The following is a 57,671-nucleotide window of genomic DNA, read 5'->3' as shown; positions in this document are numbered from 1 at the left end:
AGCTGACCGAGCAGGACCTGCGCCTGAGCGAAATCATCCAGCAGCATTCCAAGCGCATGAACAGGGTCATCGAGACGGTACTCGAGTTGTCGCGTCGACGTCCGAGTGAACCGCAACTGGTGGATCTCGGGCTCTGGATGGAGCAGTTTCTGCAGGATTTCGAGCCGTCGAAGCTGGCCTCGGACATGATCGAGTTCGAATGCGAGACTCAGCCCGACGGGGAACCCATCATGACGCGCATGGACCCCAATCAGCTCAGCCAGGTGCTCGGCAATCTCTGCCAGAACGCTCTGCGCTACAGCGGCCGCGAAGGCGAACCGCGAACGATCTGGATTCGGTTGTACATCAATCATGAGACCGATCTACCCGTGCTGGAAGTGATCGATCACGGGCCGGGAATCGATGCCGACCACGTGCCGCACATCTTCGAACCGTTCTACACGACCGAAGCCTCCGGCACCGGCCTGGGTCTGTATATTTCCCGCGAACTGTGCGAAAGCAACCAGGCGAGGCTCGAGTACGAACCCCTGGAACCTCGCGGGTGTTGCATGCGCATCACATTCGCGCACCCCAAACGCTTGGTATGATGGACTTCGCCAACCGGATTGCAAGGAGCATCCCACATCGCCATGACTAGCCCGCTGGTTCTGATCATCGACGACGAGCCGGACATCCTCGAACTGCTCGACATGACGCTTCGCCGCATGAACCTGCGCACGCGCAGTGCCACCACACTGGCCGCGGCGCTCGACATGCTGCGCGAAGAGCGCTTCGACCTGTGTCTGACCGATATGCGCCTACCCGACGGTGACGGAATGGCTGTGGTCAGACATATTCAGCAGAACTGCCCTTCCCTGCCGGTGGCCATGATCACCGCTTATGGCAGCCTGGACACCGCCATCACGGCGCTCAAGGCCGGCGCTTTCGATTTTCTGACCAAGCCGGTGGATCTGCAGCGCCTGCGCGAGCTGGTCAACAGCGCGCTCCGCCTGAGCCAGAAGGCAGAAGCAGAGCCGGAGACGGCGGTCGATGACCCGATCCTGGGCATGTCACCGCCGATTCAACAGCTGCGCGGACAGATCGCCAAGCTCGCCCGCAGCCAGGCGCCACTGTACATAAGCGGTGAGTCCGGCAGCGGCAAGGAGCTGGTCGCCCGGCGGATTCATGCACTTGGGCCACGCGCGAGCCACCCGTTCGTACCGGTGAACTGCGGCGCCATTCCGTCCGAGCTGATGGAAAGTGAATTCTTCGGGCACCGCAAGGGCAGTTTCACCGGCGCCGTGTCCGACAAGCCCGGCCTGTTCCAGGCGGCCAAAGGCGGAACGCTGTTTCTGGACGAGGTGGCCGACCTGCCGATGGCCATGCAGGTCAAGCTGCTGCGCGCCATTCAGGAAAAGGCCGTTCGCCCGGTGGGCACCCAGCAGGAAGAAACGGTCGATGTGCGCCTGTTGTGCGCGACGCACAAGGATCTGGCCGCAGAAGTCGCTGCCGGGCGTTTTCGTCAGGATCTGTTCTACCGCATCAATGTGATCGAGCTGAGCGTGCCGCCGCTGCGCAAGCGACGCGAGGACATCCCGTTGCTGGCCCGGCACATCCTCACCCAGCTGGCGGTCCGCAACGATCTGCCGTTACCCAGACTGACCAGCGCATGCCTCGAACAACTGTGCAATTACCGTTTTCCGGGCAATGTTCGCGAGCTGGAAAATACGCTCGAGCGGGCGTTCACCCTCTGCGAGGGCAACGTAATCGATGCCGAGGATATTCTCCTCTCGGGCGCGGCGCAGACCAGCGAGGAGAACGTATCGCTCGGCGACATCGATTCGCTGGAGGATTACCTCGATGACATAGAGCGCCGGGCGATCACCCAGGCGCTGGAAGAGACCCGCTGGAACAAGACTGCAGCGGCCAAGCGACTGGGTCTCACCTTCCGCTCCCTGCGCTATCGGCTCAAGAAGCTCGGAATGGAAGACTGACTCGGTACACGTGCGGCCGGTCGCCGCAGGTGGCGCCTTGTGGTTTCCCTGCGCAAAGCCCGGCCGGGGCGACGAGCCTCACAGCCTACCGGGGCGCCAATCGCTCGGCCGGCGCGTAGGGTGACGGGTCGATCTCCGGGGCACGGCCCAGGATCAGGTCGGCCGCCAGACGGCAGGATGCCGGCGCCAGCACCAGCCCGTTGCGGTAGTGTCCGGCATTCAACCATAGCCCGCTCACGCCCGGCACCTGGCCGATGAAGGGTATGCCATCCGGCGACCCCGGCCGCAGACCTGCCCACTGTCCTACCGGCTGAAGCTCGGCCAGCGCCGGCAACAATCGCAGTGCCGACTGGCGGAGCGATGCGAACCCTTCGGCCGTGGTGCTGGCATCGAAGCCGCTGTGCTCGAGCGTGCTGCCGATCAACACATGCCCGTCCTGTCGGGGGATCGCGTAGCGACCTTCGAACAACACCATGCTGGGCAACCAGCCAGGCGCGCACCGGTACAGCTGCATCTGACCCTTCACCGGCTGAACCGGCAACGACACCCCCAGGGGCGCCAGCCAGTCGCCACTCCAGGCGCCGGCGGCCAGCACCACCGCGCCGGCTTTGACGACGCCCGCGGACGTACGCACACCCTCCACCCGGCCTTCGCGCACCACCAGTTCGGTGGCCGGTGACTGTTCCAGCAGAGTGAAGTGCCGATGGCCGGCAAGCCAGGCCAGCAGTGCTGACATCAACCGTGGGTTGCGCACGTTGGCAAGATCAGCCTGCCACAGGGCGGACGTGAACCCCGGCGCAAGGTTCGGCACCTGACGGTAGATGAAATCCGAATCGACGCGGCGCAGTGGCTGCCCCTGGCTGCGTGCCCAGCTCAGCGCCTGACCCTGTTCGGCGTGATCCAGCCACATCAGCCCGCAGCTGCTGACCTGCGGATCGATCCCGGTTCGCTGCGCAAGCTGTGCTGCCAGCCGGGGATAGAAGCCTTGCGACCAGACTGCCAGCGCCTGCACCGCATCGCCGTAGCGCCATGGATACAACGGGGACACGATCCCACCGCCAGCCCAGGAAGCCTCCCGCCCCGCCCGCTGACGCTCAAGAAGCGTGACGCGAGCGCCTGCTTCGAGCAGGTTCAGCGCCGTGAGGCAGCCCATGATTCCCCCGCCAACGATGATCACATCCTGCATTAGGCTCTCTCTGTTCCAGTGTTGCCAGGCGGCGAGCTTAAACTACCCTCAGGGTGAATCGCCATGATCTGAAGCAAGGAGCCGGTGCGCGCAATGTGCTCTGGACCGGCCTCTTTTTTAGACTATTCGCCTAGGTTTTGTATGTATTACCGCCTCGGAGAAACCGGTATCATTGGCGCAGTTTTTCGCAAGAGGCGACATGTTAATGACAGCAAAAAACGTAGATGTCTTGCTGGTCGGTGGTGGTGTCATGAGCGCTACACTAGGAATGTTGCTCAAACAGCTCGATCCCGCAATGACCATTACCCTGGTCGAGCGTCTGGATCACGTGGCTCACGAAAGCACGGACGGCTGGAACAACGCAGGTACCGGTCATGCCGGTTACTGCGAGCTCAACTACACACCGCAAGCCCCTGATGGTTCGATCACCATCGACAGGGCGCTGGGCATCAATGCTTCGTTCGAGGTATCGCTGCAGTTCTGGTCATACCTGGTCGAGCAGAACATCCTTCCGGCTCCCAATAAGTTCATCAACCCCACGCCGCACCAGAGCTTTGTCTGGAGCGAGAAGGACGTGGCATTCCTGCGCAAGCGTCAGGAACTGCTTAGCGCCCACCATTTGTTCGCCGACATGAAGTTCAGCGATTCGCCTGAGCAGATCGCCGAGTGGATGCCGCTGGTCATGGATCAGCGCAACCCCAGCGAAAAGGTCGCCGCTACCCGCGTCGAATACGGCTCCGATGTCGACTTCGGCTCGCTGACCCGCAACATGATCGACTGGCTGAAAAAACAGGAAGGCTTCGACCTGCATCTCCGCCATTCGGTCGACTCGCTGCGCAAGAGCAAGCGCGGCACCTGGCGGGTGAAGGTCGAGGATGACGCCAACGGCGGCGAGAAGGAATTCAACGCGCGTTTCGTCTTCCTCGGTGCCGGCGGTGGCTCGCTGCCCTTGCTGCAGAAATCGCACATCGACGAAAGCCAGGGCTACGGCGGCTTCCCGGTCAGCGGCCAGTGGCTGGTATGCCAGAAGCCGGAGATCGTCAAGCGTCACCGCTCCAAGGTCTACGGCAAGGCTGCCGTAGGTGCGCCGCCGATGTCCGTACCGCACCTCGACACCCGCATCATCAATGGCGAGCCCGCTCTGCTGTTCGGTCCGTTTGCCGGGTTCACCACCAAGTTCCTCAAGAAGGGCTCGGTGTTCGACCTGTTCTCTTCGGTCCGTCCATACAACGTGGCACCGATGATGGCGGTGGGTCGCGACAATCTGGACCTGACCCGCTATCTGATTTCCGAGTCGTTTCAGTCGCACAAGGATCGTGTCGCCTCGCTGCGCGACTATTTCCCGCAGGCACGCGAGGAAGACTGGAAGCTGCAGGATGCAGGAATGCGGGTGCAGATCATCAAGAAGGATGCCCAGGGACACGGCAAGCTGGAGTTCGGCACCGAGATCGTCGCCGCCAAGGACGGAACCCTGGCCGCGCTGCTTGGCGCTTCACCGGGTGCATCCACCGCGGCGCAGGCCATGCTCGACGTACTCCAGCGCTGTTTCAAGGAGCAGTTGGCTACGCCTGAATGGCAAGCGCGTATTCGCGACCTGATCCCGTCCTACGGTCAGTCACTGGTCAACGATGCTGAACTGCTCAAGCAGGTGCGTGGCCGCACCCTCCGTACGTTGGGCCTGGTAAAGGCCTGAGCAAGAGGCCGGCGGGTCCCCCGCCGGCTCCTTACCTTTTCAACTGCTGTGACGCCTCATCGAAGCGTTCGATGCGCTCCCGCGTGGGCGGATGGGTAGACAGGAACTCTCCGATTCGGCTCGTCTCTCCCTGCCCATGCGTGGCCTCCAGCCTGCGCATGATGCTGGCAAAATGCGCTGGATCAATGTCACGTTCAAGCAGCACTTCCAGAGCAAAACTGTCGGCCTCGGTCTCCATGCTTCTCGCATAGCTCAGGTTCGCCAGAATGGCGGGCAGGCTTGTGGTCAGATCGGACGCTGCGGACAGGTCACCGGTTATCGACATCATCAGCCAGAGCGCGAGCGAACTTTGCACAATACCGCGCAGGCCATGCCGGTGGACGACATGCCCTGCCTCGTGCGCGAGAATGGAAACCAGCTCGGTGTCGTCAGCCGCCAGTTCGACCAGATCGTCGGTGAACACCATGATCCCACCCGGCAACGCCAGCGCATTGGCACCGAGCGCTTCGCTGGAGCGCAGCTCGATCCTCCACGCCCGGTTGGGGTAGGCCTTGTTGAGCGACGCCATGAGCGGGGCAAAGGCTTCCTTCAAACCGGCTTGACGCTGGTCATCCAGCCCGCTGGGCTCAAGCCAGTATTCGTCCAGCGTGGACATCGACTGCTCGCCTACCCACTGTTCGACATGCGCTGGCACCGCCTGCGCAACCAGTCCGGAGATCCATGGAACGCCCCAGATGATGCTGCCGACAAGAAAGGCTGCGACCAGCATCGCACTCGCCAGAATCAGCCGCCAGTTGGTTTCCAGCCGATGCAGCAGACCTGTTCGGGGAGCGCCTCGCGCGTCGCGAGCCAGGGCCGCCAGGCTCGTCTGATCGGAACACTCGAAGATCGCCACATTGTCGAGCCAGAGATAACTCGCGGCCTTGCCGACCTGCATCCCGAGCCTGACCTGGCGCGCCGGGTAGCGCTGCACCGCGTCCGCCAGGATGAGTACCAGGCAATCGCCCTCCAGACGCAGCCGCGCAGCATGACCGGCGCTACGCCGGCCATCGAAATACTGCCCGCCGAGCCAGCCGTCAGACAAGCGATACGCCCAGATCGAAGGCTTCGCCGATCTCCTGGCCGACAGCGCTGGCATGCTTGACTTCGCTGGCGACGAAACTGTCCAGGTCACCATGCACGGCGACCTCGGTGCAGCTGGCGCGGTAGGCTGCCATGCGTACCTTGGCCCACGGTGTGAAGAACCCGAGTGTCAGAGCGATCAGCAGGCTGTTGCTCATGAATATCCAGACCATGCGCCGCTTGCTCAGGGTCGAGCTGAACCCGTGCAGGCCGAGTACCGTGGCGTTGAACACCAGATTGGTCAGTCCAGCCATGAAATACCCGAACAGCGCCAGATAGCCGATGATGGCCACGATGATTGCCGCGCCGGGGTGGACCAGCTGGCTGACGATACCGCCGACGACCGCAAAGCCGATCACCACGCCGATGATTCTCAGAAAAAACACATAATAATCACTTGCCTTCGCCTTGAGGCGGAACGGCATGGTCCCGAAGTAGCTGTTGTTGACCATGAACGCGTGGGTCTTGAAGATGGACAATGGCAGGGCAATCATCAGCGTGAGCATTGCGACCACCGGCCAGACCAGCATCGCCATGAAGGCTGCGAGGTAGCCGCCGCGGAAATCGAAGCGGATGTTTCGATAGGCACTGTTGACGGCATGAAATTTCAGCGAGCGCACGACAATCCACGGGAACGCCGGCAGGAATAGCCCCATCAGCACAAGCGAGCCCACCGGCCAGAGTTCAGACACCAGGACCCAGACGGCGACCGCGACAATAGCCACCAGCCGCCCCCTGAAAATTACCCAGGGATCTGCCAGATACTGAAAACTGGCGCCATCGATCTGCGTATGCCCGTAGAAGTACTGATTGGTACGCACCTTGGCCCAGGGCGCATAAAGCCCCAGGGTCAGAATCATGAGGAATATATTGACGATCCAGATCCCGAAAAACTCGCTGCCGCTTCCGGTGAACTCGACTGGCTCGAGCCGCCTCACCGTTGGCTGCTGCTGTTCCATCGAGCGGGTTGGCTCTGCGGCGTCAAACCGGGCGGGCGCCGAGGCGACAGCGACCGACTGCACCTCAGCTGCGGGCGAATCAACGGTATCCTCTCGCTCGATGTGGGTCAGCAGTCCTGCCTGCTCGAGGCGGTGCTGATAGGCTCTGGCCTGAGAGGAATCGAGCCGGCGCTTGATGGTTGCGCTACGCCCGCTCAGCAGCGCCTCTATCTGCCCTGACTGGAAACCCAGGCGGGCCAATTCGGCGCTCACCGCCTCGTCAGATACCCCGCCCACACGATTGCCGCTGTAGCGCAGTTTGTATAATTCGCTCATTTCACCTTCCTCTGGTTTAACTGATCGCCGACATCCCTGTAGCTCTACCAACGGCGAATAACTCGCGTTGCCGAATCTAAACCTTTGCCATCGAAGCTGGCAACAACATGATCGTGAATCTCACTGACGCGTCACATCCAGCTCCACACCTTGTGCCGCCAGCTCGTCGAAGGCACGATCAAGATCGCCCCTCAGCGCTTCAGCGAAGCCGCTGCGGCGGGATAACACGAAGCGCATCGGCTGCTCGGCGACCTGCACGAATGGCAGGGGCGCAAGGCCGAGCCGCTTGACGATGGGGTCGACCTGAGCCCGGTAATCAAGCAGATAATCGCCGCGCCCACGCAGCAGCATGTTGACCGCACCGGCGTGCGAACTTCCGCGATGGAAGCGCACCCCCAGCGTCACGTCATACAAGGTGCTCAACAGCTCGTTGGTATAGGTGTAGTTGGTAATCAGAATAAGACGTTTGCCGGCAATGCCTTCTGGCCAGATGGGCAGCGGCGCCCCCGGACGCGCGTACAGGTTGATGCCCACCAGCCCCAGCGTCCGTTCGGTGAGCAGCGTGTGCTCTTCCAGGCCGGGCTTGCTGATGACGCCGGGCCAGACATGCACGGAACCGTCTTCCAGACCGCGCCAGATGCGGGCCGGGGGCAGAATGCGAATCTCGTGCGTGTAGCCCGCCTGCTCGAGGAGCAACCGCGTCAGCTTGACCGACTTGCCCGCCGGCTGACGGTCCTCGTCCAGAAAGGAATAGCCTGGAAACGGCATCAGGCCAACCTGAATGAGCGGCTTGGTGGATACATCCTCGGCCAGAGACGATGCATTGACGCCAAGGCAGAGGAGCGCAATGAGGAGAAAACTCTGGCGCTTCACGGCGAGCGCTCCTTGTTGTTGTTTTCATCCATGCTAGCCCCCCAGGCAGCCCCTGCCAAGCGGCCAATTGCCACATATAAAAACCCCCTGGCAGCGAACTGACAGGGGGTTTGGTTATCGACCGTTACCTATCCCGCGTGAAGCGGGAGGCTGCAGCTCAGGCAACGTACACCGGCAACCGCTTGCAGATCTGCTGAACCTGGCCACGGACACGCTCGATGACAGACTCATCGCCCATGTTGTCGAGGATGTCGCAGATCCAGCCAGCCAGCTCGCGGCAATCGGCCTCGTTGAAACCGCGGGTGGTCACCGCCGGCGTGCCGATACGCAGGCCTGACGTGACGAACGGCGAACGCGGGTCGTTGGGAACCGCGTTCTTGTTGACGGTGATGTGCGCGCGGCCAAGAGCGGCGTCGGCGTCCTTGCCGGTGATGTCCTGCTTGATCAGCGACAGCAGGAACAGGTGATTCTGCGTGCCACCCGATACCACGTCGAAGCCGCGCTCGATGAACACGCCGGCCATTGCCTGGGCGTTCTTCACCACCTGCTGCTGGTAGGTTTTGAACTCGGGGCTCATCGCTTCCTTGAAGCAGATCGCCTTGGCGGCGATGACGTGCATCAGCGGACCGCCCTGACCACCCGGAAACACTGCAGAATTCAGCTTCTTTTCCAGCGCTTCGTTGGCCTTTGCCAGGATCAGGCCGCCACGCGGACCGCGCAGGGTCTTGTGCGTGGTGGTGGTCACCACGTCAGCGAACGGCACCGGGTTCGGATAGACGCCAGCGGCGACCAGTCCGGCAACATGCGCCATATCGACGAACAGATAAGCCCCGACCTTGTCCGCGATGGCACGGAAGCGGGCGAAGTCCAGGACCTGCGAGTAGGCAGAGAAACCGGCGATGATCATCTTCGGCTTGTGCTCGACTGCCAGCGCCTCGACTTCGTCGTAGTCGATCAGACCGGTGTCGGTATTGATGCCGTACTGCACGGCATTGTAGTGCTTGCCGGAGAAATTGACGCCCGCGCCATGGGTGAGGTGGCCGCCGTGAGCAAGGCTCATCCCCAGTACGGTATCGCCCGGCGTCAGCAACGCCTGAAACACCGCGGCATTGGCCTGCGAGCCGGCGTGCGGCTGGACGTTTGCGTAGTCGGCACCAAACAGCTGCTTGGCGCGATCGATAGCCAGCTGCTCGGCGATATCGACGTAGTCGCAGCCGCCGTAGTAGCGCTTGCCCGGGTAACCTTCGGCGTACTTGTTGGTCAGGGCCGAACCCTGCGCCTGCATGACCGCAGGGCTGGTGTAGTTCTCGGATGCGATCAGCTCGATATGCTCTTCCTGGCGCTGCGCCTCCTGCTGCATGGCAGTCCAGAGTTCGGCGTCGACGGTGGCAATATCGTTGGAACGGCTAAACATGTTCGGCCCCCTGATAGGAGTGTCAAAAAAGAGGGGCGCATTTTAGCGCAACGCAGTCCGGCTGGCACATGAAATGCGCTCAGCTGCAGGAGAAATCCTGTTCAGGCAGGCGACAGATGTCTATCGCGCAGGTCTTCGGCGCTCATTGGTTTGCCTAGATAGAAGCCCTGGACCTCGTCACAGCCGAAGCTGCGCAGCAGCTCGTGTTGTTCGGCCGTCTCGACACCCTCGGCGATGACCATCAGTTGCAGGGAACGTCCCATGGCAATGATGGCTTCAGCAAGCCGGGCATCACGGCTGCCGGCATGCATCGCCTGGATGAAGCTACGGTCGATCTTCAGCGTATCGATCGGAAAGTCCTTCAGGTAATTGAGCGATGAGTAGCCGGTCCCGAAGTCGTCCACCGCGATATGCACGCCCAACTCCTTCAGCTGAGCCAGCGTCTGCATGGTCTCTTCGACATCCCGGAGCAGGATGCTTTCGGTCAGTTCCAGCTCGATGCACGACGGATGCAAATCGTACCGTCGGATAACCCTGGCCACCTGCTCGGCCAGCCGACCTTCGGCAAATTGGCGACCGGACAGATTGATCGCCATACGTGGCTGGGGATGACCGGCCGCGTGCCACTCGGCCATCTGCCGGCAGGCCCGGTCCAGCACCCAGTCGCCCAGGGCAGAGACCAGCCCTATCTCTTCGGCAACCGGTATGAACACCGCAGGCGAGATCGCGCCCAGCGTCGGATGCTGCCAGCGCAGCAGCGCCTCCACACCTGTCAGTTCACCGCTGACACAGCCGAACTGCGGCTGGAAGTGCAGCGTGAAGGCATCGTCGTGAACCGCCTTGCGCAGATCGTTCTCCAGACTGAGCCGCTCCAGTGCGCGGGCATTCATCTCCGCCTGATAGAACTGGAACGTATCCTTGCCGGCGCTCTTGGCGTGATACATCGCCGTATCGGCATTCTGCAACAGCTGACTGCCTTCGGTGCCATCCTGTGGTGACAGTGCGATGCCGATGCTGGCACTGATGAAGAATTCACGCTCCTGCAATATGAAGGCAGGTGCGAGCTGCTCAAGGATCTTCTCGGCCACGCTGATGCCCGCACGCATGGCCGACTCGCGGCTGGTCAGCCCTGCCAGCAGCATGGTGAACTCGTCCCCACCCATGCGGGCGACAGTGTCGCTTTCGCGAATACAGGTCTGCAGGCGCTGGCCGACTTCCTTGAGCATGACGTCGCCCGCGGCGTGACCCATGGTGTCGTTGATGGGTTTGAATCGGTCGAGGTCGAGGAACAGAACCGCGATCCACTCGTTGCGCCGTCCTGCCACCTTGAGCGCGCTGGACAGGCGCTCCTGAAACAGTGCCCGGTTCGGCAGCCCGGTGAGGGCGTCGTAATACGCGAGACTTTCGATGCGTGCTTCGCTGGCCTTGCGCTCACTGATATCGACGAAGAAGCAGACGTAGCTGACCAGATCCCCATCGCTGTCCTGAACCGCGGTGATCCCGGCCCACGAGGGGAATATCTCGCCGTTCTTGCGCTTCTGCCAGACCTCGCCCTCCCACCGCCCCTCGCGCTGCATCTCGGTCAGAACGTTACGATAGAAATGCTCCTCATGCACCCCGGAGGCAAAGACCTGAGGCGTCTGGTCGATCACCTCTACCGAGTCGTAGCCGGTGATCTGCGAGAAGTTTTCATTCACCTGGACGATGTAACCGGCCGGGTCGGTAACAAATATCGCTCCGGTGGTGTTCTCGAACACCGTTGCCGCCATCCGCAGGCGGTTCTCGGTACGACGCTGCTCGCTGATGTCACGGGCGATACCGAGCATCCCCAGAAAGCGCCCGGAGGGGTCCCACATCAACGATACGCGTAGCTCGACCGGTATGGTGTGACCGTCTGCCTTGATGCAGTCGAAGGTCGTCTGCCGATGAAAGCCCTCCCGCCAAAGCAGGGCGGCGCTTTCCGGATTGCTGATCCTTGGCTGCAGCTCGCGCAGCATCGCGCCCATGAACCGGTTGAACCGCGTGCCGGCCACCACTTCGACGAAGCCGTGAGTGATTAGGAACTCCGGCTCGTAACCGAGCGCACGCTTGACCGACGGGCTGACGTAGTTGAGCTCGAACGCTTCGTCGGTGGCCCAGATCACGTCGCTGATGTTCTCCGCCAGCAACCGGTAGCGCTGCTCGCCGGTCTTCAGCCGTTCAGTCATCAGCGTCTGCTGATGGACGTCCTTGACAATGCCGATGAGCTGATGCGCGCGCCCGTCGGGCAGCCGCGACAGCACCTTCATGCGGACGTTGAACCAGTGCCAGCTGCCGTCCTTGTGGCGCCAGCGATTGCGCCAGTCGAGCAGTTTTCCGTCGGGCAGCACCTGCTGCAGGTTTCGATTCACCAGAACGTACTCGAGGTCATCCGGATGGACCATCTCGTCGCGATAGCTGGGGCCGAATCCGGACTCTTCCTCTTCCGTATAGCCCAGCGCCTGCGCCAGCGAACGGTTGGAGAACACGAATTGATTACGCTGCATGTCCTTGATGAAGACGATGTCCGGTACCGCCTTCACCACTCCGGACCAGAACCGCTCGCGCTCGATCATGGTCAGTTCGACCTGCCGCCGGGCAGTGATGTCGGAGATGCTCATGGTCACGGCAGAGTAGTCGGCCAGATCTTCGGGCAGTCGCATGACCATCCAGACGTAGCGTAACGCCCCGCGCGCGGTGCGCATGGGCGTTTCCAGTTCGAGTCGCTCCTGCCGATCGATCAGCGCCAGCATCAGCGCGTAGCGGGCACCGCCCTTGCGGATAGGCTCGTCCGCCTGAAGGATGACCTCCATTTGCGGTACGGAATCCAGACCGAGCAGTTCCAGGGTATTGCGGTTGGCGTCGACGACACGGATGTGTTGCAGCAGCTCGGAATGCGAGTCGACGGCTTCAAGCCAGGCGTCCAGGTCGGCCGCTGAGCGCAAGCCCAGCCGGTCGAGATGCTCACGCAGGTCGGCCAGATTGAGCTGACACAGCGCCATCCCCACGCTCTGGAAGATGTCGCGGTAGCGACGTTCGGCCTCCACCAGCCCCTCGCGGGAACGCTGACTGCGATAGGCGAGGCGGCGGTTGGCGTACTGCATCCGCGCAACCAGCCACACAGCCAGCAGCAACACCGCAACGAATGCTGCAACGATCACCGCCTTGGTGATGATCAGGCGTCCCAGGCGAGACTCGTAGTACCCTTCGTCGATCAGGCCGCGGACCTGCCAGAGCGTTCCCTCGACCGGCGCGCTGACCGCCACCCGTTCGCGCTCCTCGGCATTGAGCGCCGGCTCGTCCACATAGATCAGCTCGCCGGACTCCTGACGGGCGAGCACCCTCACCTGTCCTGCATCTTCGATCAGCCAGCTGAAACCGCTCGCCGGGTGGCTCCATAGCATCGCCGAGATGGCCTCCTCGCGCACCAGCATGACCCAGAACTCACCAGGATCTCGGCCTCCGATAAGCCAGTAGACCAGGCGCTGTGTGGGATCGAACTCGATGGCGTAAGGCTGGTTGGTAAGACTCAGCCGGCGCAACATGGGCATCCATGGCGCGAGCGGCTGGTCGATCAATTGCGAATCGGGGGTGACGTGCCTCACTTCGATGAGGCCGGGGATGAGCTCCTGCAGGGAAGCCGGCATGCCGCCCTCTGCAGACCGTGTCTGATGCAGGATATGTTCGGCGGCAGTCGACTTGAGCGTCAGGTTGACGCCCAACTGCTCCGCCATGGCCCAGACGCTCTCCTCGACCTGCACCTGATGCTGGTTGCGCAGGACGCGATAATCCTGCCAGGCCTGCCAGACCATCAGCCAGGCGAGCAGCGTCCCGGCGATGGCGACCAGAGTCAGCCCGATGGCAAGGGGACGGCGGTCATCCGGTGGCGGCCGGTTTGAACCGGACGCGGTATCGTTGGGCATCGAGCTGTCTTTATTGTGTATCAATTGGCCACTATACCGCTTTCATCGGGAGAATCGACCCGCAGCGTCGGATGTCGGGCCGCAGGAGGGTGTTTGCCCTGGGAACTCAGTTGGGCTAGCCTTGCCACCATTTCCCGAGCGGGAATCCCGTTTCCTCTGATCAGCAGGTTATGCCCTCATGGCCCAATATGTATATAGCATGCATCGGGTAAGCAAGATCGTGCCCCCGAAGCGTGAAATCCTCAAGAATATTTCCCTGTCGTTCTTCCCGGGAGCCAAGATTGGCGTACTGGGTCTCAACGGCTCGGGCAAATCCACACTCCTGCGGATCATGGCCGGGGTCGATACGGAAATCGACGGCGAAGCACGGCCGATGCCGGGTATCAAGGTAGGTTATCTGCCGCAGGAGCCGGAACTTGACCCGAGCAAGACCGTTCGGGACATAGTTGAAGAGGCGGTGGACGAGATCAAGCAGGCCCAGACCCGTCTGGATGAAGTGTATGCCGCCTATGCCGAGCCGGACGCAGATTTCGATGCGCTGGCTGTCGAGCAGGCCAAGCTCGAAGCGATACTGCAGGCGTCGGATGGGCACAATCTCGAGCGCCAGCTGGAAGTCGCTGCCGATGCGCTGCGCCTGCCGCCATGGGACGCGAAGATCGAACACCTGTCCGGAGGCGAGAAGCGCCGCGTTGCGCTATGCCGTCTGCTGCTGTCCGCACCGGACATGCTGCTGCTCGACGAACCGACCAACCACCTGGATGCCGATTCCGTCGCCTGGCTCGAACAGTTCCTGCATGACTTCAGCGGCACCGTGGTGGCAATCACCCACGATCGCTACTTCCTCGACAACGTTGCCGGCTGGATTCTCGAGCTTGACCGCGGGCACGGGATTCCTTTCGAAGGCAATTACTCGCAGTGGCTCGAATCCAAGGCGGCGCGCCTGGCTCAGGAGGCCAAGCAGGAATCGTCCCACGCCAAGGCGATGAAGGCAGAACTGGAGTGGGTACGTCAGGGCGCCAAAGGCCGTCAGGCCAAGTCCAAGGCCCGCCTGCAGCGTTTCGAGGAACTGCAGTCGCAGGAATTCCAGAAGCGCAGCGAGACAAACGAGATCTACATTCCGGCCGGTCCGCGCCTCGGTGACAAGGTCATCGAATTCAACAACGTCAGCAAAGGCTACGGCGATCGGCTGCTGATCGACAACCTCTCTTTCAGCGTGCCCAAGGGCGCCATCATCGGCGTGATCGGCGGAAACGGCGCGGGCAAGTCGACCCTGTTTCGCATGATTACCGGCAAGGAGCAGCCGGATTCGGGCAGCATCGACATCGGCGACACGGTTGAAATCGCTAGCGTCGACCAGAGCCGCGACGACCTCGAAGGTGGCAAGACGGTGTGGGAGCAGGTGTCGGACGGGTTCGACCAGATCAAGGTCGGCAACTACGAGATGCCGTCGCGCGGCTATGTAGGCCGCTTCAACTTCAAGGGCGCCGACCAACAGAAGTTCGTCAAGGACCTCTCAGGCGGTGAGCGCGGGCGCCTGCACCTGGCCCTGACGCTGAAGAAAGGCGCCAACGTGCTGCTGCTCGACGAACCATCCAACGATCTCGACGTCGAGACCCTGCGGGCTCTGGAAGAGGCGCTGCTGGACTTCCCCGGCGGGGTTATCGTCATTTCACACGATCGCTGGTTTCTCGACCGTATCGCTACGCACATCCTGGCGTACGAGGACAACTCGCAGGTGGTGTTCTTCGAAGGCAACTACACCGACTACGAAGCCGATCGCAAGAAGCGCCTTGGCGACGCCGCAGCACAGCCCCACCGGGTCAAGTACAAGAAGCTGGCCTGACCGCCTGCAAGCGCCGGGCGACCGGCGCTGCATTCCTGAAGCAGGCGCGCCGACTATCCAGCGGTTCTCCCACCCGCTCGGCGCGATCTGACTATAGTGAGAATGACATTCAGTAGTCCTCGCTCCGGAGGTAGTGCTCCATGACCGATGAAAGGCGCCGTTTCACCCGCATTCCGTTCGATGCAGACACCGTGTTGCAGCAGGACGCCATGGGCATGACGGTGCAGCTCCTCGATGTTTCGCTTCGCGGCCTGCTTGTGCAGCAGCCCGAAGATTGGGTCCCGGCCAACCCGCACGAGCCGTTTCTGGCAATTATCAACCTGTCGGAAGGAAACCAGATCCGCATGGAAACCACGCTGGTTCATCACGAGGAAGGTCTGCTCGGCTTTCGCTGCGATCACATCGATCTGGATTCGATCAGTCACCTTCGGCGGCTGATCGCGTTGAACCTGAATGATGAAGCCTGTCTGGAGCGCGAACTGGCCACGCTTCTGGAGCCCAGGTGACCGTCCTGGCCTGACGTCGCCCGCAATTTTCAGAGCCGCACGCGGTGATGGTCGGGACGGAACTGCCCGGCCGCCTCAAACCAATTTTTTCTTCTATTCGAAGATCGCCGACAGTGCTTCGTCCAACCGGGTGACAGGCACCACCGTCATCCCGGGAGGGCTTTCCTTCGGGGCATTCCCTTTCGGAACGATGGCGCGCGCGAAGCCATGCTTCGCCGCCTCCTTCAGGCGCTCCTGTCCGCTGGGCACTGGTCGGACCTCGCCAGACAATCCCAGCTCGCCGAACACCATCAGGTCCATCGGTAGCGGTCGGCTGCGCAGGCTGGACATGACAGCCGCGAGCAACGCAAGATCCGAAGCGGTTTCCAGCACCTTCACCCCGCCGACCACATTGACGAACACGTCCTGATCGTAGGTCGCCACGCCCCCATGGCGGTGCAGCACGGCGAGCAACATGGCCAGGCGGTTCTGGTCCAGACCCAGGGTGACGCGGCGCGGGTTGCCCAGATGACTGGTATCGACCAGTGCCTGCACCTCGACCAGCATCGGCCGGGAGCCTTCCCAGGTCGACATGACCACGCTTCCAGGGATAGGCGCCTCGTAGCGCGACAGGAAAATGGCCGACGGGTTGGACACTTCCTTGAGTCCCTTGTCGGTCATGGCGAACACGCCCAGTTCATTCACCGCACCGAAGCGATTCTTGACCGCCCGGAGCATGCGCAACCGTCCGTCGGACTCCCCTTCGAAATACAGCACGGTGTCGACCATGTGCTCGAGTACCCGTGGACCGGCCAGCGCTCCTTCCTTGGTCACGTGGCCAACGAGAAAGATCGCCGTGCCACTCTGCTTGGCATACCGCACCAGCAGCGCTGCGCTTTCACGCACCTGCGCCACGCCTCCGGGGGCGGATTGCAACTGCTCCGTAAAGATTGTCTGGATCGAGTCCACCACCATCACCTTCGGCTGTTCCCGTCGCGCCGTGGCAACGATGCTCTCGATACAGGTTTCAGTCATCACCTTCAGGCGGTCTTCCGGCAAGCCCAGTCTTCTGGCACGCATGGCCACCTGCTGCTGAGACTCTTCACCCGTAACATAGAGCGCAGGCATGTCCTGGGCCAGGCGGCAGAGTGTCTGCAACAAAATGGTCGATTTGCCGATACCGGGGTCTCCGCCGATCAGTACGACCGAGCCGGCGACCAGCCCGCCTCCGAGCACACGGTCGAGTTCCGACGAACCACTGCCCTGCCGAGGCATTTCTTCGGTGGATACTTCGGCCAGAGTGCGGACCTGAGCCTGTTCACCTGCCCAGTTGCTGCTGCGCCCCGCTGCGCTGCCACCGGTTGGAGTGGTATCGACCACGGTTTCGACCAGCGTATTCCAGGCCTGACACTCGGCACACTGGCCGGACCATTTGCTGGATGTAGCGCCGCATTCCGTGCAGCCGTATATCCGCTTACTTTTTGCCAAAAACATATCTCCTGCTAAAACAGAAAGAGGCACTTTGCCACCACGCTGGTGTCACATCGTAGCCCCTAAACGGATTTCACTATAGTGTGGGGGCAGGGGAAGAAAAGGACCAGTTCAATGATTAGCGCATCACAACAACCCAAGCCTTGCTCGGCCTGCCAGAACGGACAATCGCTCGGCTTCGATTTCACCATGGCGTTCCAACCGATCGTCGACATTCGTGACAACTCTATCTACGCCTACGAGGCGCTGGTCCGCGGACTGGATGGTAGCGGTGCCGGGGGGATTCTGGCCCAGGTCAACGACTCGAATCGCTACAGCTTCGATCAGTCCTGCCGGGTCAAGGCCGTCGAGCTGGCCGCTCGGCTCAACGTACCCTGCTTTCTGAGCATCAACTTCATGCCCAACGCGGTCTATCAGGCAGCGACCTGTATTCGCGCCACGCTGGAGGCCGCTCGTCGGGTGGGCTTCCCCGCGGACCGTCTGATCTTCGAGGTGACGGAGAACGAGCGCGTGGTCGACCACGGGCATCTCAAGGCCATCATGACCGAGTACAAGCGACAAGGCTTCATGACCGCCATTGACGATTTCGGTGCCGGCTACGCGGGCCTGAACCTGCTCGCCGAATTCCAGCCGGACATCATCAAGCTGGACATGGAGATCATCCGCGATATCGATCAGCACCCGGTACGCCAGGCAATCGTGCAGGGGATCATCGGGGTGGCCAGAACGCTCAACATCGACATCATCGCTGAAGGGATAGAAAGTACAGGCGAACTCGAATTCCTCAAGGGACTGGGTGTCCATCTGTTTCAGGGCTACCTGTTTGCCAAGCCCGCATTCCAAGAGCTCCCCGAGGTGAACTGGTCCTAGATGAGCGAAGACGCGCTACCTGGAAAAGAACTGAAGAAACTGGACGCAGCGTTGACCGAAGCGCTGCTCAACGCCCAGTACGAGCTGCGCCAGTCCGGGCGCGGTCCGTTGCTGGTACTGATCAGCGGCAACGACTTCGCCGGCAAGGCCGAGGCGATCTACGCCTTTTACAAGCGGCTGGACAATCGCCATCTGAACACCCGTGCCTTCAGTCTGCCCACCGGCCTCGACCGCGACATGCCGCGCCTGTGGCGCTACTGGCGAAGCTTACCCCCTGCTGGCGAAATCGGATTTTACCTCGGGTCCTGGTACCACCAGCCGTTGATGCAGTACAGCCGTGGCGAGATCAGCCGCGAGCAGTTTGATCAACAGATGCTCCAACTGCTGCGCTTCGAACAGCTACTGGTCGATGACGGCGTTGGCATCATCAAGCTCTGGCTGCACCTCACCCCGCAACACGGCGGGCAGCAGCAGTCGCTCGTGGAGCCTGGCGAACAATCGGTCGCCATGCGCGAATGGGGCGATTTCAGCGCCGCGGACTACGAGGATGTGAGAGCGGGCGCCGCTCGGATGCGCGAGCTCACCTCGACGGACGAGTCGCCCTGGCATCAGGTGCTCAGTCATGATCCTGATTACCGCGATATACGCATTGGCGAACTGGTGCTCGATGCCTGCGTGAGAGTGCTCGAGCGTACCGATGCCGAAGAGGCCCTCCAATGGATCGGCTCGCCCGAGCGCCGCCAGGATCAGCTGGACTTCAGCCTTGCGCTCAAGAAGTCCGACTACAAGGAGCAACTCGAACACTATCAGACTCGCCTCCGCGAGCTGATCCGCCACAGCGGATTCGCACAGCGCAGCCTACTACTGGTGTTCGAAGGAACCGATGCGGCTGGCAAGGGCGGCTCGATCCGACGCATCACCGAATGTCTGGATCCGCGGCAGCTACGAGTGCACGGCACCAGCGCGCCCACGCCCGAAGAGCGGAGCCATCCGTACCTGTGGCGGTTCTGGCGCCGCATCCCCAGACCCGGGACAGTCGTGGTGTTCGATCGCAGCCACTATGGCCGGGTGCTGGTCGAGCGCGTGGAGGAATTTATCTCCCCCAACGACTGGCGCCGCGCCTATGCCGAAATCAATGACTTCGAGCGCCAGCTCGCCGAAGCCGGCACCGCGATTATCAAGTTCTGGCTTTCGATCAGCGCCGACGAGCAACTGCGCCGCTTTCAAGCGCGCGAGCAGACTCCGGTCAAGCGCTACAAGCTGACCGACGAAGATTGGCGCAACCGCGCGCAGTGGCCCGCCTACCAGCAGGCCATGAATGACATGGTAGCGCGCACCTCCACACGCCAAGCCCCGTGGCATCTCATCCCGGCCGAGGACAAGCGCTATGCGCGCATCGAAACGCTGCGCATCGTCTGCGAAAGCCTTGAGACCGCGCTTGGGTTGCGCTAGGCTGCTGCCGACAGATTCCATTATTCGAGGAAGCAATGAGCCTGCTTAGTGAATTCAAGAGCTTCGCCATGCGTGGCAATGTCATCGACATGGCAGTCGGTATCATCATTGGCGCTGCGTTCAACAAGGTCGTTTCTTCCCTGGTCGCTGACATCTTCATGCCCCCCCTGGGGATGCTCATAGGCGGGGTCGACTTCGTCGATCTGGCGGTGGTGTTGCGCGCAGCGGAGGGGGACCAGGCCGCCGTCACGCTGGGCTACGGCCTGTTCATCAAGAACGTGATCGATTTCCTGATCATCGCCCTGGCTGTGTTTGTCGCGGTCAAGGTGATCAACAGCATGCGTCGCAAGGAAGCCGATGTCCCACCGCCACCGAACCCGCCGACGAAGCAGGAAATCCTGCTGACCGAGATTCGCGACCTGCTCAAGGCGCCGGAGCGCGACTGAACTGATCTCTTCTTCCCTCGGGGCAGCTTGTTGCCTCGCCCCGGGGGCACGCTGAGTTATACTGCGCAGCCCACTCTCGGTTCGATTCCATCCCATGCACAGCTGCGATACACCGTTCGGCACCGTTCAGCTCGATCGCTACCCACCGACTCGCAATCCGACGTTGCTGCCGTTCGATGCGGCGGACCTGTATCTGCTGAACGCTTTGGCCGAAGACGGGGACTCGACGCATCGAGTACTCGTCGTGAACGACCAGTTCGGCGCGCTGGGCTGCGCCCTGGCTGGCATGACGCCGGTCAGCTGGGGTGATTCGCATCTCGCCGAGCGTGCGCTCGGCCACAACCTGCAGCTTAATCAACGGCCCGCCGACAGTGTAACGTTCCTGGGCAGCCAGACCCTTCCTTCCGGTTCGTTTGATCGCGTGCTGATGCGCATACCGAAAAGTCTCGCCCTGTTCGAGCAGCAGCTGACGCGCTTGAGACCATTGCTGGCACCTGGCGCCAGGGTGATTGCCGGATCCATGATCAAGCATCTCCCGCCCAGCGCAGGCGATCTGCTCGCCCGGCACATCGGCCCCTACCAGGCATCGCTGGGCTGGAAGAAAGCACGCCTGCTGACGGCGACATTCGATCCTGAGCTGGCACCGCCCACGGCGCATCTGGAGGCGCGTTATCCGATTCCGGAAGCCGGCATCGACCTGGTGAATCTGCCAGGCGTATTCTCGCGCGAGCGGCTGGATATCGGCACCCGCGCCCTGCTCCCTCACATTCCCGCCGACGAGACCGTGCAGCACATCATCGACCTGGGATGCGGTAACGGCGCACTGGGCATCGTCGCTGCACTGCGCAACCGACAGGCCAGCGTCACGTTCATCGATGAGTCATACGCGGCAGTGGCCTCTGCCGAGCGCAACACGGCTACGGCCGGCCTCGACCAGGCCCGGTTTGTCATCGCCGATGGGCTCAGCGAGGCCGCCCCCCGCAGCGCTGATCTGATCCTCTGCAACCCGCCCTTTCACCAGCAGCAGGTAGTCGGTGACGAGATTGCGCAGCGGCTGTTCCGTCAGAGCCACCGAGCGCTGGCACCCGGCGGACGGCTGATCATCGTAGGCAATCGGCACCTTGGCTACCACGTGGCACTCAAGCGCCTTTTCGGGAACGTCGAGCAACTGACGGCAAACGCAAAATTCGTGGTGCTTCAGGCCAGGCAGCGGTAGCGGCCGTAGTCAGAGACTCTCCCCTGCGTCGAGCCGGGCCAGCAAGTGGTCACCCCACTGTTGAACCGCCTCGCGTTTGACCGGATCCATCCGATCCAGATTGCGGTAGACCATGCTCATTCGGTGATTGCTGCGCAGCCGGTCCTCGTGGCGAATCAGGAAATGCCAGTACAGCGAGTTGAAGGGGCAGCTGCGCTCGCCGGTCGCTTCGCCAACCTTGTAATGACACCCCTTGCAGTGGTTGGACATGCGCTTGATGTACTGACCACTCGCACAATACGGCTTGGAGCCGAGATAGCCGCCGTCGGCGTGCATCACCATGCCCAGGGTGTTGGGTAGCTCCACCCAGTCATAGGCATCCATGTAGACCGCGAGATACCAGTCGCATATCTGCCTGGGCTCGATACCGGCCAGCAGCGCGAAGTTGCCGGTGACCATCAGACGCTGGATGTGATGGGCATACGCATGCTCGAGCGTCTGATCGATCGCCTGTTTCATGCAGTTCATGCGGGTATCACCATTCCAGTAGAATTCCGGCAGATCGCGCCGGTTGCCGAAGGCATTGCGCTCGGCGTAGTCGGGCATCATCAGCCAGTAGATCCCGCGTACATATTCGCGCCAGCCAAGAATCTGCCGGATGAAACCTTCGGCGCAGTTCAGCGGTATCCGACCGGCACGGTACGCCTGTTCAACATCACGGCAAATGCGCCGCGGGTCGAGCAGGCCGACGTTCATCGCCGCCGCGATGCGGGCGTGGAACAGAAATGGCTCGTTGTCTGCCATTGCATCCTGGTAGTCGCCGAAGTTCGGCAGCGCATGTTCCAGAGCGTGCTCCCAGAGCAGCTCGCTGTCGCGCCGGGTGACCGGATAGTCGAATGCATCAAGGCTGCCGTAGTGATCGGCGAAATGAGCCTCGACCTGTTCGCGTACCTCTCGGGTCGTAGCGTCCGGGTCGAAGTGCGGTTGCGCCGGTGGCTTGGCCCCGGCCGGAAGTGCCTTGCGATTGTCCGCGTCGAGATTCCATTGTCCGCCCTCGGGTTGCCCTGCTGCGTCCACCAGAAAGTCATGTTCGCGACGCATCTCGCGGTAGAAATATTCCATGCGCAGCTGCTTGCGGCCAGCGGCCCAGCGGGCAAAGCGCTGATCCGAGCAGAAGAATCGATCGTCCTCCAGCAGCATCAGCTCGGGCCAGCGCGTAGCCTGACGGGCGAACAGATCAAACAGACGCCACTCCGAGGGCCGGGTGAGAAGAATGCCCTCGGGCTTCAGCGCAGTGCGCGCGCGGTCGAGCTCGCCGAGCAACGTTCCGGTATTGGATGGGTCATCCAGGGTCACGTAGTCGACAGCGAATCCGAGATCACGCAGTTCCTCGGCGAAGTGCCGCATGGCCGACAGCACGAACAGGATTTTCTGCGGATGGTGAGGAACATAGCGCCCCTCTTCGGCCACCTCGGCCATGAGAATGCGGTCCCGCACCGGATCGGCCTGGCGCATGGCACTGATGGCGGGACTGAGCTGGTCGCCCAGAACCAGGATGAGATTGCGGACAGCCATGCCAGCTCCATGTTGTGCTTCGGGCGGACGCTGCCGCCTTCTCAGCTTTTGTGGGTCAGCTTGTCCAGCAGTCCCATGCCGAACGCCGAGAGCACGAAGGTCATGTGAATGATCACGTACCACATGAGCTTGTCGTTATCGATATTGATCGCGTTCATGAACACCTTGAGCAGGTGAATGGACGAGATCGCCACGATCGATGCGGCGACTTTCATCTTCAGCGAGCTGGAATCCATCTTGCCAAGCCAGCTGAGTTTCTCCTTGCCTTCATCAATGTCCAGCTGCGAGACGAAGTTTTCGTAGCCTGAAATCATCACCATCACCAACAGGCCGCCGACCAGCGCCATATCGACCAACGACAGCACCACGAGGATCAGATCGGCCTCGGCTACGGCGAGAATGTTGGGCAGCAGGTGAAAGACTTCCTGGAAAAACTTGACCGCCAGTGCCAGCAACGCAAGGGACAGACCCAGATAGATCGGCGCCAGAATCCAGCGCGCTGAGTACATCAGATTCTCGAAAAACTTTTCCATCAACCGCTTACCTCCACAATGCTAGGCTGCCAGGGCAACCGGGGTGACCAATCATAAAACACCGGGTGCCCCAGCGGACAATCTAATCCGTTTCGATTGCGCGCGCTGCTCCGTAGGCGAGGGCGAAAACGTGAAGGCCTTTGAATATCAAAGCGACACAAAACGGGGCAGAAAAGCTGTCCACAAAACTTGTGGATAACTCTGTGGGCAGTATGCTCACTTCGTGTGCCAGCCCAGTTGCATACGGCCTCCGCTGAAATCGGTCAAAAAGCGATCAATTTTGTGCTCGCCGCCAGCTTCGCCCTGTTCTGAACGCCAGAAACGGCAGACTTGCCCACTAACGAAGCACTCACGTCGGGACGTGATGCGAGATGCCGCCAACACGCAAAATTAATTATTTCCTGTTCAATATCAATACATTAAGCCCGCCAATGTAAACCATCAGATCAGCTATGTGCGCTAACCGATGGACCGCCCGCGGCCAACTTGAAGAAATCCAAGCGAAGCGGGGAACTTTTTTTCTGAAGAAATGTACGGCTGGCGCAAATTAGACGATTGACAGCTCTGGCAGCTGAATGCTAGCCGCACGGACCGTCCACACTTTCTGTGTATAAGTCTGTTGGTAAGCTGCCTGAAGGCGGGTCGGGACCAGACGCCGCGTGGGTCCGGTCCGGTTGGTCAACGACTGATCAGTCTTTGCCCGGCGAGTCTTCGCCATCTTCCTCGCGTTCCTGGTTTCGCTCGAATATCTCACGCAGCCGCTCGACCACCAGGGCGTTGACGCTGCCAGCCGGATACTCGCCGCGATCATTGGCCGTGCCCACTTCCTGACCCGAAAGCAGCGTCATCGCCTCGTCAACATGGCGTACCGCATAGATCGCGAACTGTCCGGCCTTCACCGCATCGAGTACCGACTGATCGAGCATCAGATTGGGGACATTGGAATGCGGCACGATGGCGCCCTGCTGGCCAGTCAGGCCGCGGGCCTGGCACAACCGGAAAAACCCTTCGATCTTGTCGTTCACGCCACCGACAGCCTGAACCTCCCCGAACTGGTTGATCGAACCGGTGATGGCAAACGATTGCTTGAGCGGCGTTCGCGACAATGCCGATATCAGCGCGCACACTTCGCCCAGGGATGCGCTATCGCCATCGACATAACCGTAGGATTGTTCAAGCGCGATGCTGGCAGAAATCTCCAGCGGAAAGTTCTGCGCGAAGCGGCTGCCCAGATAGCCCGTCAGAATCATCACACCCTTGGAGTGGATCGGCTGACCAAGGTTGACCTCGCGCTCGATATCCACGATGCCATTGCCGCCCGGGTAGACCGTGGCACTGATACGAGCAGGCACGCCGAATACCGAGTCCCCAACCTCGAGCACGGTAAGACCGTTGCACTTGCCCACCGCCGCGCCGTCCGTGTCAATCAGGATGACGCCGGAGAGCATATCTTCGCGGATGCGTGCACTGACACGCCCGGTGCGGGTTTCCTTGGCGCGCAGCGCGCGCTCGATATGTCCGGTATCTGTCAGGGGATCGCCGGCAAGCTGGCGAATGAAGTCCGCCTCTGCAACCAACTGGAAGATGTCACTGATGCGCGCCGATAGCCGTGCCTGATGGTCGGCAAGCCGTGCGCTGTAGGTCAGTACGCGAGCCACTGCCGCGGCCGTCAGCGGTGCCAGACCTTCCTCCGAAGTTCGGGTCTTGAGCAGTTGCGCCATGCCCTCGATGCTATCGGTGGTTCGCGGGAGATCTTCATCGAAGTCCACCAGTACGCGAAACATTTCCTGGAAGTCCGGATCGAGGTCCTGCAGCGTGTAATACACGTGCCGCGAGCCGATCAGTACCAGCTTCACCGAGAGCGGGATGACCTGAGGCGTCAGGGTTACCGTGGTCAACCGACCCAGCTCAGCCCAGGGCGATTCGGTTTTCAACTGCCTGGAATGTAGGGCACGCTTGAGCGCCTCCCAGACGAAGGGCTCGCCCAGCAGTTTCTCCGCTTCTATGACCAGATAACCGCCGTTCGCACGGTGCAGCGCACCCGGACGGATGTGCCTGTAGCTGGTGACCAGCGCGCCCTGCTCGGAGCTGTATTCGGTACGGCCGAAGAGATTGTCGTAGGACGGGTGCGGCTCATGTACCACTGGCGCACCGCCGCCGGCAGGATGACCGACAATCAGACTCGGCGAGTATTGCTCGGTGAGCAGCAGCTTCTTGTAGGCATCCGGCCTGGCCTCGAGCGCGCGCTCTTCAACCAGTTGATCGATGACGGTCTTGAGCAGGTTGTGCCGCATGGCCTGCAGATAGTCGCAGACCCGGGGATTGCCTTCGTAGCGTTGCAGCAACGGGTCGAGCAGCGGACCGATGGCTTCGTTTATGGTCTGCTCGTTCAGTTCGCGCAGGTGGTTGCTCGATTCGCGCTTCCACTGCGGCAGGCTGGCCAGGGACTCGTTGAGCACCTCTTCCAGGTGCGCGATATCACGATGAAACTGCTCGCGCTCGGACTCGGGCAGCTGGGCGAACTCCGCCTCATCCAGTGCCTTGCCGTCTTTCATCGGCGTGAAAGCGATATTCTGCGCATCGCGGTAGACCGCAATGCTGTGCTCCAGCGCACGGCGCTCGACGGTATCGATGGCCTTGTCATAGCGCTGATTGAATGCCCGATCGATCGCGCTCTTCTTCTGCTGAAATGCCGGATGCTCGAAAACAGCCGGAAAGGTGGCCATCAGGTTGTCGATCAACTGCTCGATGTCGGCGAGCAACTCGCCGGCGGTCCCCGGCGAGAGATTGAGCACCCACGGCTCGCGTGGCTCCTCGAAATTGTTGACGTAGACGCAATCCTCCGGGGAGATCTGCCGCTTGGCTTCCGCACGCAGATAATGCATGACGTATGAAAACCGCCCCGTGCCCGGTTCACCCATGACGAAGACGTTGTAGCCCGGCCGGTGCATCGCCACGCCAAACTGCAACGCTTCGACCGCCCGGTCCTGCCCGAGGATGCCACGAAACGGCTCCAGATCGTCGGTCGTGACGAAGCCGAGGCTATCGAGATCGATGGGCGCGGTGAGCTGATCGGGGGAAAGGCGCTGCGGGGCGGCTTGGTTGGTCATCGAACATCCTTGAGTGGGAAAGCGTGGGGCGATAGCGGTGTTATGCCATCCGATGGGTGCAAGAGTAAATCATCGAATGGCTTGACGTAATCTGTCACACAGCTTTAATGGGAGTCGTTTTTCATAACAACAATGTAGAGGCCGCGTAGTATGAGCCCGCAGGAATACAGCCGCATGGACGCCACGGATCTGGCGCGCCTGATCCGAGAACAACACGCCACACCGAACGAATTGCTTGAGCTGGCACTGGATCGCTATCACCGCCTCAATCCCACGCTGAACGCCGTCTGCCAACCCATGGTGGATATCGCACGCAAGCGGATCACCGAGCCGCTGACCGGCCCGCTTGCGGGGGTGCCGTTTCTGATAAAGGATGCGATCCAGGACTACGCCGGTATGCCGACCGGGGCCGGCAGCAATGTGTTCAGCCGCATTCCGGCGCGGCACCACTCGCACATCGTCCAGCGCCTGCTCAACGCTGGGGCGGTCATCTTTGGCAAGACCAACACGCCGGAACTGGCGCTCAAGGGCGTAACCGACCCAAAGGCCTTCGGACGCACCGTCAACCCCTGGAACACTGCACACACACCCGGCGGCTCCAGCGGCGGCTCTGCGGCAGCGGTTGCCGCCGGGATCGTGCCTATGGCAGGAGCCAATGACGGGGGCGGATCGATTCGCATCCCAGCCGCTTGCTGCGGCCTGTTTGGTCTGCGCCCGAGCCGCGGTCGGATATCGGTGGGCCCTGCTGCGGCCGAAATCTGGGAAGGCGCCTCCAGCGATGGCGTGGTCAGCCGCAGCGTGCGCGACTCGGCACTGGCACTGGACGTGCTGGCCGGGCCCAACGTCGGTGATCCGTTTCACATTGCAGGAGCCGACGATAGCTTCGTCAATCTGGCACAACGCGGCCCCGGCGTGCTGCGCATCGGTTTCTCGACCCGCTCCCCCGTGGACACGCCGGTGCACCCGGAGGCGATCAAGGCGGTGGAGGACGCCGTGAGGGTGTTGCAGTCACTGGGCCACGAAGTCGTCGAAGCGGAGCCCGACTATGACGGCCAGGCACTGGCGCGCAGTTACCTGATGCTGTACTTCGGCCAGGTCGCGGCAACGCTGGACGAAGCGCGCGCGATGGGTGCACGTGACGAGGAATTCGAGCTGCTGACCCGGGTACTCGCTGCCTTCGGTCGCAGCCTGAGCGCGGCGCGCTACGTGAGCAACCATCGCCAGTGGAACAGCTTCAGCCAGGCGCTGGGGCAGTTTTATCAACAACATGACCTGTATCTGACGCCAACACTCGCTCACCCACCGATCCGCCACGAGCAGGCGGAGATCCCTACACGCCAGGCCAGATTGCTGGAGAACATGCTCCGGACCGGCGCACTGCCGGCCATGGCGCGCTGGGGCATGCTCGATAACATGGTCAATGACATGGCCCGCAAGAACCTCACCTACGTCCCCTTCACCCAGCTGGCCAACCTGACTGGCACACCGGCCATGTCGGTTCCGCTGTACTGGACGGAGAAGGGATTGCCGCTGGGCGTGCAGTTCTGCGGACCGGTCGGCAGTGAAGGCAGGCTGTTGCAACTGGCCACGCAGCTGGAGCAGGCACAACCGTGGAAGGATCGCTGGCCGGCGATGGCACAACAGGACGAATAACCCTGACAGGTTTTGTAGAAGCGGGCATGACCGCGAAGACGGATGCACGACGTTTGGCCCAGGCCTCGGTGTCGCCTGCGAAGCCGCTTTCGCGCCCGGGTGCGCTCCTACATAAAGCGGTTGGAATTGTGTAGGAGCGGGCATGACCGCGAAGACGGATGCACGACGTTTGGGCAGGCCCCGGTGTCGCCTGCGAAGCCACTTTCGCGCCCAGGTGCGCTCCTACATAAAGCGGTTGGAATTGTGTAGGAGCGGGCATGACCGCGAAGGGGTGAACAGATCAAGCCTCCACATCCTCGTGCCCGGTAAACGCTTTCACCAGCTCGCGTACAAGCGGTTTCATGAAATAGCTGCTCTCGGGCATCAGATCGACGCCGACTCCCCGCTCGTTCAACTCTTCAGCCACCACCGGTCCTACCGCAGCGACCTTGATCGCTGTCAGGGCCTTGAGAAGCTTCTCTTCCCGCGCTCCCTGCCGGGCGATCTGGAATAGCCGTCTGACCTGAGTCGCACTGGTAAAGGCGATCGCGTCGACTTCACGGCCGATGATCGCGTTGATCAGCCCGTCGACCTGCTCGTCCTCGATGTGATCGGCGTATACATAGGGAGAAACCTGAGTAACCCGAGCGCCTGCGCGAGTCAGATAGCCGATGAGCAGCTCGTTCGGCTCGGTGCCGTAAAGCTGCACGGCAACCTGACGGCCCTGAAGGTTCTCCTGCTCCAGCGTCTTGATCACGCCTTCGGTCGTCGGCTCGACGGCAACGACATCGGCCTTCAGCCCGAGCTTGCGTAGCGCAGCGCCCGGCTTGGGTCCGCGGGTGATCTTGCGGACCTCACCGAGCCGGGCGGTGAAGCGCTCAGCCAGGTCGCCTCCAGCCCGCTCGGCAGTACCCATGAGGCGACGCAAACCCTCGCCGGTAAGCAGAATCAGATCGTCACCCGGGTTTGCCACGAATTGCTGCAGCCAGGCGAGTACCGGTGCCTGGTCCGGCGCATCGTGGATCGACACCAGCGGGCAACGCAACACCTCCGCTCCACGCTTGATCAACATGTCGGCGAACAGGTCAAGCTCGCGGCTTTCCGGCAGTGCGATACGGCGGCCAGCGAGCGGGAGTACGTCGGACGTCATGGTCGGCCCCTGTGCAATGATCGAAGCGCTATTGTGCGGCTCCCTCCCTCATTTGCAAAGTCGCCCGGACCCCGCTCACTTTTCCCAGCCGCGGCTGTGCAGAATCCCGTCCAGCGTACGACTGATCGCCGTGCAGTTGCGCACCATCTCGACCTTCTCCCAGGTGGACCGCTCGCCCTCGTGAATCAACCGATGCATGGCTTCCCGCGAAGGCGGCGCCAGCAGGCGCAGCGGGTGATCCCAGCGGTTGCGCAGGAAGATATTGATGTCCGCGGTGTATTCCTGCGCGAGAACCCCGTACGTCAGATGCTGCATCAGGCTGATGACTGGCGACTTGATGCGAATATGGTCGCGGGTAAAGCGCAGCGCCTCCGCCGAGGAAAATTTCCAGAATCGAGCCTGGTAATTGACCAGCTCCCGCAGTGCATTCGGCGGCCGGTCCGGATCGGGCGTGATCGCCAGAGCGGCAGGGTTGGTCATGCTCGAGATGAAGTGATTTACGCCGTACAACCGCGTCAGTCGCTTGGCCGGCAGGTCATCAGCGAACGAGCCATCAATCCATTTTTCACCCGGTAGGTAGGGCACGGTTTCGCCGGCGGAATTGCGGCACATCAACGTCACCGGCGGATAGATGCCATAGATTGCGCAGGACGCCTGCACCGCCGTACGGATAAGCACGTTAGGCGAGGTGATCGCATTGAGCAGGCGCGGAGCCTGCCGGGTCGACAGACCCGTCACGGTGATGTTGAGCTTGCGGCCGGTGAGCTCGAAAGCTTCCTGAAACGTGAGATCCGGAAGAATCTTGGCCAGATACTCACGCAGATTCCCTGCGTCGATATTCGGCTTGCGCGTGACGCCCAGCGCCACCACCGGGCGAATCGCAGAGGTTTCTTCCGCTTCATGGTGCAGGTTGTCGAGACTGAGTCGATCGATCAGCTCGTCGTCCGTATGACAACAGGCGGCGGCTGCGAGTATCGAGCCGGCGCTGCTGCCGGAGATGATCTCGGGAAGCAAGGTCTGGTCGAACAGTGCCTTGAGAACCCCAGCATGAAAGTATCCCAGCACCGCGCCGCCGCTGAGCATCAGTGCAGAGCGGCCGTAGCAGTGGCTGGCGCGGACGAAAAAGTCCTGCTTGTCTTCCAGCGACAGCACCGACTCGTCCACCTCATTGAGATCCTCAAGCGCCCCACAGACTTCCTGGACGTAACGGGTGATGAGATTTTTGGTGCCCAGCCGCGCCTTGTTGTACAGCGACGGCTTGCCCATGCCCCCAAGGTTGCCGTGAATACCCTCGTTCAGTGTGAACAGCAGCTTCTGATACTCGCGCCGAAATCGCAGGTCGCGAATGATGTCCAGGCGCTCGCGAATCGCCCTGTAATCGTAGGATTCGCAGGCATCGTCCTGCCTCCACTCGTCAAGGCCGTTTTCTTCATCGTACTCGGCGGCCAGAGCGGCCCATTGCTCGTAGGACTCGGCCTGCTCCATCTCGCTCAACAACTGTTTGGCGCGACTACGCTGAAAGATCTTCATGCCCCCTCCCCTGCTCAAGCTTGCCCGGCTACCGATTGGTCCGACTGTTTGTTCGTCCCGGCGCTGCGGATGCGCTTGGCTCGTGCAGGCTTTCTCGCAGCGGACGCGGCGACTTTCTCCCGCTTGCGGTCCGGCGCTGCTTGTTCAGCATGCCCCTCCGCGCTCGCCTTGTTCGACGCTTGCTCCTGCGCGTCCATCTGCTGGTCAGCCACGACCATGGCGGCCAGGACCGATTCCGGGACCGGCTCGGCGATAACGTCCTCGGCCTCCTCCGGAACCTCGCTCTGCAGTTGTTCCAGAACCGCCCGATACTCGCGCGTCGACTCATCGATGCAGGCGATGTAGTGGTCCATGTCGTCGACCACCTTGCGGTCGGCCACCACGCCCAGGTTCAGACTTCCATAGATGCCGCTGACCACGTGGCCGAGGGCAATGCCGTCGGCGACCGGCACCAGCGGGTAGACGCTGCAGATCTTGGCACCGGCGAAGTAACGCGGCGTCAGACCCGGTATGCCCGGCACGTTGGTGATGAGGGTATTGACGATCGGTACCTTGGCAGCCACGCGGGTCTTCTGCTGCACCCAGCCAGCGAATGCGCGCATATATGCAGGGACCAGATCTCCCGCCGCGTTGACCAGATCGACGAGCACCTCCTTGGCCAGAGGCACCCCCTTGACCGTACGACGGTGGACCGTTTCCAGCCGGCGAACCGGATCATCGATGTCACTGCCGATCCCGATGTACATTGCCGACAACAGGTTGCCGCCGTCGTGACGGGCTTCTTCCGGGCGAATCGATACCGGACACAGAGCCACCAGCGATTCGGCCGGCAAGGCGTTACGGCCCGCCAGGTAGCGACGCATGCCGCCGCCAATGATGGCGATCACCACGTCATTGAGCGTGGCGCCCTTGCACAACTGACGCAGTTGCTTGAGCTCCGGGATATCCCAGACGTAACCCCCGTACGAGCGATGCGGCGACACCGGCACGTTGAAGATCGTCTGCGGCGCCCGCTGTCGATCCGTAACTGCGTCGAGCTGCATGCGCCAAGCGAGTTCGGCGCTCTTGCGGCCGAGCAACATGCCTGCCTTGATGCTGCGGAAAGACTGGGTAAGCATGCGCGGCGTGGTCCGCGCCCACATTTCCAGATGCGATGGCGCGCGCTCGGCCACCTCGACGCGATCCCGACGGCCGTACTGGTGATCGGGCGTCTCTTCCATCATCGCCGTGCTCAACTCGAGGCTCGACTTGCCATCGACGTAGGCATGGTGGAAGCGGATGAGCACGGCAAAGCTGTTCGGCGGGACGCCTTCGACGTTGTTCAGTCCTTCAATGATGTACAGCTCCCACGGCGCGCGCTCCATATCGACGCTGCGCGACATGGTGCGGGCAGTGAAGATGCACAGCTGACGCCAGTCACCGGGCTGTGGCAGCCCGACGTGCCTGACGTGGTATTCCAGATCAAAGTTCTCGTCTTCCAGCCAGTAGGGATCATCCAGACCGAACGGCACTTCCTGCAGCCGACGCCGAAAATACGACGTGGTATTCAGCCGGTCGGAAACGTACTGCAGGATCTCCTTGTGTCGGACAACGCCGCCCGGCACCTCGCTCTGATCACATAGCCAGAGACTGCCAAGCATCATGGGTTGATTGGGCGTCTCGAAATGAAAGAAATAGGAGTCCATCGGGGTGAGTTGCTTCATTGGTCATCCTCGGGTAACGGCGAACAGGTCCGAGTATTGACTCATTGTTCGCAGGCCTTTATTGATTCCAATCAAGCTTAGAGGTCTTGAAAGACAATACAAGGGACGGTCCGTCGGAAAGTGACCGGACCGTCATTCTATACAGTAATAAAATATGTCTCCCGTAGAGCGAAGCGCGATATCCGTCTCGTCAGTGCCTGTGGCGCTCTCTCCAGCCCTGCACCATCAGCACCATCAGCGTCAATGCCGTGAGCGGCAACGCGTAATACAGAATCGCTGTCTGCATGCCGCCCAACGCAATCGAGCCGGTCGCCGCCATGACCAGGTGCGCGGTGTACACGACGTAGTACGCGAGAAACAGCAAACCTTCCCAGCGATTGATGCGAAAACCGCTGAAGAAGATCGGTAGACAGGCGACAGCGACGGCGAGCGTGATCAGCATGTCAAAGCGCAGCACCGCGTCGGATACCTGCACGCCGTCCGGCGACAGAAGCCCCGCCAGACCCAGTACTGCCAGCAGGTTGAAGATATTGCTGCCCACTACGTTACCCACCGCGATATCGCGTTGGCCACGGATGCTGGCGATGACTGATGTGGCCACCTCGGGCAGCGAGGTCCCTGCCGCGACGATGGTCAGCGCGATCACCCGTTCTGACAGACCAAAGGCGGTCGCCATGGATACCGCTCCGTTGACCAGCCAGCGCGCACCCAGCACCAGCATCACCAGGCCGCCTACGATGAACAGCACATTCACCAGCATCGAGCCGCTGTGTTCGGCATCCGGCACACCCAGTTCACTGGCATCGGTCGGGCTGTTGGCGCGGCGGCTGCTGACCACCAGAAACCCGGTGTAAGCGACGATCAGGAACATCAGCAATGCCCCGTCGAGCATGCTCAGCTCACCATCCAGGGAAAGCAGTATGACCAGTACGGTCGCACCAATCATGAGCGGCACATCCAGACGGATCAGCTGCCGCGATACGACAAGCGGAGCGATCAGCGCAGCGAGACCGAGAATGAACAGCACGTTGAAGATGTTGCTGCCCAGAACGTTGCCCAGCGCAATATCACCCTGTCCGGCCACAGCAGCGCCTGCGCTGACCGCCATCTCCGGCGCGCTGGTACCGAATGCGACCACCGTCAGACCGATCACCAGCGGCGAAATCCGAAACCCGGCCGCCAGGCGTGACGCGCCCTTGACCAGAACCTCAGCCCCCACCACCAGCAGGACCAGACCTACCGCGAACAGCAACAACACCGTCAAGCTCATGAATCACCTCGAGTGGATTGAAACTGCGCATGCTGCGCAGCGAAGCAAATCTAGCATGCCGCCTGGCTTCAGGAACCGGCCAGATGCAACGATTTCTATCAATGCGGATAGTGCGGGCGAACTAGCCAGGCGCATCGAAGGGGAAGGCGAAGAAGCGCACCTTCTTGCGCCGGCGACTCTCCGACGGCGTCATCCCGAACCAGCGGCGATAGGTGCGCGAGAGATGGGCCGAATCGCTGAAACCAGCCCGGTGGGCGATCTCCGTAAGCGACAGATCGGTGGCCAGTAGCTCCCACACCTTGCGCCGCTTGAGCCAGTTCTTGTAATCACGCAGCGGTATACCCACCGAGTGCGAGAACAACCGCGACATCCACGAATAAGTGATGCGATGTGCCGCGGCGAGTTCCTCAAGACTGAGGCCGGGATTTTCGGCAATCAGCTGCATGAGTTCGCGAGCGCGATGCAGCGAATCTTCCTCCGCGCACTGCGGACCCAGCAGACCGGTAACGTGCTGATACGCGCGCAGGACCTGATCGGCCTCGGCACGCCCCTGGTACATGGCGACGAAGTCAGCGTCCGCAGAGCGCAGCGCATCACGGTCGAGCAACTGAAAGCGTTCCGGCCCCAGTGAAACGAACCGCGGAAAAAGCCGCGACTCGGGCATGACGAACAGGGCGATGAGCCCGCTCGGTGGCGCGACGATCTGTCGGCGAACCAGCGAGCCCAGGGCAATCGCGCGGGTGGCATATCGGCGCTGGTCGACAATCACCTCGAAGGAGGCACCAAAGGGATTGAACAGGATGGTGGCGCTGTGCGGTTGCAGCTGGGACGGACTCTGGTGCGGCGTTGTGTAAAAGAAGCAGTGCGGAGCGAACACGTACAGATTGTCCGGACGCTCGGCATCCGCCGGGACTACTGCGTCGGGCTTGGCAAGGCTCGCCACGCACCCCTCCTCATGCCTTCATTATTGTTATCAGCCGCGAGGCGCGATGGTCCTCGACGGCGGCGGTTCATAGGGTGTAGGCCACAGGGGCCGCGCTGTCAATCCAGCGCAACCACCTGAACCTCCGGCACGTTGCAACCCGCCTGACGGTTTTCGAAATAAGCCGTCAGCATCGGCGCCATGCCCTTGAGCACCTGAACCGGCAAGGCCGAGGTAAAACGGAAGTTGCCGGCGGCCTGGCCCGGCACGAACGCGGTGAGCGTGCCGAAATGATCGTCGCCAATGAAGAACACGAATGTCGCGGTGCGGTTGAGCACCTGGCTACCGGTAGACAGGCCCGAGGCGGCCACGTTGTGTATGCGGTTATCGCCCGTTCCGGTCTTCCCGCCGATGGCCAGGGGCGATCCGTCAGGCGCGTTGAAGGTGCCCAGCAGCCGGCGCGCGGTACCATCTTCCACCACCCGCGACAGCGCTTCGCGCAGTGCTGCTGCAACTTCCGGCACCAGCACCTGCTTGCCCTGCGACGGGGTCCGCTGGAAATGGGTCTCGTAGGGCGTTCCTTCCCCGAAATGCAATTCGGTAATGCGCGCAGTGGGGTAGCGCACGCCTCCATTCTGAATAATGCCCATCAACTCAGCGAGCGCCGCCGGACGATCGCCCGAGCTGCCCAGGGCCGTCCCCAATGATGGCACCAGATGATCAAACGGATAACCCATGGCCTGCCAGCGCGCGTGAATATCCAGGTACGCTTCAACCTCGAGCATGGTGCGAATGCGGTTGTCTCGCGCGCTGCGGTGGCGGGTGCGGAACAGCCAGCCGTAAACCTCCTGACGCTCGGCCTGGCTAGCCTGGACCGCGTCAGAGAAGATCGCTCCCTCGTTGTTGATCAGGTAGCCGAGAAGCCACAGTTCCAAAGGATGCACGCGCGCGATATATCCCTGGTCCGGCAGGCTGTACTTGCCCGGCCCGTAGGCCTGGTAGAGTTCCTCGATGCGCTTGTCGGTCAGCACTTCGTCGGTACGGCTGCCGAGGAAGGCGGTGAAGTCCGCCTGCGTCGCGTCCGGATACAAATAGCGATGCACGGCTGCCAACCGGGATGAGGTCGGACGCAGCCCCTCGAGGAAGTTGTTCAGTCGCTCGGCCTGATCCTTGTTCTGATACTTGCGCCAGAAGCGCAGCAGGAACGTACGCCCTTCGCGGTCGGCGAAGCGTTCGAGCAGTTCATCGCGGCGGGGGTCAGTATCGTCCTGCAACAGGGCGGCGCTGTCGCGATGCGCCTGATGGATCGCATGGCGCACGATGTCGCGCTGCAGCCGTACGAACGGCAGGTTGATCGACTCCTGCAACGACTCGCGCATGGTCGGGTTGCGGCCATCGTCTTCCCGGCGGAAGTTGCGGAAGCGCTGCACGCCGCCGCCGGTATAGAAACGTTCGGCCGGTGAAGCGGAATAGCGACGCTCGAGCGCCGCATCGAGGAGCTCGGGCAACGTCATCTGAGGATTGCCGCGCAGCGTGTTGGCTACCCAGACGCTGAGCCGGTCTTCAGGTTCGGACAGCGCCTGCGCGAAGGCCGACTCGTCGGCGCCAGCCAGACTTGCGTGTAGCTCGCCGATGATCTGCAAATAGGTAGCCAGTACGCGTAGCTTGGCGGTCGAACCCAGCTCCAGCTTGCTGCCCTCGTTGAGATCGAACGGCAGGCCGGTATTGTCGGTCTGTACGCGCACCTGATTGCCATCGGCAGTCGATTGCATCAGCGTGAAGCTGTAGCGCACCGCCGCGACCTTCTCGGCAGACAACAGCCGCTCGCCGAACAGGCCGGCCTGCTCGGCGAACGCCGGATCAGAAAGATTCCCCAGATAGTCACTGACCGAGGCCTGAAGATCGGCGTGCAGACTGCTTCCCGCACGCAGATCCATCCGGTCTACCGCATACAGGGTCTGCTCCAGCAGGTTGGCCAGGCGCACCCGCGATACCGTGACAGCCTTGTCCGCATCGATAACTGGACGAATCCGCGCTGCCTGGCCTCGCTCACGAAAACCGAACGAAGCATTCAGCGCAGCGTCACGCAGTGGTTGATCGATGATGCCCTCGCGCGCCAGCAAGCGGACATGGCTGTCTACCAGCTCTGCGAGATCATCGCGGCCATTGAGCAGATAATAGGAGGGCCGTCGCTGGGCGACGAAGATTGCCAGACCCTGACGCAGCGCCTGGCCCTGCGCCTCGACGCCGGCCGCGCCCTGCAGGTCGCTGTTGAACTGCTCGAAATCCCGGCCGAACCAGACCCACGCGGCATCACCCACGCCGTTGACTTCACCGAAGCCCGGCGCCGCTGCCAGCGGAACGGTATTGATGTAGTCCAGCACCAGTTGCTCCCGCGCTTCGAGCGTGTAAGGCCCGTCTCGATAGGCGCGCACACTGGCCGACCCCATCTGCAGCAACTTGTCCTGCGGCTCGTAGGTCAGGCCTTCTGGCGAGTGTCGGAATTTCTCGATCTGCGTGGCCAGGGTACTGGCCCCGTGGGTCGAGCCATCGTCATCGAACTTGCGTGTGACCAACGCCAGCGACGCGCTGGCCAGCCGCGGCCAGTCGACCGCCGGGTTGGCGCGATCGCGACCCGGAGCCAGCAGGCGACGGTTTTCGATATACAGCAGACTGCGGTGCAGCAACGCCGGCACGGCCTCGAAGCTCGGATAGGCCCGCTGCGGATACTGGAACGCATAGATGGAGTCGCCCTTGCAGTCGAATACCTGCAGGCCTGCCTGGGTCTTTTCCTTGAAAGGCGGAAACAATCCGTAGTCGACGTGCTGCAGCAGCGCGGGAGAAAACCGCGCCTGGCTGGTCAGCTCGAAGCCGTGCTGTCGCAGCCGTGGCGTCCAGCGAGGAATGGCGGTATAGCCCAGGCGCACGTCGAAGGGACCGGCTTGCGGGAAGCGCACGGCATCGCTCGGCCCGTCTTCCACGCGAAAGGTCAGATCCTTCGCGTAACGGCTGAGAAAAAGAGATTGGTAGTAGGAATGATGGGACTCATAGCGGATCAGATAGACCCCGGCCAACACTGCAACGCCCAGCAACAACCACGTTCTTAACCGCATAGATCCCTCAACGAGCCAGTGCGGTTAGTCTAGCTGAGGGGCCGCGCCCCCGCATGACCGTTCAGCGCTCCATCGGCATGATCTGCGTGCGCACTGCGAAGCGAGCGCCAGGGATGCGCAACGCCTCTAGCTCACCCTTCGCAGATGATCGCCACCTGATGTCCGCTGATCCCTACCAAGGCGTTGGAGGCGATCTGTTTCAGAGCATCGCCTGCCCGACCCCTGGGCCGCCCGGCGGCAGGAATTTCCGCCAAACGGTAGGCTTCTCAGAGCGGCAGTCTTACCTCGACTGGCGAGGCGTCAGGTGCGACATGATCTGGGTTTGGCAGCGCAATTTCCGCCGCGATCGCCGCCCCCTGCTCGCCCCTCTTGCCGAGAGACATGACGCGCCCTTCGACCGTCCCCGCACCGGGCAGATCGACACGTGCAACAGCCCCGACGCGAAGCCGGGCAGCGTGGTCCTCCGGTACCCGGACTTTGATAAGCAAAGGATCCTGATCGACCACCTGTGCGACCTCCTCCCCCTCCGGCAGCTGTTCTGGCAAAGCCTGACGGATTCGTACGCGGCCGCTGAGCGGAGCGCGGATACGGGTGGCTTCACTCGACTGCTCTGCCGCAGCGAAAGCTGCCTGGGCCTCTTCGAGCTCGGCTTCGGCGGCGTCGAGACGTTCCTGAGGCTCGTAACCTCCGGCTACCAGCTGGCGGAGTGCGCGCGCCTGGTGCTTCGCGACGTTCAGGCGAGCCTGGGCCTGTCCGAGTTGCGCCTGCAGGGGGCCCGAGACGATCCGCCCCAATAGCGCACCAGCCTCGACGATATCGCCATCCTCCACCGCCCAGATCATCTCGCCGCCCAACTTCGTACGTACCGGCTCAGTCGCCGGCGAGCGCCATTCACCCTGCACCACCAGCACCTGCTGCCCGGGTTCGACAGCCGATTCACGAATGACTGGCTCAGGTGCACCTTCAGCCTGTTCTGCCTCGCCTGACGGCGCGCCGACCTGCTGCGTCCACAACCAGCTGGCGGCCCAGACCAGCGCCAATACAACGACAACCCCCACTAGCCAGACTGCTGGCCTTGCCCGCTTGCCCATTAACTCTCTGCCTGCTACGAATATGCGCGTGATGATCACGCATAGAGCCAGCCGAACGGAAGCAGTTCCTCCTCGCGGCGAATAATCAGCTCATTTTCAGCTGTAGCGAAACGGCGGCCCGGGATGCTCACGACCATCATCCACGCCGATCTCCAGGCCAATCAGCTCGTTCAACTGCCTGTTCAGCCGCTTGATCAACGTGCGCTGTCCCTGCGGATCGGTGGCCAGATTGTTCAGCTCGTGCGGGTCCTCAAGCGTATCGTAGAGCTCCAGATCATTTCGCTCGGTCAGCATGGAGAAGGTTCGCGGAATGTGGTGGTCCGAGGGGGCGAAGTAGCGTGCGAACTTGTAGCGACCGTCGTGCACCCCGCGAAACAGCGCCCGGTTGTCCAGTGAGGGGCCGAATTTACCCTGCCGAATCGACTCGCGCAGGATCGCCATGGGCGACACGGCATCCGCGTGGGCCATGAAGCCCTCGGTGAAATCCGGATCGATGTACATGGTGACGCCGTAGTTGAACAGGTGCCCTCGGCGATCACGGACCGACCGCCGCTCGGCCCCGCCCAGGCTGTCCGCCAGGCTGACACCCGCCAGCGCGGGGTAACGCTCGGCTCGCGTGCGTGGGTCCATGCCGGCGAACTCCAGCAGCGTCGGCGCCAGGTCGACACTGGAACCGAGCGCATCCGAGATGAACGGCCGCTGAATATCCGGATGACGGACGATGAAGTTGACCCGGGTGTTTTCCTTGTACATGTGCGGCCCCTTCTGCCGCAGCTTGTGCGCGCCCCCCATTTCCCCATGGTCCGAGGTGAGGATGACGATGGTGTCCTGATCTCTACCGCTGGCCTTGAGCGCGTCCAGCACCTGGGCGATCGACTGGTCGACATCCCGTATGCAATTGAAGTAGTAGCTTTGCAGCCCCTTCCAGCACACCTCGTCATCCGGCTGAATCTGACCGTAAATGCCGTTGCACAATCTGACATCGGCGCGCTGTGCCCAGGGTTTGGTCGACAGATCATCCTTATAGAAGCTGGCAGGCAGCGGCAGATCCCACTGCTTGGCATACAGCCCGTTGGTTGGCCCCGGAGAAATCGGGCCCAGGTAGTTCTGGCGCAGGCGCGACCGTTCCTGCTGGATACCTGAGCTGTAGAACATGATGTCGTGGGGATTGACGAAGTTGACCGCCAGGAACCATGGATCGGTGTCGCCGGCGTGCTTGTGCAGCCAGGCGGCGGTATCGCTCGCGGTCAGTTTGTCGAACACGAAACCGGTGAGGTGCGAGCCATGGGGATCGCCATGCAGGTTGTACTCACTGAAGCCGAACGGCTCCAGCGCATCGATGGTCGGGTTGACCACCCCGTAGGTGAGGTTGCCGGTCTCGGCAATATGCGACAGATGCCACTTGCCTTTATAGGCTGTGTAATAGCCCTGGCCCCGCAACATGTGGCCGATGGTCGGCAGGTCGGATGAGAGCTCGCGAAACGGCGGCAGTCCAAGGTTGGCGGTCACGCGGGTGTGCTGCGTGTGCTGCCCGGTGAACATGGTGGAGCGAGACGGTGAACACGGCGTCGTATTAACGTGGAAGTTGCCCAGCGACACGCCGCTCGCTAGTAGCGCTTCGTGCCCGGGCAGGTCCAGTTGCGGCGGCAGGTCCGCGTAGGCGCGCTCCTGATCGGTCACGATGAGCAGGATGTTCAGCTTGCGATCGCCCCGGGACTGCGCCACCACCGGCTGCTCCTGCGTGGCGCCCAGATCGGCGGCGGCACCGACATGCTCGGCTCGCACGGGCGAGGCCAGCCCTCCGATCGACAACGCGCCAGCCCACTTGAGCACATCACGGCGTTTCATCACGCACCCCACGGTAATCGATTGGTCGTTGCAGCCTAGGAAATACCTGTCAATAATTCCATTGCAAATTTATCCGACACTCGATGCAGGGAGCGCATATGAATCTCCAGCAGCTGCGGCATTTCGTTGCGGTGGTTGAGCACGGTCACTTCGCACGCGCTGCGGAAGCGATCCACCTGAGCCAGCCCGCACTCAGCCGGAGTATTCAGACGCTGGAATCGCAGCTCGGCTGCAAACTACTCGACCGGCACAGCCGCGGCATCAGCCTCACCGCACATGGTGAGCTGGTTCTGGAACACGCCCGGCGTCTGCTCTCAGGCAGCCGCGCTCTGACCAACGCGGTGGCTCAATTGCGCAATCTGGAAGCCGGAGAGCTGCGTCTGGGAGCGGGGCCATACCCGGCCGCGCGCCTGGTTCCAGCGGCAATGGGCCAGATGGCAATGGCATACCCGGGCGTCCAGATCAGGCTGACGATCGACGGCCCAGCTGGACTGCAGCGGCGGTTATTGGATGATGATCTTGAACTGTTCATAGCCGACACACGTGTACTGCTCGGCGACCCGTTGCTGGACGTCGAGCCACTTACGCCACACCGAGGCGTGATTTTCTGCCGGCCCGACCATCCGCTTGCGTCCCTCGCCGCGGTGCCGGACGAAGCGCTCACGGCCTATCCGTTGGCTGCAGCCAGCCTGCCCAAATCGGTGGAACAACAACTCGCACGCGTTCAGAGCCGTGCGCAGCCGATCAGCATCTACTGTGACAACTTCGTAGCCTTGCGCGCGATGGCCCGAACTACGGATGTGCTTGGGGTCGCGCCATGGGACGCCGTCGCCGACGATGTGGGCGCAGGATCACTTACCGTACTGACGCTGGCATCGCCGATCGTCGAACACTCATCCTACGGACTGGTGAGCCGAGCCGGGCACAGCCTTTCTCCGGCCGCCCGGGTGTTCGCCGAGCAACTGCGGATCGAAGACAAACGAGCCCTGCCCTCCCGAACCTCACCTATGACAGGAAAGATCAGTTGAGACGAAAAGCGTCAGTTATTCTTCTGCCTTAGCGTCCCGCCCGGTTTCAGCCTTGAGAATCTCAAGCGCCTCACCCAGCTTGTCCACCGCTTCCTGATGATCGCCCGCCTCATGCGCTTCCTGCCCTTCCGTGCGCAATTCGGTTACGCGGCGCAGGGTTTCATCGTCTGGCGGTGGGTCGTTGGCGAGTATCTGGTCGATTTTGGCCATGTCGTTGGGGCAGTGCATGGCGAAAACCGGGGTCGCGAATAAAAGCGGAATAACAAGAAGGTAGTGTCGCATCGCGGTGACTCCTCGTGAGTTGTCACAAGAGGCTAGCAGACTCCACTATACCTCGACGGGCTAGTCGTCGGACCGTGGCCCACGGATTCTGGTTATTGCGAGTCAGGGAATGGTGCAAGAAGTAGTCGCCCAGTCGCAGATAATCGTGGTAGCAGCGGAGTCCTTGGCGGTAAATGTGACCGTTCCCGTCAGTCCGGCAATCGCCGTAGGATTAGGATTTGTGGGCGCAGGAGCGGCGGCACACGCTGCCGAGGCATAGTCACTCAATGCGGTATTGGATTGTAGCGATGCTGCCCGCGCCTTCACGTGGGCAGACGCCTCTCCGAGGCAGGCACTTACATTGCTGCGATCAGCATAATCTTGATACGCAGGCAGAGCAATGGCGGCCAGAATGCCAACGATCGCAACTACGATCATCAGCTCGATGAGCGTAAATCCGGAAACTTCCTTGAGTCTCATAGCTTCGTATCCGTTAAGAGGTTGCGAGCTACAAGCAAGGTCGATGCCAAGCGTTCCTCCAGCGCCGCCGGGGTTTGTAACCGTGCGAAGTGACCAATTTTGTCAGCACATGCCCAGAATCGTCTTCTCCTCGCAGCAAACTTGGGACCACCCGCCCGTGAGGCGGCGGAATCCTTGCACGGTGACATCTGGCACGCTGTTTGCTTAAAATCTGTCAGGCCAACAGCCTAATCACCTCAAGGAGCTTGAACAATGAAAAAGCAAATGCAGAAAGGCTTTACTCTTATCGAACTGATGATCGTAGTGGCGATCATCGGCATCCTGGCCGCGATCGCTCTGCCGGCTTATCAAGATTACACACGCCGTGGCGCCAACAGCGCTTGCTTGGCGGAAGCAAAAGCATATTCCGGAGCACGATTGGTCTTCGAATCTGGCGGCTCAGTTGGAACCGCCCCGGTGTTCGGCGCGCAAGCGTGCGGCACTCCTAACCCGGCGAACTCCGTGGACTTCACGGTCACCCCGGCGACCCCGGGTAACGGGACGGTGACATGTGACGAAAGCTCGACTTGCAGCCATGCCGATCCAGCCGTATAAAACGATACTTCGACAAGATCCATTGTGAACTGGATTTCTAGCGCCCTGCTTCCCGCGGGGCGCTAGCCTTCGCTCCACGATGACTATCGATGATGGGACAATACCGTAGCCAGTGGTTAGTGCCATGCACTTGGTTTCGCATTGTACGACGTATACTGGTATGAGCCCATCGCTTCGGTGAAAGCTATAAAAACACCCCAGCAAGAATCAAAGGAGTTGGTAGTGAACTCTTCCGTGCTTTCAGGCTTAGCTCGACGCATTGTTCAAGACCAACTGCTTGACTCTCAAACTGCAGGGAAGGCAACCACTCAGGCGAATCTCGACAAGATTCCGCTCATTACTTATCTGGTTCAAAAGAAGCTAGCAGAGGCTCGTGATCTTGCGATGGTCTGCGCCGAAGAATTCGGCTACCCCTATCTGGATTTATCGGTCATCGATAAAGATCACCAACCAAAAGATCTCGTTAGCGAAAAGCTCATCCGCCAACATGGCGTCCTACCTCTTTATAAACGCGGTTCGCGCCTATACCTCGCGATTTCCGACCCAACCAATCAGCAAGCGTTGAGCGACATTCAATTCAGCACCGGCCTGATGACCGATGCTGTGATAGTGGAAGACGACAAACTCCACGCGGCAATTGAAAAATTCCTAGACAGCCCTTCCGGTGGTCTAGGTGAGATGGGCGATGCTGATCTTGAAGATCTTGAGATCGAAAGCGGCGAAGACGATAAAAAAGAAGCAACCGCAACGGACACAGACGACGCGCCGATCGTGCGATTCGTCAACAAGATGCTGCTCGATGCGGTAAAGATAGGCTCGTCGGACCTTCACTTTGAACCGTACGAAAAAATTTATCGCGTTCGCTTCCGGACCGATGGCATTCTTCATGAAGTAGCGAAACCACCAGCACAGCTAGGCGTTAAAATCGCTGCTCGCCTCAAAGTCATGTCGTCAATGGACATGGCTGAGCGCCGTAAGCCGCAAGATGGTCGCATCAAGCTCAAGATATCCAAAACCAAGGCGATCGACTTCCGGGTAAACACCCTTCCGACCCTCTGGGGCGAAAAGGTCGTTTTGCGTATTCTGGATTCCGAGAGCGCGAAACTGGGTATCGACGCGCTGGGCTACGAGGACGACCAGAAGCAAATGTATCTCTCTGCCCTCGCCAGACCGCAAGGCATGATTCTGGTCACCGGCCCCACCGGCTCAGGCAAGACCGTGTCTCTCTATACTGGCTTGAACATCCTGAACACCATGGAGCGCAATATTTCCACCGCCGAAGACCCGGTTGAAATTAACCTCGAAGGCATCAACCAGGTAAACGTCAACCCGAAGCAAGGCATGGACTTTGCCCAGGCCCTGCGCGCCTTCCTCCGTCAGGATCCGGACGTGATCATGGTCGGCGAGATTCGCGACCTGGAAACGGCAGAAATCGCGATTAAGGCTGCTCAAACCGGCCACATGGTGATGTCTACGCTGCATACCAACAGCGCGGCGGAAACGCTGACGCGTCTGCGCAATATGGGCGTACCGTCGTTCAACATTGCCACGTCGGTCAATCTGATCATTGCCCAGCGCCTCGCTCGTCGCTTATGCAAGACCTGCAAAAAGCCCGTTGATCTTCCTCGCGAGGTATTGACGGAAGAAGGATTCACTGCGAGCCAAATTGCTGCAGGGTTGACAATTTACGAACCTGTGGGTTGCGAAAATTGCAAAGACGGTTATAAAGGGCGTGTTGGTATTTACGAGGTGGTGCGAATCACCCCGGCCATGCAACGCATCATCATGGAAGACGGCAATTCCATACAGATTTCAGAAGTAGCTCAGCAGGATGGTTTCCGAACCTTGCGCCATTCCGCATTAATAAAAGCGGAACAAGGCGTCACCAGCCTGGCGGAAGTCAATCGAGTGACCAAGGATTAAGTCATGGCGCAACAAGCAGCGATGAAGAAAGGGCCCACCCCCGCAACGAAGGCCAAAGTAGAGAAGGTTATACCATTCAAATGGGAAGGCAAGGACCGCAAGGGAACCAAGGTTGCCGGCGAGATCCAGGGCTCGAACCCCGCCTTGATCAAAGCTCAGCTGCGCAAGCAAGGCATTCTCGTTACCAGCCTGAAGCGACAATCGACGCTCTTCGCCCCTCGCAACAAGCCAATCAAACCGCTGGATATCGCTTTCTTCACTCGGCAGCTTGCAACCATGATGCAATCTGGCGTCCCTATTGTGCAGGCTTTTGAGATCATCGCCGAAGGCGCCGAGAAGCCGAGCCTTGCGAAACTTGTCACCGAAATTAAAACAGACGTAGCCGCCGGTAATACGCTTGCCGACTCGCTGCGCAAACATCCAAAGTATTTCGACGACCTGTTCTGTAACTTGGTCGAGTCAGGAGAACAGTCTGGTCGCCTGGAGTCGCTGCTCGATCGCATCGCTACTTTCAAAGAAAAAACCGAAGCGCTGAAAGCGAAGATAAAGAAAGCATTGACCTACCCAATTGCGGTCGTTTGCGTCGCCATCGTGGTCACTGCCATTTTGCTACTGAAGGTGGTTCCTCAATTTGAGACGGTTTTCTCTAGCTTCGGCGCGGATTTGCCCGCCTTCACTAAAATGGTGATTGCTCTGTCCGAGTGGTTACAGAGTTGGTGGTTTCTTTGCGTGTTCGGTTTGATCGCACTTGGCTTTACGTATACTCAGGTACATAGGCGGTCCAAGACTTTCCGCGATGCTCAAGACCGAGTACTCCTCAAAGCACCGGTAGTCGGGAAGATCGTCTACGAGGCGGCGGTAGCTCGCTACGCTCGCACTTTATCGACCACGTTCGCCGCCGGCGTGCCTTTGGTCGAAGCGCTGAATTCCGTCGCGGGTGCCGCGGGCAACGTCGTTTTTTACAACGCTGTCATGCAGATCAAGGACGATGTATCAGCAGGATCTCAACTCAACTTCTCCATGCGTACTACAAAAATCTTCCCATCGTTGGCTGTGCAGATGGCGGGTATCGGTGAGGAGTCTGGCAACCTCGACGGCATGCTGGATAAGGTAGCCAATTACTACGAGGCCGAGGTCGAGAACAAGGTCGACAATATGACCACACTGCTCGAGCCGATGATCATGTGCGTACTTGGCGTGCTGGTGGGCGGCCTGATTATCGCCATGTACCTGCCGATCTTCCAGCTCGGTAACGTCGTAGGCTGATATGCTCATCACTGACTATCTGGCCAGCCATGTGCTGGCCTTTATTTTGCTCGCCGGATTGCTTGGACTTGTCGTGGGCAGCTTCCTGAATGTGGTGATCCATCGCCTACCAAGAATGATGGAACGCGACTGGCGGCAGCAGGCCAGGGAAATACTTGAGCCTGACGCCGAGCATCCGGCGGAGCCGACCTACAACCTCGTTCTACCCCACTCCCACTGCCCAAAGTGCCAAGCCGAGATCAAGGCATGGCAGAACATACCGGTCATCAGCTACCTGGCGTTGCGGGGCCGCTGCGGGACGTGCAAGACGTCGATCAGCGCTCGCTATCCGATGGTCGAGTTACTGACCGCAGCACTGTCGATGGTGGTCGCCTGGCAGTTCGGCTTTACCTGGCAGGCAGGCTCGATGCTGCTGCTGACCTGGTCGCTGATCACTCTGAGTCTGATCGATGCGGATACCCAGCTGCTGCCGGACGCCATCGTTCTGCCCATGCTCTGGCTGGGCCTGATCGTCAACAGCTTCGGTCTGTTCACAGATTTGAATACCGCGCTTGCCGGGGCCGTGTTTGGCTACCTGAGCCTTTGGTCCGTGTACTGGCTGTTCAAGCTGGTGACCGGCAAGGAAGGCATGGGCTATGGCGACTTCAAGCTGCTGGCAATGATCGGTGCCTGGGGTGGCTGGCAGGTGTTACCGTTGACGATTCTGCTGTCGTCGCTAGTCGGCGCGATCCTCGGCATCATCATTCTCAAGAGCCGTGGCGACTCCAACGCTACACCCCTTCCCTTCGGTCCCTACCTTGCCATTGCCGGCTGGATTGCGTTGATTTGGGGTGAGACAATCACCAGCCAGTATCTACAATTCGCCGGATTCTAATGATCATAGGTCTTACCGGCGGTATCGGTAGCGGCAAGAGCGCTGCTGCCGACCGCTTCGCCGAGGCGCACGGCATTCATGTCGTCGACGCCGATATGAAATCACGCGTGGTTGTCGAGCCAGGGAAGCCTGCGCTGAAGCATATCGTCGACCGCTTTGGTGATGAGGTATTGCTCCCCGACGGCTCGCTCAATCGCCCCGCTCTGCGCGAAGTCGTCTTCCGGGATCCGACGCAGCGCCTCTGGCTGGAAGAGCTGCTGCACCCGCTCATCCGTGAGGAAACGCTTAACGATCTCGCTTCAGCTCAGTCGCCCTATGCCTTGCTCGTCTCGCCATTGTTGATCGAGTCAGGGCAGCACCGCATGACGCAGCGGGTGATTGTGGTGGACGTACCGGAATCCATCCAGCTGGCTCGCACCGCTGCGCGGGATCAGGTTCAGTTGGACCAGATTCGCGCGATCATGGAAGCGCAGGCGACCCGCGACGACCGGCTGCGTCAGGCGCATGATGTGCTGACCAACGATGGTGATCTCGCCGCATTGCACGCACAAGTCGATGCGTTGCACGAACGCTACCTGGCCTTGCTATCTGGAGACACGCTATGACCCTGACTGTCGATTGCCCCACCTGCAAGGCACCGGTTGTCTGGAGCGAAAGCTCTCCTGACCGGCCCTTCTGCTCGCCGCGCTGCCGCCTGATTGACCTGGGTGCCTGGGCGTCGGAAGAGCACGCCATTCCCGGCGAAGAACTCGAGCAGGACATCTACTCCGACGATCTGCCGGACCGCTAACTCGTGCGCCGCGTACACGTGATGGCTGCGGTCATACGTGACCCCGCCGGTCGCATTCTTATCGCCAGGCGCCCTGACCATGCTCATCAAGGCGGGCTGTGGGAATTCCCTGGGGGCAAGCTTGAGCCTGGCGAGGCGCGCGAAGCGGGGCTTGCACGTGAGCTGCACGAAGAGTTAGGCATCACCGTCACGCAGGCCCGCCCTCTGATCGATATTCATCACGATTACCCGGACAAATCCATTCGTCTGGATGTGTGGACGGTTGATGCGTTCGACGGCGAGGCCCACGGTGCCGAGGGCCAACCGATTCGTTGGGTGCGCCAGGAGGAGTTGGACGACTACAGGTTTCCGCAAGCCAACGCGCCTATCGTATCTGCCGCAAGGCTACCGACTCGCTATCTTGTTACGCCTGACCTTGCTGATACAGACGAACTCTACGCGGGCTTGCGCGCCGCATACGCTGCGGGCATCCGGTTGGTCCAGCTGCGACAGACGCAGCTGGATACTGAAGCGTACGCATCGCTTGCAGAGCAGGTGACGGAACATTTTGGGTCTGGGTTTATCTGGATGCTCAAGGGCGACCATCCTCCGCACCAACCTGGTGCTGGCTGGCATGTTACTGGCCGGCAACTAGCGGAGCTCGCCCGAACGGGCTGGCGGCGTGAAGAGAGGCTCGCCTGGCTGGCAGCGTCGTGTCATGACGACAGGGAACTGGCACTGGCTGCCCAGATCGGAGTGGACTTCGTTACGCTGTCCCCCGTCCTGCCGACTCGGAGCCATCCGGGAGCCGCTGCGCTGGGATGGGAGCGGGGTGCCGAACTGATCCGGGGCGTGAACATGCCTGTGTATCTGCTGGGTGGGATGAGCGAGGCGCATCTGTCCCAGGCGTTTGATGTTGGAGCGCAGGGTATTGCGGGGATCAGTGGTCTTTGGGCGGGTGGTTCCGACCGATCTTGATACATTTGTAAGATACCGCAGCAGGGCGCCTCTGGCGCCCTGCTGCGCCGGGGACGGCGCTCCCACAAAACAGAAATCGATGCGTAACGCGATATCAGTCTATTGAAACGACGCGCAGCTCTTTCGGCATGCTGAAGACGACATTTTCAGGACGGCCGGCGAGCTCTTCGGCGCCGGTCGCGCCCAGGCTGTGTAAGTGCTCAATAACCTGGCGCACGAGGATGTCAGGGGCAGAGGCACCGGCAGTTACGCCAATATTGCTTACGCCGTCCAGCCAATCGCTGCGGATCTCGTCGGCACCATCAATAAGATAGGCCGGGGTGCCGATGCGCTCTGACAGCTCACGTAGCCGGTTGGAATTGGAGCTGTTCGGGCTACCCACAACCAACACCAGCTCGCACTCCGCAGCCAGCTGCTTGACGGCATCCTGCCGATTCTGTGTGGCGTAACAGATGTCGTCCTTGCGCGGACCGTCGATAGCCGGGAAATGTTTGCGCAACGCATCGATCACCTTGGCGGTGTCATCCATCGACAGCGTTGTCTGAGTAACGAAGGCCAGGTTCGACGGATCGCGTACCTTGAGGTTCGCGGCATCCTCTTCGTCTTCGACCAGATAGATCGCCCCACCGTTCCTGGTGTCGTACTGCCCCATGGTGCCTTCGACCTCGGGGTGGCCGGCATGACCGATAAGAATGCATTCGCGTCCGTCTCGGCTGTACTTGGCCACTTCCAGATGCACCTTGGTCACCAGCGGGCAGGTGGCGTCGAAAACCTTCAGCCCGCGGTCTGCTGCTTGCTTGCGTACTGCCTGGGAAACACCATGGGCGCTGAAGATCACGATGACGTCGTCCGGAACCTCTTCGATTTCTTCGACAAAGATGGCGCCGCGTGTGCGCAGGTCTTCGACGACGAACTTGTTATGCACGACCTCGTGGCGCACGTAGATCGGCGGCCCGAATACCTCGAGGGCACGGTTGACGATCTCGATGGCGCGGTCGACACCTGCGCAGAAACCGCGGGGATTTGCCAATTTGATCTGCATGGAAGGCCTCGGAAGTGGGCAAGCCGGGCGCCCATTATCCACGAACGGGGAGCGCCTGGCGATTCGAGCCGCAGCGAAGCGCTTAGCGGACCGCGATGATCTCGACGTCGAAGGTGATGATCTTGCCCGCCAGGGGGTGGTTGAAGTCCACGTCGACGGTGGTGTCGTGGACGGTCTTCACCACACCCGGCAGCTCGCCGCCGGCGGCGTCCTGGAAAATCACCAACAGGCCGGGCTCCAGCTCCATTTCGTTGAACTGGCCGCGGGGGACGGTCTGGATGTTCTGCGGGTTGCCCGGCCCGAAGCCGCGTTCCGGTTCGATTTCGAAAGCGCGCTGGTCACCGGCCTTGAGACCGAACAGGCTCTGTTCGAAGCCGGGCAACAGGCTGCCGTCGCCGACCTTGAAGGTGGCGGGGGATTTACCTGCGGTGGAGTCGACGACTTCGCCGCTCGGCAGTTTCACGGTGAAATGCAGGGTGACTTCGCTGTCGTGCCCTATACGTGTTTCGCTCATGGTCGAACCTTTCGTATGTGGTTTGTTGGCTGGTATGTCGCTGGAACATTGTCGTGGTCAGGGAATCCGATTCGCGTCCGGGTGCGCTCCTACACACAACGCCTCGATCCTGCACCGCCTGTAGGAGCGGACCTGGCCACGAAGGGTTTGCGATGCCGCGTTCGCGCCCAGGTGCGCTCCTACACAAAAAACCTCGATCCCGCACCGTCCGTAGGAGCGGACCTGGCCGCGAAGGGGTTGGCGATGCCGTTTTCGCGCCCAGGTGCGCTCCTACACACAACACCTCGATCCTGCACAGTCCGTAGGAGCGGACCTGGCCGCGAAGGGGTTTGCGATGCCGTTTTCGCGCCCAGGTGCGCTCCTACACACAACACCTCGACCCCGCACCGTCCGTAGGAGCGGACCTGGCCGCGAAGGGTTTGCGATGCCGCGTTCGCGCCCGGGTGCGCTCCTACACAGAACAACCCGAGCCCGCACCACCGGTAGGAGCGGCGCCCTCGCCGCGATGGGCCTACAGGCAACTCAGGCCTTGCTGTCCTGCTCCTTTCCCGACGATAGCAGCATATCCAGAATCAGCAGCCCCGCGCCGACAGTGATGGCGCTATCGGCGACGTTGAACGCCGGGAAGTACCAGGCATCCTGCCAATGAACAAGGATGAAATCCACTACGTGCCCGTGAACGATCCGGTCGTACAGGTTACCCAGCGCGCCGCCCAGCACCAGAGACAGGGCGATCGCCTCCATTACCTTGTCCCGGGACAGGCGCGCCATCCAGACGATAAGCATCAGGCTGACCCCGACGGCCACGGCGATAAAGAACCACCGCTGCCAGCCACCGGCGTCCGCGAGGAAGCTGAACGCTGCCCCGGAATTGAAGGCCAGGGTGATGTCCAGCAGACCTTCGATGATCGGCACCTGCTGAAAAACCATCAGACGGTCCGCGACAAGCCATTTGGTTGCCAGATCCAGCACAACCACCAGAACCGCCAGCCATACCCAGCGCAACCCGCTATGACGAAGCTCAGGCATGCTGGCGTGCCTCGCCCTGCCCTTCGATGTTCTCTATGCAGCGGCCGCAGATTTCCGGGTGCTCCGGATGACTGCCGACGTCCGCCAGGAAATGCCAGCAACGCCCGCACTTGGGATTCCCGGACTTGGCCACGGACAGCTTCAGCCCGCTCAGCTCGGTTTCCACTGCATCCGGACCAGCCTGCTCCAACGGAGCCAGGTCGGCACGCGAGGTAATCAACACAAACCGCAGCTCGTCTCCAAGCAGGGCCAGCCGCTGGGCCAGGGAGGCCTCGGCATACAGCGTGACTTCTGCCTGCAGGTTGCCGCCAATCACCTTCGCGTTGCGCTGATTCTCCAGCTCCTTGTTCACCGCGACCTTGACCTGCATCACGTCGTCCCAGAACGCGCGATCCAGCGCTGCGCCTTCCGGCAATGCGGTCAAGCCCTGGTACCAGGTGCCGAGCATCACCGACTCTTCGCGCTCGCCCGGCAGGTACTGCCAGATCTCCTCGGAGGTGAACGCCAGGATCGGTGCGATCCAGCGCACCAGCGCCTCGGCGATATGGTAGAGCGCGGTCTGACAGGAGCGCCGCGCGGTGCTGTCGGCACCGGTGGTGTACTGGCGATCCTTGATGATGTCCAGATAGAAGCCGCCCAGCTCCTGCACGCAGAAGTTGTGCACCTTCTGATAGACGTTCCAGAACTTGTAGCTGTCGTACGCCTCAAGAATTTCCTGCTGCATCACCAGCGCACGATCTACGGCCCAGCGGTCCAGATCAAGCATCTGCTCGGGCGCGACCATGTGCACCTTGGGGTCGAAGCCGCTTAGGTTGGCCAGCAGAAAGCGCGCTGTGTTGCGGATACGACGGTAGGCGTCGGCGCTGCGCTGCAGGATCACCTTGGATACGGCCATCTCGCCGGAATAGTCGCTCGATGCCACCCACAGACGCAGAATGTCCGCGCCCAGGCTGTCGTTGACTTCCTGCGGTGCGACCACATTCCCTAGTGATTTGGACATCTTGCGGCCGTTCTCATCGACCACGAAGCCATGTGTCAGCAGGCCCTTGTACGGCGCATGGCCGTCGATAGCGCAGCCGGTCAACAGGGAGGAATGGAACCAGCCGCGGTGCTGATCGGAGCCTTCCAGGTACAGGTCCGCACGCGGGCCGGTGTCGTGCCCCATGGGGTGCGAGCCGCGCATGACGTGCCAATGGGTGGTGCCGGAGTCGAACCACACGTCCATGGTGTCGCCGATCTTGTCATATTGCGCGGCCTCGTCGCCCAGCAGTTCGGCGGCGTCCATCGCGAACCAGGCCTCGATGCCCTGCTCCTCCACCCGCTGCGCCACCTGCTCGAGCAGCTCGATGGTACGTGGATGCAGCTCGCCGCTTTCCTTGTGCAGGAAGAACGGAATCGGGACGCCCCAGGTACGCTGCCGCGAGATACACCAGTCCGGACGACCGGCTATCATGTTGTGCAGGCGCTGCTTGCCCCATGCCGGCACGAACTGTGTCTCCTCGATGGCCTTGAGCGCGCGCTTGCGAAGGGTCTCGCCGTCGACCTGCACGTCCATCCCGACGAACCACTGAGCGGTTGCCCGGTAAATCACCGGCGTCTTGTGGCGCCAGCAGTGCATGTAGCTGTGGCTGACCTTCTCATGTGCCAGCAGGCAATCGACTTCTTCCAGCTTGGCCATCACGTTAGGGTTGGCCTTCCAGATGAACTGCCCGCCAAAGAATTCCAGAGACTCGACGTACACCCCGTTGCCCTGAACCGGGTTGAGGATCTCGTCGTTGACCATGCCGTAGCGCTTGCAGGTATAGAAGTCGTCTTCACCGTAGGCGGGCGCGGAGTGCACGATACCGGTCCCGGCGCCGAGCTCGACGTAATCGGCCAGGTAAACGGGAGACAGCCGATCATAGAACGGATGACGAAAGTTGATCAGCTCAAGCGTGTCGCCGGTGGTGGTCGCCACCACCTGCCCTTCGCGCCCGTAACGCTTCAGGCAGCTCTCGACCAGCTCTTCGGCAAGAATCAGCAGGCGATCACCCGCATCGACCAGCGCGTAGTTGAACTCCGGATGAATGTTCAGCGCCTGGTTGGCTGGAATGGTCCACGGCGTGGTGGTCCAGATGACCATCTGCGCCGGCTTGGACAGGCTGTCGACACCGAACGCCGCAGCCAGCTTCTCCGGCTCTGCGCAGGGGAAGCCCACGTCGATGGTCGGGGACTGCTTGTCCGCGTATTCGACCTCCGCCTCGGCCAGCGCCGAGCCGCAATCGAAGCACCAGTTGACCGGCTTGAGCCCCTTGAACACATAACCCTGCTCGACCATCTTGCCCAGCGCGCGAAGCTGACCGGCTTCGTTCCTGAAGTTCATGGTTTTGTACGGATTGCCCCAGTCGCCCAGCACGCCCAGGCGGACGAAGTCGTTCTTCTGCGCTTCGATCTGCTCTGCGGCGTAGGCACGGCTGAGTTCGCGCGTCTTCGACGGCTCGATGTTCTTGCCGTGCGTGGTCTCGATCTTGTGCTCGATCGGCAGACCATGGCAGTCCCAGCCCGGCACGTAGGGCGCATCGAAGCCCGACAGCGTCTTGGACCGGGTGATCATGTCCTTGAGGATCTTGTTGACCGCGTGACCGATGTGGATGCTGCCGTTGGCATAGGGCGGACCGTCATGCAGCACGAACTGCGGACGGCCGCGGCTGATCTCACGAATCTTCTGGTAGAGATCGATACTGTTCAGGCGCTTAAGGGTTTCCGGCTCGCGCGTGGGCAGGCCGGCCTTCATCGGGAATGCCGTTTCCGGCAGGTTCAGCGTCGCTTTGTAATCGGTCATCTCATCCACACTTGTCGGTCAGAGGCCCCATAGGGCCCGGGCAGTGGCGAAGTCAGCCTGGATCGCCTGCTGCAGCGAGTCCAGCGAATCGAATCGCTGTTCATCACGGATCTTTTCATGAAAGGTTACGGTCATCCGCTCGCCGTAGAGATCACCGGCAAAGTCGAGCAGATGAACCTCGAGGTGCGGCCTGCCATCGCCTTCTACAGAGGGCCGGGTGCCAATATTGGCGACAGCCTTGTGCGTCGCGCCATTGACGTCGGCACTGACGCGATAGACGCCCTGAAGCGGCGCATGCAGGCGCTTGAGCTGGACGTTGGCGGTCGGCGCGCCCAGCGTACGGCCGAGCTTCTGACCATGCATGACGCGGCCGGTGATGCTGAACGGGCGACCCAGCAGCCGTTCGGCCAGCTCGAAGTCACCCTCGGCCAGCACCTGGCGCAACCGGGTGCTACTGACGCGTTCGCCGCTGTCGGCCACGGTGTTGGCGGCCTCGACGGTGAAGCCGTGTCGCTTGCCGCTTTCCAGCAGAAAGGCGAAGTCGCCGGAGCGATCACAGCCGAAGCGAAAATCGTCACCCACCTCCAGATGCTTGACGCCCATGCCGTCCACGAGCACCTGCTGGACGAACTCCTCGGCGCTCAATTCGCGCAGTCGGCGATTGAACGCCAGGCACAGCACCCGCTCGACGCCCTGGCGTGACAGCAGCACGAGCTTGTCCCGCAGCCGGGTCAGCCGTGGCGGAGCGCTCTTCGGAGAGAAATACTCGCGCGGCTGCGGCTCGAAGATCACCACACAGCCAGGCAAGCCTAGCCGTTCGGAATGCGTCCGCAGCCGTTTCAGAATGGCTTGATGCCCGGCGTGCACACCATCGAAGTTACCGATTGTCGCCACACAGCCCCGGTGACGGGGCCGCAGGTTATGTAGGCCGCGGACCAGTTCCATAATGCTCTTGATTGGCTTAAGGATCGAAACGCGAAAGTATACAGGTATAGCGAGCTAAACGTCATGCGCGCTGCCCTCCCGTTAGAGGAAGAGCATGTTCCGTGGAATCGACGTGGATTCGGCGGAGGCGCGACTCGCGGCGACCGGTTTCAGCCGTGGCGCAGATGCCGCATGCGCAACCCGGCCACCAGCAGCGCTGCGAGGTAAGCGCCGATACCGGCCACCACCAGAATGGTCATCTCCAGCGCCTTCTGCTGCCAGCCCCAGTCAAACCACTCCGACACACCCGGCGCCAGCCACAGTACGATGGCAGCCATCGCCGCGCAGGCCAGCACCAGTCGCAAGATAAACACTGGCCAGCCCGGCTGCGCCTCATAGATACCGGCCTTGCGCAGCCCCCACCACAGCAATCCAGCGTTCAGCAATGCAGACATCGACGTCGCCAGCGCCAGACCCACGTGCGCCAGCGGCCAGATCAGGATGAGGTTGAATACCATGTTCGCACCCATGCAGATCATCGCGATCTTCACAGGGGTCTTCATGTCCTGACGGGCGAAGAAGCCCGGTGCCAGCACCTTGATCAGCATGAAGGTTAGAACGCCGACTGCGTAAGCCCGTAGCGCAGCGGCCGATTGCAAAACGTCGCCCTCGGTCATCGCGCCATAGTGAAACAGCGTGGCAATCAGCGGCTCGGCCAGCAGCAACAGCGCCAACGCCGCGGGCACACCGACCAGCAGGACCATGCGCACCGCCCAGTCGAGCGTCGCGGCAAAGCCTTTCGGGTCGTCCCCTGCGTGCTGGCGAGACAGCGCTGGCAGGATCACCGTGCCGATCGCGATGCCGAAGGCACCCAGCGGCAGCTCGGACAGCCGATCGGCGTAGTACAGCCAGGAAATGCTGCCGGTCTGCAGGAACGAGGCAAGCACGGTGTCGAGCAGCAGGTTGATCTGGCTGACCGAGACGCCGAACAACGCCGGCACCATCAGGGTCATGATCCGCTTCACGCCCTCATGCTTGCGATCCGGGCGCGGCACCGGCAGCAGGCGAATCTGCGCCAGGAACGGCAGCTGAAACAGCAACTGCACGACACCGGCGATGAACACGCCCCAGGCCAGCGCCATGACCGGCTGATCGAAATATGGGGTGAGCACCAGCGTCGCGCCGATCATGCTGACGTTGAGCAGCACCGGCGTGAACGCAGGCACGGCGAAGCGGCCATAACTATTGAGGATCGAACCGCACAGCGCCGTCAGCGAAATCAGCAGCAGATAGGGAAAGGTGATGCGCAGCATGTCCGCCGCCAGCGCCAACTTCTCCGGCTCGTCGTGAAAGCCCGGCGCGAACACACTGATCAGCACCGGCGCGCCGGCCACGCCCACCGCAGTGATGCCAACCAGCGTCAAGGCGAGCGTGCCGGCCACCCGATTGACCAGATCGCGCACCTCCTCGAAGGCGCGCTTGGCGCGGTATTCGCTTAGCACCGGCACGAATGCCTGGTTGAAGGCTCCCTCGGCGAACAGCCTGCGCATGAAATTGGGAATCTTGAAGGCGATGAAGAAGGCATCGGCCGAAGAGCCGGAGCCGAAGTAAGCCGCGATGACCACGTCCCGCACCATGCCGAGCACGCGCGAGAGCATGGTCATGATGCTCACGACCATGCCGGAGCGCAGCAGACTGGGAGCCTTTTCCGGCGGCGAAGCGGGTGTTTCGGAGGTCATTGGCAGGGTCTTGGGCAAAACCGCGATCATAGCGCCGGGGCGCTGCGCTGGCTATCATTGTGGTCCGCACAGATAGCCGAACCGTACTGCCGAAAGGCATCCTCCAGCCCCTTGACATTGCAGGACCTCGGCGGCATAGTACGCGGCCTTATTTGTACCTTATTCATCCAGATTTTCTGAGGAGCAAGACGGTGGCCAACTCACCTCAAGCCAAGAAACGCGCCAAGCAGGCCGAGAAGCGCCGCAATCACAATGCAAGCCTGCGCTCCATGGTTCGTACCTATATCAAGAACGTTGTAAAAGCCATTGACGCCAAGGACCTCGAGAAGGCACGCACTGCATACACTGCAGCCGTGCCGGTCATCGATCGCATGGCTGACAAGGGCATCATCAACAAGAACAAGGCCGCTCGTCACAAGAGCCGCCTGAACGCACACATCAAGGCCATGGCTGAAGCCGCCTGATCGCGTTCTGTTGATGTAAAAAAACCGGCTTGCGAGCCGGTTTTTTTTATGCCTGCAATTCGATCGGTTTGTTGTAGGAGCGGGCATGACCGCGAAGAAGGTTGCATGGAGTGAAATCCTGCGCGCCCCTTTCGCGCCCAGTTGCGCTCCTACAGAAACCCCTCCATGCGCGAGGGTCTGTGTAGGAGCGCACCTGGGCGCGAAGAAGAAGCCATCCGGCCCTGCGCCCA

44 protein-coding genes and 1 pseudogene (1 of these 45 running past the window's edge) are annotated in these 57,671 nt (G+C 61.3%); 19 read left to right on the top strand and 26 right to left on the bottom strand.

Going from position 1 to position 57,671, the window contains the following annotated elements; all coding sequences use genetic code 11:
• On the top strand, nt 1-587 hold the 3' portion of the coding sequence (locus tag KEM63_RS03635; protein ID WP_223654842.1) for a sensor histidine kinase. It extends 1,003 nt beyond the left edge of the window; only the last 587 of its 1,590 coding nucleotides appear in the window; the start codon falls outside the window, past its left edge; its stop codon occupies nt 585-587.
• A gap of 42 nt (nt 588-629) precedes the next feature.
• Entirely contained in the window at nt 630-1,973 is a 1,344-nt protein-coding gene (locus tag KEM63_RS03630) for a sigma-54-dependent transcriptional regulator (RefSeq protein ID WP_223654841.1), read from the top strand.
• A gap of 85 nt (nt 1,974-2,058) precedes the next feature.
• Here the strand turns inward: KEM63_RS03630 and thiO are convergent, their stop codons facing one another.
• Nucleotides 2,059-3,159, bottom strand: a complete 1,101-nt coding sequence (gene thiO / locus KEM63_RS03625; RefSeq protein WP_223654840.1) for a glycine oxidase ThiO — start codon at nt 3,157-3,159, stop codon at nt 2,059-2,061.
• Nucleotides 3,160-3,364: 205 nt separating this feature from the next.
• Here thiO and mqo point away from each other — a divergent pair, with 205 nt between their 5' ends.
• Complete coding sequence (gene mqo, locus KEM63_RS03620) at nt 3,365-4,852, top strand: malate dehydrogenase (quinone) (RefSeq protein ID WP_228744799.1); 1,488 nt, start codon at nt 3,365-3,367, stop codon at nt 4,850-4,852.
• Between the two features lie 31 nt (nt 4,853-4,883).
• On the opposite strand, the gene KEM63_RS03615 is transcribed toward mqo, so the two are convergent.
• The 5 genes from KEM63_RS03615 to KEM63_RS03595 all read right to left on the bottom strand — a co-directional run bounded on the left by KEM63_RS03615 (nt 4,884) and on the right by KEM63_RS03595 (nt 13,476).
• Entirely contained in the window at nt 4,884-5,936 is a 1,053-nt protein-coding gene (locus KEM63_RS03615) for a M48 family metallopeptidase (protein ID WP_223654838.1), read from the bottom strand.
• The gene (locus KEM63_RS03610; protein WP_223654837.1) at nt 5,929-7,248 is read right to left on the bottom strand and encodes a YjgN family protein; all 1,320 of its coding nucleotides are present in this window, start codon (nt 7,246-7,248) and stop codon (nt 5,929-5,931) included. Before KEM63_RS03610 ends, KEM63_RS03615 begins: the two co-directional genes overlap by 8 nt.
• 120 nt (nt 7,249-7,368) lie before the next feature.
• The gene (locus KEM63_RS03605) at nt 7,369-8,121 is read right to left on the bottom strand and encodes a substrate-binding periplasmic protein (protein ID WP_223654836.1); all 753 of its coding nucleotides are present in this window, start codon (nt 8,119-8,121) and stop codon (nt 7,369-7,371) included.
• 157 nt (nt 8,122-8,278) lie between these two features.
• Nucleotides 8,279-9,535 (bottom strand): serine hydroxymethyltransferase, encoded by a 1,257-nt coding sequence (gene glyA, locus KEM63_RS03600; protein WP_223654835.1) that lies wholly within the window; start codon nt 9,533-9,535, stop codon nt 8,279-8,281.
• 101 nt (nt 9,536-9,636) lie between these two features.
• The gene (locus tag KEM63_RS03595; RefSeq protein ID WP_223654834.1) at nt 9,637-13,476 is read right to left on the bottom strand and encodes an EAL domain-containing protein; all 3,840 of its coding nucleotides are present in this window, start codon (nt 13,474-13,476) and stop codon (nt 9,637-9,639) included.
• Nucleotides 13,477-13,654: 178 nt separating this feature from the next.
• On the opposite strand from KEM63_RS03595, the gene ettA reads away from it, so the two are divergent.
• Nucleotides 13,655-15,319, top strand: coding sequence for an energy-dependent translational throttle protein EttA (gene ettA, locus KEM63_RS03590; protein WP_223654833.1), 1,665 nt, complete (start codon nt 13,655-13,657; stop codon nt 15,317-15,319).
• 140 nt (nt 15,320-15,459) lie between these two features.
• Complete coding sequence (locus KEM63_RS03585; protein ID WP_223654832.1) at nt 15,460-15,825, top strand: PilZ domain-containing protein; 366 nt, start codon at nt 15,460-15,462, stop codon at nt 15,823-15,825.
• Nucleotides 15,826-15,918: 93 nt separating this feature from the next.
• Here the strand turns inward: KEM63_RS03585 and radA are convergent, their stop codons facing one another.
• On the bottom strand, nt 15,919-17,292 hold the full coding sequence (gene radA / locus KEM63_RS03580; protein WP_223654831.1) for a DNA repair protein RadA: 1,374 nt from the start codon (nt 17,290-17,292) through the stop codon (nt 15,919-15,921).
• A 117-nt stretch (nt 17,293-17,409) separates the two neighbouring features.
• On the opposite strand from radA, the gene KEM63_RS03575 reads away from it, so the two are divergent.
• The 4 genes from KEM63_RS03575 (at nt 17,410) to KEM63_RS03560 (ending at nt 21,279) form a co-directional block, all read left to right on the top strand.
• Nucleotides 17,410-18,165 carry an EAL domain-containing protein gene (locus KEM63_RS03575; protein ID WP_223654830.1) on the top strand — a complete coding sequence of 252 codons (756 nt, stop codon included), beginning with the start codon at nt 17,410-17,412 and terminating at the stop codon, nt 18,163-18,165.
• Nucleotides 18,166-19,617, top strand: coding sequence for a polyphosphate:AMP phosphotransferase (gene pap, locus KEM63_RS03570; RefSeq protein WP_223654829.1), 1,452 nt, complete (start codon nt 18,166-18,168; stop codon nt 19,615-19,617).
• A gap of 35 nt (nt 19,618-19,652) precedes the next feature.
• Nucleotides 19,653-20,063 (top strand): large-conductance mechanosensitive channel protein MscL, encoded by a 411-nt coding sequence (gene mscL / locus KEM63_RS03565; protein WP_279346907.1) that lies wholly within the window; start codon nt 19,653-19,655, stop codon nt 20,061-20,063.
• Nucleotides 20,064-20,157: 94 nt separating this feature from the next.
• Nucleotides 20,158-21,279 (top strand): methyltransferase, encoded by a 1,122-nt coding sequence (locus tag KEM63_RS03560; protein ID WP_223654828.1) that lies wholly within the window; start codon nt 20,158-20,160, stop codon nt 21,277-21,279.
• A 9-nt stretch (nt 21,280-21,288) separates the two neighbouring features.
• Here KEM63_RS03560 and KEM63_RS03555 read toward each other — a convergent pair whose 3' ends face one another.
• The 3 genes from KEM63_RS03555 to KEM63_RS03545 all read right to left on the bottom strand — a co-directional run bounded on the left by KEM63_RS03555 (nt 21,289) and on the right by KEM63_RS03545 (nt 26,476).
• A complete protein-coding gene (locus KEM63_RS03555) occupies nt 21,289-22,833 on the bottom strand; it encodes a cryptochrome/photolyase family protein (RefSeq protein ID WP_223654827.1) in 1,545 nt (514 codons plus the stop codon).
• Between the two features lie 41 nt (nt 22,834-22,874).
• Nucleotides 22,875-23,366 (bottom strand): TIGR00645 family protein, encoded by a 492-nt coding sequence (locus KEM63_RS03550; protein ID WP_223654826.1) that lies wholly within the window; start codon nt 23,364-23,366, stop codon nt 22,875-22,877.
• 689 nt (nt 23,367-24,055) lie between these two features.
• Nucleotides 24,056-26,476 (bottom strand): ATP-binding protein, encoded by a 2,421-nt coding sequence (locus KEM63_RS03545; RefSeq protein ID WP_223654825.1) that lies wholly within the window; start codon nt 26,474-26,476, stop codon nt 24,056-24,058.
• A gap of 174 nt (nt 26,477-26,650) precedes the next feature.
• On the opposite strand from KEM63_RS03545, the gene KEM63_RS03540 reads away from it, so the two are divergent.
• Nucleotides 26,651-28,129: an amidase gene (locus KEM63_RS03540; protein ID WP_223654824.1), complete on the top strand. Its 1,479-nt coding sequence runs from the start codon at nt 26,651-26,653 to the stop codon at nt 28,127-28,129.
• A 280-nt stretch (nt 28,130-28,409) separates the two neighbouring features.
• Here KEM63_RS03540 and KEM63_RS03535 read toward each other — a convergent pair whose 3' ends face one another.
• The 8 genes from KEM63_RS03535 to KEM63_RS03500 all read right to left on the bottom strand — a co-directional run bounded on the left by KEM63_RS03535 (nt 28,410) and on the right by KEM63_RS03500 (nt 40,735).
• Nucleotides 28,410-29,258, bottom strand: coding sequence for a uroporphyrinogen-III synthase (locus KEM63_RS03535; RefSeq protein ID WP_223654823.1), 849 nt, complete (start codon nt 29,256-29,258; stop codon nt 28,410-28,412).
• A 75-nt stretch (nt 29,259-29,333) separates the two neighbouring features.
• Nucleotides 29,334-30,788, bottom strand: coding sequence for a DUF3336 domain-containing protein (locus KEM63_RS03530; protein WP_223654822.1), 1,455 nt, complete (start codon nt 30,786-30,788; stop codon nt 29,334-29,336).
• A 14-nt stretch (nt 30,789-30,802) separates the two neighbouring features.
• A complete protein-coding gene (locus tag KEM63_RS03525; protein WP_223654821.1) occupies nt 30,803-32,491 on the bottom strand; it encodes a wax ester/triacylglycerol synthase family O-acyltransferase in 1,689 nt (562 codons plus the stop codon).
• 190 nt (nt 32,492-32,681) lie between these two features.
• Nucleotides 32,682-33,761: a calcium/sodium antiporter gene (locus KEM63_RS03520; RefSeq protein ID WP_223654820.1), complete on the bottom strand. Its 1,080-nt coding sequence runs from the start codon at nt 33,759-33,761 to the stop codon at nt 32,682-32,684.
• Nucleotides 33,762-33,882: 121 nt separating this feature from the next.
• Complete coding sequence (locus KEM63_RS03515) at nt 33,883-34,704, bottom strand: helix-turn-helix domain-containing protein (RefSeq protein ID WP_223654819.1); 822 nt, start codon at nt 34,702-34,704, stop codon at nt 33,883-33,885.
• Nucleotides 34,705-34,802: 98 nt separating this feature from the next.
• Nucleotides 34,803-37,796, bottom strand: coding sequence for a transglycosylase domain-containing protein (locus tag KEM63_RS03510; protein WP_223654818.1), 2,994 nt, complete (start codon nt 37,794-37,796; stop codon nt 34,803-34,805).
• 266 nt (nt 37,797-38,062) lie between these two features.
• Nucleotides 38,063-38,854 carry an efflux RND transporter periplasmic adaptor subunit gene (locus KEM63_RS03505; RefSeq protein WP_223654817.1) on the bottom strand — a complete coding sequence of 264 codons (792 nt, stop codon included), beginning with the start codon at nt 38,852-38,854 and terminating at the stop codon, nt 38,063-38,065.
• A 129-nt stretch (nt 38,855-38,983) separates the two neighbouring features.
• Nucleotides 38,984-40,735, bottom strand: coding sequence for a sulfatase family protein (locus KEM63_RS03500; protein ID WP_223654816.1), 1,752 nt, complete (start codon nt 40,733-40,735; stop codon nt 38,984-38,986).
• Between the two features lie 98 nt (nt 40,736-40,833).
• On the opposite strand from KEM63_RS03500, the gene KEM63_RS03495 reads away from it, so the two are divergent.
• A complete protein-coding gene (locus KEM63_RS03495) occupies nt 40,834-41,763 on the top strand; it encodes a LysR family transcriptional regulator (RefSeq protein WP_223654815.1) in 930 nt (309 codons plus the stop codon).
• 15 nt (nt 41,764-41,778) lie between these two features.
• Here KEM63_RS03495 and KEM63_RS03490 read toward each other — a convergent pair whose 3' ends face one another.
• Together KEM63_RS03490 and KEM63_RS17020 are read right to left on the bottom strand one after the other, a co-directional pair.
• A complete protein-coding gene (locus tag KEM63_RS03490; protein ID WP_223654814.1) occupies nt 41,779-42,045 on the bottom strand; it encodes a hypothetical protein in 267 nt (88 codons plus the stop codon).
• A 102-nt stretch (nt 42,046-42,147) separates the two neighbouring features.
• Nucleotides 42,148-42,504: a pilin gene (locus tag KEM63_RS17020; RefSeq protein ID WP_423747827.1), complete on the bottom strand. Its 357-nt coding sequence runs from the start codon at nt 42,502-42,504 to the stop codon at nt 42,148-42,150.
• Between the two features lie 252 nt (nt 42,505-42,756).
• Between KEM63_RS17020 and KEM63_RS03480 the strand changes: the two are divergent.
• The 7 genes and pseudogenes from KEM63_RS03480 to KEM63_RS03450 form a co-directional block, all read left to right on the top strand.
• Nucleotides 42,757-42,865 (top strand): annotated as a pseudogene (locus KEM63_RS03480) (prepilin-type N-terminal cleavage/methylation domain-containing protein); the annotation flags it as partial.
• 455 nt (nt 42,866-43,320) lie between these two features.
• Nucleotides 43,321-45,021: a type IV-A pilus assembly ATPase PilB gene (gene pilB / locus KEM63_RS03475; RefSeq protein WP_223654813.1), complete on the top strand. Its 1,701-nt coding sequence runs from the start codon at nt 43,321-43,323 to the stop codon at nt 45,019-45,021.
• 21 nt (nt 45,022-45,042) lie between these two features.
• Complete coding sequence (locus KEM63_RS03470) at nt 45,043-46,287, top strand: type II secretion system F family protein (protein ID WP_223655808.1); 1,245 nt, start codon at nt 45,043-45,045, stop codon at nt 46,285-46,287.
• A gap of 1 nt (nt 46,288) precedes the next feature.
• The gene (locus KEM63_RS03465) at nt 46,289-47,161 is read left to right on the top strand and encodes a prepilin peptidase (protein ID WP_223654812.1); all 873 of its coding nucleotides are present in this window, start codon (nt 46,289-46,291) and stop codon (nt 47,159-47,161) included.
• Nucleotides 47,161-47,766, top strand: coding sequence for a dephospho-CoA kinase (gene coaE / locus KEM63_RS03460; protein ID WP_223654811.1), 606 nt, complete (start codon nt 47,161-47,163; stop codon nt 47,764-47,766). Before KEM63_RS03465 ends, coaE begins: the two co-directional genes overlap by 1 nt.
• On the top strand, nt 47,763-47,951 hold the full coding sequence (gene yacG / locus KEM63_RS03455; RefSeq protein WP_223654810.1) for a DNA gyrase inhibitor YacG: 189 nt from the start codon (nt 47,763-47,765) through the stop codon (nt 47,949-47,951). Before coaE ends, yacG begins: the two co-directional genes overlap by 4 nt.
• A gap of 3 nt (nt 47,952-47,954) precedes the next feature.
• Nucleotides 47,955-48,908, top strand: coding sequence for a Nudix family hydrolase (locus KEM63_RS03450; protein WP_223654809.1), 954 nt, complete (start codon nt 47,955-47,957; stop codon nt 48,906-48,908).
• A gap of 94 nt (nt 48,909-49,002) precedes the next feature.
• On the opposite strand, the gene ispH is transcribed toward KEM63_RS03450, so the two are convergent.
• The 6 genes from ispH to murJ form a co-directional block, all read right to left on the bottom strand.
• The gene (ispH, locus tag KEM63_RS03445; protein WP_223654808.1) at nt 49,003-49,950 is read right to left on the bottom strand and encodes a 4-hydroxy-3-methylbut-2-enyl diphosphate reductase; all 948 of its coding nucleotides are present in this window, start codon (nt 49,948-49,950) and stop codon (nt 49,003-49,005) included.
• A gap of 82 nt (nt 49,951-50,032) precedes the next feature.
• Nucleotides 50,033-50,464: an FKBP-type peptidyl-prolyl cis-trans isomerase gene (fkpB, locus tag KEM63_RS03440; protein WP_223654807.1), complete on the bottom strand. Its 432-nt coding sequence runs from the start codon at nt 50,462-50,464 to the stop codon at nt 50,033-50,035.
• 522 nt (nt 50,465-50,986) lie between these two features.
• On the bottom strand, nt 50,987-51,493 hold the full coding sequence (lspA, locus tag KEM63_RS03435; RefSeq protein ID WP_223654806.1) for a signal peptidase II: 507 nt from the start codon (nt 51,491-51,493) through the stop codon (nt 50,987-50,989).
• Nucleotides 51,486-54,314: an isoleucine--tRNA ligase gene (gene ileS / locus KEM63_RS03430; RefSeq protein WP_223654805.1), complete on the bottom strand. Its 2,829-nt coding sequence runs from the start codon at nt 54,312-54,314 to the stop codon at nt 51,486-51,488. Before ileS ends, lspA begins: the two co-directional genes overlap by 8 nt.
• Nucleotides 54,315-54,332: 18 nt before the next feature.
• Nucleotides 54,333-55,259, bottom strand: a complete 927-nt coding sequence (gene ribF, locus KEM63_RS03425; RefSeq protein ID WP_223654804.1) for a bifunctional riboflavin kinase/FAD synthetase — start codon at nt 55,257-55,259, stop codon at nt 54,333-54,335.
• 149 nt (nt 55,260-55,408) lie between these two features.
• Entirely contained in the window at nt 55,409-56,977 is a 1,569-nt protein-coding gene (murJ, locus tag KEM63_RS03420) for a murein biosynthesis integral membrane protein MurJ (protein WP_223654803.1), read from the bottom strand.
• Between the two features lie 191 nt (nt 56,978-57,168).
• Here murJ and rpsT point away from each other — a divergent pair, with 191 nt between their 5' ends.
• Entirely contained in the window at nt 57,169-57,441 is a 273-nt protein-coding gene (gene rpsT, locus KEM63_RS03415) for a 30S ribosomal protein S20 (RefSeq protein ID WP_223654802.1), read from the top strand.
• The last annotated feature ends 230 nt before the right edge of the window (nt 57,442-57,671 follow it).

Origin of the sequence: Halopseudomonas nanhaiensis (assembly GCF_020025155.1) — a bacterium.
GTDB lineage: Bacteria > Pseudomonadota > Gammaproteobacteria > Pseudomonadales > Pseudomonadaceae > Halopseudomonas > Halopseudomonas nanhaiensis.
This window is presented reverse-complemented; position numbering and strand designations above follow the sequence as displayed.

Coding starts and splice junctions, on each gene's coding strand:
- KEM63_RS03630 (WP_223654841.1), top strand. CDS start 630: ATGACTAGCCCGCTGGTTCTGATCATCGACGACGAGCCGGACATCCTC.
- thiO (WP_223654840.1), bottom strand. CDS start 3,159: ATGCAGGATGTGATCATCGTTGGCGGGGGAATCATGGGCTGCCTCACG.
- mqo (WP_228744799.1), top strand. CDS start 3,365: ATGACAGCAAAAAACGTAGATGTCTTGCTGGTCGGTGGTGGTGTCATG.
- KEM63_RS03610 (WP_223654837.1), bottom strand. CDS start 7,248: ATGAGCGAATTATACAAACTGCGCTACAGCGGCAATCGTGTGGGCGGG.
- glyA (WP_223654835.1), bottom strand. CDS start 9,535: ATGTTTAGCCGTTCCAACGATATTGCCACCGTCGACGCCGAACTCTGG.
- KEM63_RS03595 (WP_223654834.1), bottom strand. CDS start 13,476: ATGCCCAACGATACCGCGTCCGGTTCAAACCGGCCGCCACCGGATGAC.
- ettA (WP_223654833.1), top strand. CDS start 13,655: ATGGCCCAATATGTATATAGCATGCATCGGGTAAGCAAGATCGTGCCC.
- KEM63_RS03585 (WP_223654832.1), top strand. CDS start 15,460: ATGACCGATGAAAGGCGCCGTTTCACCCGCATTCCGTTCGATGCAGAC.
- KEM63_RS03575 (WP_223654830.1), top strand. CDS start 17,410: ATGATTAGCGCATCACAACAACCCAAGCCTTGCTCGGCCTGCCAGAAC.
- pap (WP_223654829.1), top strand. CDS start 18,166: ATGAGCGAAGACGCGCTACCTGGAAAAGAACTGAAGAAACTGGACGCA.
- mscL (WP_279346907.1), top strand. CDS start 19,653: ATGAGCCTGCTTAGTGAATTCAAGAGCTTCGCCATGCGTGGCAATGTC.
- KEM63_RS03560 (WP_223654828.1), top strand. CDS start 20,158: ATGCACAGCTGCGATACACCGTTCGGCACCGTTCAGCTCGATCGCTAC.
- KEM63_RS03555 (WP_223654827.1), bottom strand. CDS start 22,833: ATGGCTGTCCGCAATCTCATCCTGGTTCTGGGCGACCAGCTCAGTCCC.
- KEM63_RS03550 (WP_223654826.1), bottom strand. CDS start 23,366: ATGGAAAAGTTTTTCGAGAATCTGATGTACTCAGCGCGCTGGATTCTG.
- KEM63_RS03545 (WP_223654825.1), bottom strand. CDS start 26,476: ATGACCAACCAAGCCGCCCCGCAGCGCCTTTCCCCCGATCAGCTCACC.
- KEM63_RS03540 (WP_223654824.1), top strand. CDS start 26,651: ATGGACGCCACGGATCTGGCGCGCCTGATCCGAGAACAACACGCCACA.
- KEM63_RS03535 (WP_223654823.1), bottom strand. CDS start 29,258: ATGACGTCCGACGTACTCCCGCTCGCTGGCCGCCGTATCGCACTGCCG.
- KEM63_RS03530 (WP_223654822.1), bottom strand. CDS start 30,788: ATGAAGATCTTTCAGCGTAGTCGCGCCAAACAGTTGTTGAGCGAGATG.
- KEM63_RS03525 (WP_223654821.1), bottom strand. CDS start 32,491: ATGAAGCAACTCACCCCGATGGACTCCTATTTCTTTCATTTCGAGACG.
- KEM63_RS03520 (WP_223654820.1), bottom strand. CDS start 33,761: ATGAGCTTGACGGTGTTGTTGCTGTTCGCGGTAGGTCTGGTCCTGCTG.
- KEM63_RS03510 (WP_223654818.1), bottom strand. CDS start 37,796: ATGCGGTTAAGAACGTGGTTGTTGCTGGGCGTTGCAGTGTTGGCCGGG.
- KEM63_RS03500 (WP_223654816.1), bottom strand. CDS start 40,735: ATGAAACGCCGTGATGTGCTCAAGTGGGCTGGCGCGTTGTCGATCGGA.
- KEM63_RS03495 (WP_223654815.1), top strand. CDS start 40,834: ATGAATCTCCAGCAGCTGCGGCATTTCGTTGCGGTGGTTGAGCACGGT.
- KEM63_RS03490 (WP_223654814.1), bottom strand. CDS start 42,045: ATGCGACACTACCTTCTTGTTATTCCGCTTTTATTCGCGACCCCGGTT.
- KEM63_RS17020 (WP_423747827.1), bottom strand. CDS start 42,504: ATGAGACTCAAGGAAGTTTCCGGATTTACGCTCATCGAGCTGATGATC.
- KEM63_RS03470 (WP_223655808.1), top strand. CDS start 45,043: ATGAAGAAAGGGCCCACCCCCGCAACGAAGGCCAAAGTAGAGAAGGTT.
- KEM63_RS03465 (WP_223654812.1), top strand. CDS start 46,289: ATGCTCATCACTGACTATCTGGCCAGCCATGTGCTGGCCTTTATTTTG.
- coaE (WP_223654811.1), top strand. CDS start 47,161: ATGATCATAGGTCTTACCGGCGGTATCGGTAGCGGCAAGAGCGCTGCT.
- yacG (WP_223654810.1), top strand. CDS start 47,763: ATGACCCTGACTGTCGATTGCCCCACCTGCAAGGCACCGGTTGTCTGG.
- ispH (WP_223654808.1), bottom strand. CDS start 49,950: ATGCAGATCAAATTGGCAAATCCCCGCGGTTTCTGCGCAGGTGTCGAC.
- fkpB (WP_223654807.1), bottom strand. CDS start 50,464: ATGAGCGAAACACGTATAGGGCACGACAGCGAAGTCACCCTGCATTTC.
- lspA (WP_223654806.1), bottom strand. CDS start 51,493: ATGCCTGAGCTTCGTCATAGCGGGTTGCGCTGGGTATGGCTGGCGGTT.
- ileS (WP_223654805.1), bottom strand. CDS start 54,314: ATGACCGATTACAAAGCGACGCTGAACCTGCCGGAAACGGCATTCCCG.
- ribF (WP_223654804.1), bottom strand. CDS start 55,259: ATGGAACTGGTCCGCGGCCTACATAACCTGCGGCCCCGTCACCGGGGC.
- murJ (WP_223654803.1), bottom strand. CDS start 56,977: ATGACCTCCGAAACACCCGCTTCGCCGCCGGAAAAGGCTCCCAGTCTG.